Raw genomic sequence first — 55,643 nt, 5'->3', positions numbered from 1 at the left:
CATGATCAGGCCGAGGGCGAGCAAGGCGGCGCCATACACCAGCCAACTGCTGGGTGGAATCGGCAACAGGTCACGGCGCAGTACCCGCAGCGGGGGTACCCGGCCAAGTGCCGCCAGTGGCGGCAGGGCGAACCCGGCCAGGGCCACCAGGCCAGTGCCGATGCCGGCCAGCGCCGGGGTCAGGCCGCCTGGCGGCACCTGGCTCGGCAGCAAGCCTTCGAGCAAGCGGAACAGGCCCAGTTGAGCCAACCAGCCGAGCAGCGCACCGCCCAGTGCGGCGACCACGCCGAGCATGGCCAGTTGCAGGCAGTACAGGCCCAGGGTCTGCTGGCGCGACAAGCCAAGGCAGCGCAGCAGGGCGCTGGCGTCCAGGCGCCGTGCAGCGTAGCGACTGGCCGAGAGCGCCACGGCCACGCCAGCCAGCAACACCGCCACCAGACTGGCCATGTTCAGGTAGCGCTCGGCTTTGCCCAGTGCGCCGCCGATCTGGCGGTTGCCGTCGCGGGTGTCGAGCAGGCGCTGGTTGGCTGCCAACGACGGCTCGATTGTCCTGCGGTACTGCGCCAGTGCCTCGGGCTCGCCGCGCCAGAGGTCGCGGTAGCTGACCCGGCTGCCGGGCTGGATGACGCCGGTGGCTTCCAGGTCGGCCAGGTTGATCAGCACGCGTGGGGTGAGGCTATAGAAGTTGTTGGCGCGGTCGGGCTCATAGGTGAGCACGCGGGTTATGCGCAGGGTCTTCATGCCGACATCGATACTGTCGCCAATACCCAGCCCCAGGGCTACCAGCAGACGCGGCTCGACCCATGCCTGGCCAGGCGCAGGGCCGCCGCCGGTTGTCTCTGCGCCGAAGGGGGCGGGGGCGCTGCGCAACTGGCCGCGCAGGGGGTAGGTGGCATCGACGGCCTTGATGCTCGACAGCTGGATGCCGTTTTCGGCGCCGACCACGCTAGTGAACTCCACCACCTTGGCATGCAGCAGGCCCCGTGATAAGCCGTTTGCGAGCTGCTGTTCGCTAGCCGGCGCGCTACCCTGCAGCACCAAGTCGGCGCCGAGGAATTCGCTGGCGCGCAGCTGCATGGCGCCGTTGAGGCGGGCACCGAAGTAACCGATCGCGGTGCTCGCCGCGACCGCCACCAGCAAGGCGAAGAACAGCACGCGCACTTCGCTGGCGCGGGCATCACGCAGTAGCTGGCGCAGCGCCAGCGCCCACAGGCGCATCAACGACAGGCGGCTCATCATGGCTCCAGGGGCGCGACCAGGCGCCCCGCATCCAGGCGGATCAGGCGTCGGCAGCGCCGCGCCAGGCGTTCGTCGTGGGTCACCAGCACCAGGGTGGTGCCGCGCTCCTGGTTGAGCTCGAACAGTAGGTCGCTGATGCGCTCGCCGGTGTGGCTATCGAGATTGCCGGTAGGCTCGTCGGCGAACAGCACGGCAGGCTGCGCGGCGAAGGCTCGCGCGATCGCCACCCGCTGTTGCTCGCCACCGGACAGCTGACGTGGGGTGTGGCTCAAGCGCTTGCCCAGGCCGACCCGCTCCAGCAGGCTGCGGGCATGTTCGCGGGCATCGCGGCGCCCGTCCAGTTCCAAGGGCAGCATGACGTTTTCCAGCGCATTGAGGCTGTCGAGCAGTTGAAACGACTGGAACACGAAACCGACGTGCTCGGCGCGCACGCGCGCGCGCTGGTCTTCATCCAGCGGGCCGAGGTCGTTGCCGGCCAGCACGACCTTTCCGGCGCTCGGGCGGTCGAGGCCGGCGAGCAAGCCAAGCAGGGTGGACTTGCCGGAGCCTGATGCACCGACGATAGCCAGGCTGTCGCCTTGGACCAGATCCAGGGACAGGGCGTGGAGGATGGTCAGGTCGCCTTCCGCGCTGGGGACCACTTTGCTAAGGTTCTGCGCAACGAGAATGCTGGGGCCCATGGAGAATCCGATGCGAATGTGGTGGTTGAGTGCCGGCCTGGCCTTGTGTTGCCTGGCCCAAGGGGCGGCGGCAGGAACCGTGCTGGTTGTCGGCGATAGTATCAGCGCCGGTTTTGGCCTGGATACCCGCCAGGGATGGGTCACCCTGCTGCAACAGCGGCTGAAGGATGAGGGTTTCGACGCTCAAGTGGTCAACGCTTCGATCAGCGGTGACACCAGTGCTGGCGGCCAGGCACGCCTGCCGGCGCTGCTTGCAGCGCACAAGCCAGACCTAGTGGTGCTGGAGCTGGGCGGGAACGATGGCCTGCGCGGACAGCCGCCGGCACAATTGCAACAAAATCTTGCCTCGATGATCGATCGCACCCGCGAGGCCGGCGCGCGCGTGGTGCTGTTGGGCATGCGCCTGCCGCCCAACTACGGCGTGCGCTATACGACCGCGTTCGCCCAGGTGTACGAACAGCTGGCCAGCCAGAAAAAGGTTGCGCTGGTGCCGTTCTTCCTAGAGGGGGTCGGGGGTGTTCCCGAGATGATGCAGGCCGATGGACTGCACCCGGCTGCCGGGGCTCAGCAGCGGCTGCTGGAAAATGCCTGGCCGACGATAAAACCCTTGTTGTGATGCTTTTATCGGGGGCCGCTTTCGGCTAATGTTGCGCCCCCCGATTCGAGTGCCCCCGATGCCCCGCCCCGCCTGGTCCCTGTACGCCTATCAACTGATCGAGCCTGACGAACAACTTGACCTGTTCGCCTGCCAGGAAGTGCGTGTGCATCTGGCTGCCCGCCAGCTCGAACTGGGCGTACCGGTGGATCGTACCCTGTGCGGTGGCCTGCTGCCCGCGCAGCCGCGCTGGTCTGGGGTAGAGCGCAGCATCTATCGTGATGGGCGCCTGTGCCCGTTGTGCAAGGCCATCCTCGACGCCCAGCGGCGTGGCATGCGGCCGATATGGCCGGAACTCTGAGCGCCTTTCATCATCTGAAAATCTGGCAGGCCGCCAACGTCTCCCGCTTGTTTCGGGGCAGGTGTACAATCGTTTCCCTTGACTGATCTTTCGAAGGACTTCCCGGATGTTGTCGCGCTTTCCTGCCGTCACCCGTCACCTCTGCCTGGCTGCCCTGTTGGTCGCCGGCCCTGCGCTCGCGCTGGAGCTGCCCTTGCCGCCGCCCGGTGAGGACGTCGTGGGGCAGGTCCGTGTGATCAAGGCCAAATACGAAGACACCTTCGCTGATATCGGTACCGCCAACGATCTGGGCTATCTGGAGATGATCGCCGCCAACCCGGGCGTCGACCCGTGGCTGCCCGGTGCTGGTACCGAGATCGTCTTGCCGACGCGCTACATCCTGCCGCCTGGCCCGCGCGAGGGTATCGTCATCAACCTTGCCGAGTACCGTTTGTACTACTACCCCAAGGGGCAGAACGTGGTACACACCTTCCCGCTGGGTATCGGTCGGGAAGGGTGGGGCTCGCCGATTGCCAACACCAAGATCACCGCCAAGACGCCCAACCCCACCTGGACCCCGCCGGCCTCGATCCGTGCCGAGCACGCCGCTGACGGCGATATTCTGCCTGCGGTAGTGCCCGCCGGCCCGGACAACCCCCTGGGGCCGTTCAAGTTCACCCTGGGTGTACCGGGTTACCTGATCCATGGGTCGAACAAGAAGTTCGGCATTGGCATGCGCACCAGCCATGGTTGCTTCCGTATGCTCAACAACAATGTGCTGGAGCTGTCGAAGATGGTTCCGGTGGGCACGCCTGTGCGCATTATGAATGAGCCCTATAAATTCGGTATCAGCGCTGGCAAGGTCTATCTTGAAGCCCACACGCCGTTGGATGACCACGGCGATCCGTCGGTGGTCGACAAGCATACGGCCGTGATCAATGCGCTGCTCAAGCGTGACGACTTGGCCAATAACTTGCGTATGAACTGGGATATGGTGCGAGATGTGGTGGCCGCCGAAGATGGCATGCCGGTCGAGATCGCCGTGCCCGCCGCTGCCGGTGCACCAGCGCCGGTCGTTTCGAGCATTCCGGCCGAATTGCAGTAAGCCTGCGCGAGTGCCTTGTGTTGCGGGGGTCTGCCTTAGTGCAGGCCCTTTTTATTTGTCGGGCAGGCTGTTTGCACGGCAAAAAAAAGCCGACCCACAGGTGGGTCGGCTCCATAACAATCCGTGAGGATTATTACTTGCGGCTGGCTTTGTCCAGCATACGCAGAGCGCGCTCGTTGGCTTCGTCAGCGGTTTGCTGAGCCTTCTGAGCAGCTGCCAGAGCGTCGTCAGCTTTGCGGTAAGCTTCGTCTGCACGAGCTTGGGCGCGAGCTGCTGCGTCTTCGGTAGCGGTCAGGCGAGCTTCGGTTTCTTTGGATACGCTGCTGCAACCGGTAGCCAGAACGGCGGCCAGAGCCAGAGCAGAGAATTTCAGAACGTTGTTCATCGTGTTCCCCTTCAAGGACTTTCTATAAAAAGAGCCATCTCTCGGAAAAGAGAAACTGGCCGGCGTACATAGTACCCATTACTTGTAGTAAGTAAACTGACTGAGCGCAAGAACTGCAAAAAAAATGTCGTTGCAAGCTCGCCAGGACGGGATCTGCGAGTAACCGATGAACATGCTGTGGTGCGCACGCAACTGGTTGTAGCTGGGGAACTTTTTTGTGAACTAAAGGTGACTTTAACTGTCAGTCAGCGTCATAGCCCAAAGAGCATCAGGCTACTGTTGCGCTCCTCTGGCGAGGGTCGATTAAACCTATGCGTGGCATTTTCTCAAGGGCCGCTTGAGCAATCCCGCACGCGCCGCCTACTATTTGTAGGTGCTCCCACGGCAAGAACGATCCTGATCGCGCAATTGTCCAAGGGGCAGAGGTGGTGCAGAGGAACCTGCGCTGAATAACCCCATTGGTAAGGCAAGGGTCTGCCCAAGACCTGTGAGGAATAGTGATGAGCGAGACGCTGACCATCCACCATGACCAGGCCGGTCATCAGTTCGAGACCAATGTGGACGGTCACCGGGCCTACCTCACGTACATGGACCTGGGCAAGCAGACGCTGGATATCTACCGCACCTTCGTGCCCAACGCTCTGCGTGGTCGTGGCATCGCCGCAGCGTTGACCGAGAAGGCCTTGGAGTACGCCGAGCAGATGGGCTACACCGTGATTCCGTCGTGCTCCTATGTGGAGCGCTACATGGAGCGCCAACAGCGCCACTCCAGCAAAGCCTGAAACGGCGATTGCAGATACGAAAACGCCGGGCATTGCCCGGCGTTTTCGTGTGCGTCAAGCTCAGCCGCGCTGGCGCTGCGGCAGTACGTCTTTGAGCTTGGCGCGCATGCTGCGCAAGGCTTTCTCGGTGGCGGCCCAGTCGATGCAGGCGTCGGTCACCGAAACGCCATACTGCAGCTCGTCCAGGTTCTTTGGAATGGCCTGGCAGCCCCAGTTCAGGTGGCTCTCGACCATCAGGCCGATGATCGACTGATTGCCTTCGAGGATCTGGTTGGCGACGTTTTCCATCACCAGCGGTTGCAGTGCCGGATCCTTGTTGGAGTTGGCGTGGCTGCAGTCGACCATGATGTTGGCCTTGATCTTGGCCTTGGCCAGATCCTGCTCGCACAGGGCGACGCTGACCGAATCGTAGTTCGGCTTACCGTTGCCACCGCGCAGTACCACGTGGCCGTAGGCGTTGCCCTTGGTGGTGACGATGGAGACGCCGCCCTCCTGGTTGATGCCCAGGAAGCGGTGCGGCTTGGACACCGACTGCAAGGCGTTGATCGCCACGGTCAGGCCACCGTCGGTGCCATTCTTGAAACCGACTGCCGAGGACAGGCCCGAGGCCATCTCGCGGTGGGTTTGCGATTCGGTGGTGCGCGCGCCGATGGCCGACCAGCTGATCAGGTCCTGCAGGTACTGCGGGGAGATCGGGTCGAGGGCTTCGGTGGCGGTGGGCAGGCCTTTTTCGGCCAGGTCCAGCAGCAGCTTGCGGCCGATGTGCAGACCGTCCTGGATCTTGAACGAGTCGTCCAGGTACGGGTCATTGATCAAGCCTTTCCAGCCGACGGTGGTACGCGGTTTTTCGAAGTAGACGCGCATCACCAGGTACAGGGTGTCGGAGACTTCTTCGGCCAACACCTTCAGACGCTCGGCGTACTCGTGGGCCGCCTTGATGTCATGGATCGAGCATGGGCCGACCACCACGAACAGGCGATGGTCCTTGCCGTCGAGAATATTGCGCACCGCTTCGCGGCCGGCAGTCACGGTCTGCAGGGCCTTGGCGCTGAGAGGGATTTCCTTCTTGAGCTGATCGGGGGTGATCAAGGTCTCGTTGGAGGCAACGTTAAGGTCATCGATCGGTAAATCAGCCATCGTGTTACTCGTCAGGTCACGGGTGCCGGCCGCCAGCGATCCCCCGTGCGGCCCAGCAGCAGATTGTTCGCAGCGGGGAGGCCGAACCTTAGCGCGTTAGCGGGGGCGCGACAATGGGCTGGGCCCCGTCGATACGGGGTTTTTAGGGGCATTGCGGCTTTTTCAGCCCTCGGGCGCGCGCAGGCTGGCCTCGGAAAACGCCTCGGCGTGCAGGCTTACCCATTGCGCGGCGAGTTGTTGCGCATCGCCGCTGGCTGGGGTGTCATGCGCGTGCAGTTGGCAATAGCGATGAATCTGGCAGACCTGCTCGCCCATGCGTGCACCGAACAACGCTTGGCTGTCGGTGAAGGCAATGCCCACCCGGTAGCCCTGTTCCAGCCGCTGGCACCATGCCACGTAGCCTGGGTAGCGGGCGTCCAGGCCAAGCGATGGGAGGAATACCTCCACCGCCGTGCCGGGCCGGTAGGCGCGCGATTGCAGGCAGGCGATGCCGCCCAGGCCTTGGGTGTGCAAGTGGCGGCGGTACAGGCTCGAGGTCGCACGCAAGGTGAGTTCGACCGGAATGTCGTCGGGGTGGGGCAGGTATCCGCACATTGTCGACTCCGTGTCGATTATTTGACATTGTTTCCCCCAGTATAGTGACCGATCAAAAACCGGCTGATTTGCGTGTAGAAAAACGGACGAACAACATGACTCACGCCCAGGAGAACCGTATGAATCCTCGCAGTACCCGCATCGGTATCATTGGCAGTGGGGCCATCGGTGGTTTTTATGGCCTGATGCTGGCCCGTGCTGGCTTCGATGTGCACTTTTTATTGCGCAGCGAGTATCTCGCCGTGCAGGAGCACGGGCTAACCCTCGACAGTGCCCTGCATGGACAGGTGAAATTGGCGGTGCAGGCCTATGCGTCTGCGGCCGACATGCCACCTTGCGACTGGCTGCTGGTGGGCGCCAAGGCCACCAACAATGCCGAGCTGGCACCGCTGATCGTCCAGGCCGCAGCCCCCGGTGCCAAGGTGGTGCTGTTGCAAAATGGCCTGGGCGTCGAGGAGCAGCTGCGCCCGGCGTTGCGGGCCGATATGCACCTGCTCGGTGGGCTGTGTTTCATCTGCGTGCATCGCCAGGCGCCGGGTCAGATCCGTCATCAGGCCCTGGGTGCGGTCAACCTGGGTTACCACAGCGGCCCGGCAGGCCATGACAGTGCCGCACTGGTGGAGGCGGGGGCTGGGTTGTTCCGCGCCGCCGGCATCGACTCCCAGGCCATGACTGATCTCGATCAGGCGCGCTGGCAGAAGCTGGTGTGGAACGTGCCCTACAACGGCCTGTCGGTGCTGTTGCAGGCCAGCACCACGCCACTGATGGCCGATGTGGACAGCCGTGGGTTGGTCCAGGCATTGATGGACGAGGTGGTCGAGGGAGCCAGGGCCTGCGGTCAAGTGCTGCCGCAAGGTTATGCCGCGCACCTGCTGCGCATCACCGAGCAGATGCCGGACTATTGGCCGAGCATGTACCACGACCATGTGCACCAGCGTCCTTTGGAGTTGCAGGCGATCTACGCCGAGCCCCTGCGCAGGGCTGCCGCGGCCGGTTGCCATCTGCCGCGCATGCAGGCGTTGTATCAGGCGCTGGCGTTCCTCGATCGGCGCAACCTGGCGGCCTGAACCGTGCCCGATCAAGCAGCGCCAGACGGCGAGGCGCGTGGGCTGCGCGCTGCTAAGCTCAACCTTGCTCTGCCGCCATGGCTGTTGAGGAGGTCGAATGATCCGCTCCATGCTCTACGCCACCGACCTCGGTGTGTACGCGCCGTTTGTCCTGCAGCACGCGTTGGCGCTGGCGCGGACGTTCAACGCTGAACTGTATGTCATCCATGCGGTAGAGCCCATGGGGCAGTTTGCCGAATCCTTGCTGCAGAGCTACCTCGACGAGCAGACCCTGGACACCTTGCACGGCGAGGGCGTCAATACGGTCATGGCCAACATCGAGCAGCGGGTGTTGGAGAGCTTTCGTGATGAGTTGGGTGAGGAGGCCGACCTTGCATTGATTCGTGCGGTGCGGGTCCGCCAGGGCGATCCGGCCCATGTGATCCTCGAACAGGCCCGGCGCCTGGCGGTCGACCTACTGATCTTCGGTAGCCACAGTGCCGGCGCGGGCGTGGATGTGCCGCTGGGGCGCACGGCGGTGAGGTTGTTGCAGCTGGCATCGGTGCCGGTGTACATGGTGCCGCTGGCGCAGCACCTTGGGCGTAGGAAAACATAACCCTGCCTGTAGGAATCGATGTAACAAAATAGTTCTAGATTTATTGCTGGAGCCACTAATATAGTTATAACTCGTCGCGGCCAGCTGCCGGTGACTCACCGTCTTTGAGGGATATCTATGAAGCTTCAACAACTGCGCTACATCTGGGAAGTGGCGCACCATGACCTCAACGTTTCCGCGACGGCGCAGAGCCTGTATACCTCCCAGCCTGGGATCAGCAAGCAGATCCGCCTGCTCGAGGACGAGCTGGGTGTCGAAGTGTTCGCCCGCAGTGGCAAGCACCTGACCCGCGTCACGCCGGCCGGTGAGCGCATCATCAACACGGCGGGCGAGATCCTGCGCAAGGTCGAGAGCATCAAGCAGATCGCGCAAGAGTTCTCCAACGAGAAGAAGGGCACACTGTCCATCGCCACGACCCACACCCAGGCGCGCTATGCCTTGCCGCCGGTGATCAGCAATTTCATCAAGCAGTACCCGGAAGTGGCGCTGCACATGCACCAAGGCTCGCCGATGCAGATCGCCGAGATGGCTGCCGACGGCACCGTCGACTTTGCCATTGCCACCGAGGCGTTGGAGCTGTTCGGCGATCTGATCATGATGCCGTGCTACAAGTGGAATCGCTGCGTGGTGGTGCCGCAAGGGCACCCGCTGACCAAGCTGCCCAAGTTGACCCTCGAGGCGTTGGCCGAGTACCCAATCGTCACTTATGTGTTCGGTTTCACTGGCCGTTCCAAGCTCGACGAGGCGTTCAATCACCGTGGGCTGACCCCGAAAGTGGTGTTCACCGCTGCCGATGCCGACGTGATCAAGACCTACGTGCGTCTGGGTTTGGGTGTGGGTATCGTGGCCAAGATGGCGGTCGATCCGAAGCTTGACAGTGACTTGGTCTGCCTGGATGCCAGCGAGCTGTTCGAGGCCAGCATCACCAAGATCGGCTTCCGCCGCGGCACCTTCCTGCGTGGTTTCATGTGCGATTTCATCGAGAAATTCGCCCCGCACCTGACCCGTGAAGTGATGGCCAAGGCCATCCAGTGCCACAACAAGCAGGAGCTTGAAGCACTGTTCGAGGGCGTTGAGCTGCCGGTGCACTGAGGGTTAAGCAGCAAGCTTCAAGCTTCAAGCTTCAAGAAAAAGCAGCCCGTGTGAAGGCTGCTTTTTACTTTATTGCTTAAAAATTTTAGGGAGCAGGAACAGAACGCAGGTGTTGTGCGGTCTGCTTTTGCTTGCAGCTTGCAGCTTGTTGCTTGCAGCTTGCAGCTTGCAGCTTGCAGCTTGCAGCTTGCAGCTTGCAGCTTGCAGCTTGCAGCTTGCAGCTTGCAGCTTGCAGCTTGCAGCTTGCAGCTTGCAGCGGCCCTCAAGCCTTGCTGATCAGGTTGCCGGCGTGCAGCCCGCATTCCTTCTGCGTCGACTCTTCCCACCACCAGCGACCTTCGCGCTCGTGCTGGCGCGGCAGCACCGGGCGCGTGCAGGGTTCGCAGCCAATGCTGATGAAGCCGCGCTCATGCAGGCTGTTGTAGGGCAGCTCAAGCATACGGATGTAACCCCAGACTTCCTCGCTGGTCATCTGCGCCAGGGGGTTGAACTTGTACAAGGTACGCTCGGGGGTGGAGAAGGCGCTGTCGATCTCCAGTGCTGCCACGTGGCTGCGGGTACCCGGGCTCTGGTCGCGGCGCTGGCCGGTGGCCCAGGCGCTGACGGTGGACAGCTTGCGGCGTAGCGGCTCGATCTTGCGTACGCCGCAGCACTCGCCGTGGCCATCCTTGTAAAAGCTGAACAGGCCCTTTTCCTTAACGAACGGGTCGAGCTTGTCGCGGTCAGGGCTGAGGATCTCGATGGGCAGGTTGTACTGCTCGCGTACCTGGTCGATGAAACGGTAGGTCTCTGGGTGCAGGCGCCCTGTATCGAGGCTGAACACCTTGACCTGCTTGTTCAGTTTCCAGGCCATGTCCACCAGCACCACATCTTCGGCGCCACTGAAGGAGATCCACAGATCATCGCCAAAGTGCTCGAAGGCGAGCTTGAGAATCTCCTGCGGGGACTTGCTGGCGTAGGTCGCGGCCAGGGCGGCGACGTCGAAGGGTTGGCTCATCAGGCGGTTTCCATCGGTTAAGTGGCGCTGTGCGCTCGTAGTGGGCAAATGGTAACAAAAAAAGTCGGAGTAGACCGGCTGAACCTGTGGGCGCGGGCTGGCTCGCGAAGCTGGCGCCTGCGATCACAAGCCCTGCAGGGTCTGCATCAGTATCCGTACCTTGGCGATCGATTCTTCATATTCCGCTTGCCAGTTCGAGTCAGCCACCACCGCGCCACCGCCCCAGCAGCTCACCTGTCCGTCCTTGATCAGCAGGCTGCGAATGGCGATGGAGCTGTCCATCTCGCCGCGTACGTCCACGTACAGCAGCGAGCCGCAGTACAGTGCCCGGCGCGCAGGCTCCAGCTCGTCGATGATCTGCATCGCGCGGATCTTCGGTGCGCCCGTGATCGAGCCGCCCGGGAAGCTGTCGCCGATCAGGGTCAGCGCGTCCTTGCCGGTGGCCAGGCGCCCAGTGACGCTGCTGACCAGGTGATGAACGTTCGGGTAGCTCTCCAGGCTGAACAGCTCGGGCACTTGCACCGAGCCGATCTCGCATGTCCGGCCAATGTCGTTGCGCAGCAGGTCGACGATCATCAGGTTTTCCGAGCGGTCCTTGGGGCTGGTCAGCAGCTCGGCTGCGTTACGCGCATCTTCTGCCGGGTCGCTGGCGCGCGGACGGGTGCCCTTGATCGGGCGGGTTTCGACCTCGCGCTGGTGGACGCGGATGAAGCGCTCGGGCGAGAAACTCAGCAGGGCGCTGTCGGTCCCCAGCTGTTGGTAGCCCGAGAATGGCGTCGGGCAAACGGCCCGAAGGGCCTGGTAGGCGTGCCACGGGTCGCCCTGGCAGGGGGCGCGGAAGCGTTGCGTGAGGTTGATCTGATAGCAGTCGCCGGCCTGGATATAGCGCTGTACCTGGTCGAAGGCTGCACGGTACTGCTCGGCGGACAGGTCGCCGGTCATTGGCGCGAGCAGCGTGAAGGGCTCAGCGGGAGCCTCGGCAGGGGCTTCGAACAGTTGGATCAGTCGCTGGCGCTCAGGCTGGTTCAGGCGGGGATGGAACACCAAATGACTGGTGCGCAACTGGTGGTCGCAGAGCAGTGCCCAGGCATACAAGCCCAGTTGTGCGTCAGGCAGCCCCAGGTCGTCCACCGCCAGCGCTGGCAATGGCTCCAGGCGACGCCCGAAATCGTAGCTGAGGTAGCCGATCAGGCCCCCGGCAAATGGCAGCTCGCACCCTGGCGGTAACTGGGCTTCGCCGAGGTCGGCCAGCGCTTGGCGCAGCCGTTGCAGATAGTCGCGGCCATCTTCGCCAGGTTGCGTGTGCAACTGCTGCAGCGGCCAGGCGCTGAGCAGGTCGAAGCGGCCGCGCTCGGCACCGGGGCGGGCACTGTCGAGCAGGATCGCGCCGGGTGCGTTGCGCAGGCGTGCGAAATAACAGGCTGGGTCGGCTTGGTAGGGCAGGGGATGGAGGGTACAGGTCGGCATCAGGATGGACGGCGATGAAAAAGCAAGGAGGGCGATTGTAGACCTGTGTAGGAAACGCGCCTAGCGCTGCGGGCGACATTCATATGCTGAGCGAAGACGCGTGGCCCGAGGATCGATACAAAAATCCTGTAGGAGATCACCCAGCCCTTTGGGCTGCGCTGTCGCGCAGAGAACTGATTTCGCAAGCGCTCCGCGTACCCTGTGGGAGCGGCGGTTCGGCGCCCCGACTTGCCCGCGAAGCAGGCGACTCGGTGGATGGCACCGGCTTTGCCGGTGTTCGCGGGCAAGCCCGCTCCCACAGATTCCTTCTAAATCAACAAGTTATGTGTAGTTCTATGAGAGCGGCCTTGTGTCGCGAAAGGGCCGCAAAGCGGCCCCAGGTTTTCAGCGCAAAAGCTGAAATAGCCGGGGCTGCTACGCAGCCCTTTCGCGACACGAGGCCGCTCCTACAGGGGGCGTGTGTTAATTCGGTTGGACGTGGCCGAACAAGCCCTGCGCCACCTTGATCCGCTGCTCGGCGTCTTCGCTGCGACCCTCCTTGGCCAGCATCTCCAGGTGCGCTTCGATGGCGTGGGTGCGCTGGGTCAGCCCGCAATCGTTGGCGATCTGGATGTTCAGCCCGGGGCGGGCGTTCAGTTCCAGAATCAGTGGCCCTTTGTCCTGGTCCAGCACCATGTCCACGCCGATGTAGCCCAGGCCGCACAGCTCGTAGCAGCTGGCGGCGAGCTTCATGAAACCATCCCAGTTCGGCAGTTGCACACCGTCCACCGCATTGGTGGTGTCCGGGTGCTTGCTGATGATCCTGTTCAGCCAAGTGCCGCGCAAGGTGACGCCGGTTGCCAGGTCCACGCCCACGCCGATGGCGCCCTGGTGCAGGTTGGCTTTGCCGCCAGACTGACGTGTCGGCAGACGCAGCATGGCCATCACCGGGTAGCCCATCAGCACGATGATGCGGATGTCCGGTACGCCTTCGTAGCTGATGCTTTTGAAGATCTGGTCGGGGGTCACGCGGTATTCGATCAGTGCACGGTCGCGATGCCCGCCAAGCGAATACAGGCCCGTGAGGATGCTCGAGATCTGGTGCTCGATTTCCTCATGGCTGATGATCTTGCCCGATACGGTGCGGTAGCGGTCCTCGAAGCGGTCGGCGATCACCAGGATGCCGTCACCACCTGCGCCTTGCGCGGGCTTGATGACAAAGTCGCTGCGCCCGCCGATGATTTCGTCGAGCTTCTCGATCTGCTTCTCGGTCTCGATGATGCCGTACATCTCCGGCACATGGATGCCGGCCGCCAGGGCGCGCTCCTTGGTGATGATCTTGTCGTCGACGATCGGGTACAGGTGGCGCTTGTTGTACTTCAGGACATAGTCCGCGTTGCGCCGGTTGATGCCCATGATGCCCCGGGCTTCCAGGGCCTTCCACGTCTTGATCAGTCCGAACATCAGCCGTCAGCCTTCTTCAGGAATGCCTTGAAGCGAACGAGCTCGGTCAGGCGGTAGCCGCGGTAGCGACCCATCGCCAGCATGAAGCCCACCAGGATCAGCAGCACGGCCGGGAAGGTGAACACGAAGTACACGGCCTCCGGTACGGTCATCAGCAGGTGCGCCAACGAAGCGGCGAACAGGGTGCCGATGGCCACTTTCATGGCATGCCCGCCACCGCGCTCTTCCCAGGTGATCGACAGGCGTTCGATGGTCATGGTCAGGATCACCATCGGGAACAGTGCCACCGACAGTCCACGCTCCAGCCCCAGCTTGTGGCTGAACAGGCTGATGGCGGCGATCAGCACCACCACGAAGGTCAACACCACCGACAGCCGCGGCAGCATCTGCAACTTGAGGTGTTCGAGGTACGAACGCAGCGACAGGCCCAGCGCGGTGATCACCGTGAACAGCATGATGCCAAAGCCCAGTTGCGTCTCGCGGAAGGCCAGGGCGATCAGTACCGGGGTGAACGTGCCCAGGGTCTGGATGCCGATCAGGTTGCGCAGGATCAGGATGACCAGCACGCCGATCGGGATCATCACCATGATCATGAACGTCTGCTGGGTCTGTAGCGGCAGGCCGTACAGCGAGTACTCGAGGAAGTCTGCGTCGGTGTTCTCGTCGGTCAGCTTGGCCAAGCGGATGGCGTTCATCTCGCTGTTGTTCATGCTGAAGGTCACATTGGCCTTCTTGCCGCCATCGACGCTGATCAGGTTGTCGTCACCGGTCCACCACAGCAGCCGGTCAGCCGGCAGGCCCTGTTCGCCGGTGTCCGGGTTGAAGTACAGCCAGTCGTTGCCGTTGAAGCTGCGCAGCCACAGTTCCGGGGTTTGTGGGGTGTCGGCCACCAGGCGGATGGTGTGCACCTTCTCCAGCGGTACGTGGGCGATGGACAGCAGCAGGTCGATGACCTGGGCCTTTTTCATCGACGACGTGTCGCCGGCCAGCAGCAGCTTGACGTTGTCGTCGTTGAGGTTATTGACCCGCTTGATGGTCTCGCCCACGAAGGTCTCGACGTCGGCCGAGTGTTGGCGGATCGGTGCCAGCAGCGCTTCGGCGGCGATCTTCTCGGGGCCCTCGACGGCCAGGCTGTCGCGGAAGGTCGGGCCCTTGACCTTGGTTTTTTCGTTGCTGTAGCGCTTGGTCAGCACCAGGCGGTAGTACAGAGTCTGGTTGCCGCTGGCGCGGCGCGCCGACCAGGTGACCTTGCGGTTGCCATCGGCACGGTTGACGCTGACTCCGTAGTTGTTGGAGATGAAGCTCTCGTTGAGGCTCACGTAGTCGCGGTTCAGCGGGGGCACGAACATCTGCACCTTGACCGGGTCCTTGGCGCTGGCGACGAACTCGACCTTGGCGTCGATGTTCCACAGATCGTCGGTTTCGTCCTCGGTCACCGGGATGCCCAGGGCGAAGATCTGATAAGCCGTGATGGCCACGCCCAGCAGCACCAGGACGGTGATCAGGACTTTCAGGTGAAGGGTAAGAGAGCGCATCGGGGTTACTCTGCTTTAGGAGCTTCGGTGGCGCAGGCAGGCTTGCCGGCCGCGTATTTAAGGCTTGGATCGACCAGTGCGTCCATGTGCTTGAGGGCCTCGGAGCCGATCAGCAGCGGGAACTGGAAGGCGCTGCGGTCGGTGAGGTTGACCTCGATGGTGCGTTGGGTCTGGCCCATGCAGATATCGAGCTCGATGACCGGTCGGGCGGTGTAGGCCTTGCCGGATTCGGCGTCGTAGTCCCCGGCGCGGCGCTTGATCTTGCTGACGCGGGCCAGGGGGCGTTCGATAGGGTGTTCGTGGGCGGCGTCGATGGCCAGGTAGAAGCGCACCCAGCTTTCGCCGTTGCGTTTGAAACGCTTGATGTCACGGGCGCTGAGCGAGGCGGTCTTGGCCCCGGTGTCGAGCTTGGCCGCCACTTCCAGGTCGAGTTCGCCCAGGCGGGCGTATTCGTTCAGGCCATAGACGGTCTTCTGCGCTGCGGGCGCGAGGGCCGGCAGCACAGCGAGGCAGAGCAGCAGTGAAGCGGGTATGGGTCTCATAATCCTGGCGCGGTGCTGTGCGGGGTTCTGGGCAAGGCGACTGGCCAAGCATCCTTAATTGACTGTCAAGCATGAAAACATGACAGGCAGACGATCCATGCTCCGATTAAAGAGCGCGGCATTCTATCACGCCGATGTGCTGACGCCAGCGCGCCCGCGTTCAGACCACAGTACAGCGGGGTAAGTTCGTTATTAGACGATTGTCGACAATGTTGTTTTTGTCTTTGACGTTGAGCTTATGTTTGTCTAGTTTTGCCCGCATGGATGTTAAAGGTGTCGACAATCATGTTGGATGTAGCTTCCGCCGCTGCCGCCTCGCCCGAGGAGACCGAGACACTTTCGGAGAACGTCTTCCGGCGTATCCAGGCGGCGATCGTCAAAGGTGAGATCGCGCCTGGCAGCAAGATCTCCGAGCCAGAGTTGGCGCGTACCTACGGCATCAGTCGCGGCCCGCTGCGCGAGGCGATTCACCGGCTCGAAGGCCAGCGCCTGCTGGTGCGGGTCCCGCACGTGGGCGCGCGGGTGGTTTCGCTGAGCCATGCCGAGTTGATCGAACTGTACGAAATTCGCGAGTCGCTCGAGGGCATGGCGTGCCGCTTGGCCGCCGAACGCATGACTCAGGCCGCCATCGATGAGTTGCGCCACGTGCTCGACACCCACGAGCGCGACGCCGCGTTCCAGGCCGGGCAGGGCTACTACCAGCAGGAAGGCGATTACGACTTCCATTATCGAATCATCCAGGGCAGCGGCAACCAGACCCTCTACAAGATGCTGTGTGGCGAGCTGTACCAGCTGGTGCGCATGTATCGCATCCAGTTCTCCAGCACGCCCAACCGACCACGCCAGGCCTTCGCCGAGCACCATCGCATCCTCGATGCCATCGAAAGCCGTGACGGCGAGTTGGCCGAACTCCTGATGCGCCGCCACATTGGCGCGTCCAAGCGCAATATCGAGCGTCATTATCAAGGCGCCGACAACAATAGCCCACGAGGTGAGTCATGACAGTCAAGAGCACGCCCGGCCAACGTTTCCGCGACGCGGTTGCCGCCGAACATCCGTTGCAGGTGGTCGGGGCGATCAACGCCAATCATGCCCTGCTGGCCAAGCGCGCCGGGTTCAAGGCCATCTACCTGTCCGGCGGCGGTGTCGCGGCAGGCTCGCTGGGCTTGCCGGACCTCGGTATCAGCGGCCTGGACGATGTGCTGACCGATGTGCGGCGCATCACCGATGTCTGCGACCTGCCGTTGCTGGTGGATGTCGACACCGGTTTTGGCGCTTCGGCGTTCAACGTTGCGCGTACCGTGCGCTCGATGAGCAAGTTCGGCGCTGCGGCGATCCACATCGAGGATCAGGTGGGTGCCAAGCGCTGCGGCCATCGTCCGAACAAGGAGATCGTCAGCCAGCAGGAGATGGTCGACCGCATCAAGGCTGCGGTGGATGCGCGCAGTGACGACAGCTTCGTGATCATGGCGCGGACCGATGCCCTGGCAGTCGAAGGCCTGAACGCCGCCCTGGACCGCGCCGCTGCCTGCATCGAGGCCGGTGCCGACATGATTTTCCCGGAAGCCATCACTGAACTGTCGATGTACAAGACCTTCGCAGACCGCGTGCAGGCCCCGATCCTGGCCAATATCACCGAGTTCGGCGCGACGCCGCTATATACCACCGAAGAGCTGGCCTCGGTGGACGTGTCGCTGGTGCTGTACCCGCTGTCGGCGTTCCGCGCCATGAACAAGGCCGCCGAGAACGTCTATCACGCGCTGCGCCGTGACGGCACGCAGAAGAACGTGATCGACACCATGCAAACCCGCATGGAACTCTACGACGCCATTGGCTACCACGCCTTCGAGCAGAGCCTGGATGCGTTGTTCGCGCAGAAGAAGGGCTGAAGATTCAAGATTTTGGTTGGAGCGGCTGGCCTCTTCGCGGGCAAGCCCGCTCCCACAGGGTTATCACTGATGCAAGGTTTAGGTGCAGGCTTGCGCCGCGAAGAGGCCGGTACAGGCCATCCGAATTAGCCAGAAAGACTTCCATAACAAGTTCAAGAAAGGAGAAACCCCATGGCCGAAGCAAAAGTACTCAGTGGCGCGGGCCTGCGTGGCCAGGTCGCCGGCCAGACCGCGCTGTCGACCGTCGGCCAGGCCGGCGCCGGCCTGACCTACCGCGGCTATGATGTGCGCGACCTGGCCGCTGGCGCCGAGTTCGAGGAAGTGGCCTACCTGCTGCTGTACGGCGAGCTGCCCAGCCAGGCTGAGCTTGCCGACTACAAGCGCAAGCTCAAAGGTCTGCGTGACCTGCCCCAGGCGCTCAAGGAGGTGCTCGAGCGCATCCCTCGCGACGCCCACCCGATGGATGTGATGCGCACTGGCTGCTCGGTGCTCGGCACTCTGGAGCCTGAACTGACCTTCGGCGCCCAACACGACAAGACCGACCGCTTGCTGGCGCTGTTCCCGGCGGTGATGTGCTACTGGTACCGCTTCACCCATCATGGCGTGCGCATCGACTGCAACAGCGACGAAGACACCCTTGGCGGCCACTTCCTGCACCTGCTGCATGGCAAGCAGCCCAGCGCGCTGCACGTCAAGGTGATGAACGTGTCGCTGATCCTCTACGCCGAACATGAGTTCAACGCCTCGACCTTCACCGCCCGCGTGTGCGCCTCGACCCTGTCGGATCTTTACTCGTGCATCACCGCTGCCATCGGTTCGTTGCGCGGCCCGCTGCACGGTGGCGCCAACGAGGCGGCGATGGAGCTGATCGAGCGCTTCCAGAGCCCGCAGGAGGCTGCCGCCGAGCTGCTGCGCATGCTCGAGCGCAAGGACAAGATCATGGGCTTTGGCCATGCGATCTACAAAGAGTCCGACCCGCGCAACGAGGTGATCAAGGGCTGGTCGAAGCAGTTGGCCGATGAGGTCGGTGACAAGGTGCTGTACCCAGTCTCCGAAGCAATCGACAAGACCATGTGGGAGCAGAAACGCCTGTTCCCCAATGCCGACTTCTACCACGCCTCGGCGTACCACTTCATGGGTATCCCGACCAAGCTGTTCACGCCGATCTTCGTGTGCTCGCGCCTGACCGGCTGGGCCGCGCATGTGTTCGAGCAACGTGCCAACAATCGCATCATCCGCCCGAGCGCCGAGTACGTCGGCGTTGAACAGCGCGCGTTCGTGCCGATCGAGCGGCGTTGAATAGAAACAGAGAGGCAACCCGTTCCCTTGTGGGAGCGGGCTTGCCCGCGAATGCGCCCGGATGGGTAACGTCTGTGGACCTGCTGACGCATTCGCGGGCAAGCCCGCTCCCACAGGGGCGGTAGAACCTTCCGAACCCTGTGACCGAGCCTGAATGATGAACACTGCATACCGCAAACCCCTGCCAGGCACCGCCCTGGACTATTTCGATGCCCGTGCTGCGGTCGAGGCGATCAAGCCCGGCGCCTACGATGGCCTGCCGTACACCTCCCGCGTGCTGGCCGAGAACCTGGTGCGCCGCTGCGATCCGGCCAGCCTCGATGCCTCGCTCAGCCAACTGATCGAGCGCAAGCGTGACCTCGACTTCCCATGGTTCCCGGCGCGCGTGGTGTGCCATGACATTCTTGGCCAGACCGCCCTGGTGGACCTGGCCGGCCTGCGCGATGCGATTGCCGACAAGGGCGGCGACCCTGCCCAGGTCAACCCAGTGGTGCCGGTGCAACTGATCGTCGACCACTCGCTGGCCGTGGAGTGCGGCGGCTTCGATCCGCAGGCGTTCGACAAGAACCGCGCCATCGAAGACCGGCGCAACGAAGACCGTTTCCACTTCATCAACTGGACCAAGCAGGCGTTCAAGAACGTCGACGTGATCCAGCCGGGCAACGGCATCATGCACCAGATCAACCTGGAGAAGATGTCGCCTGTGGTACACAGCGACCGTGGCGTGGCTTACCCGGACACCTGCGTCGGCACCGACAGCCACACCCCGCATGTCGATGCCCTTGGGGTCATCGCCATCGGTGTCGGCGGCCTGGAGGCCGAGAACGTGATGCTCGGGCGTGCTTCGTGGATGCGCCTGCCGGAAATCGTCGGCGTCGAGCTGAGCGGGCGCCTGGCGCCGAACATCACCGCCACCGATCTGGTGCTGGCCCTGACCGAGTTCCTGCGCAAGCAGAAGGTCGTCGGTGCCTACCTCGAATTCCACGGTGAAGGGGCGCGCGCCCTGACCCTGGGCGACCGCGCCACCATTTCCAACATGGCGCCTGAGTACGGTGCCACGGCGGCGATGTTCGCCATCGATCAACAAACCCTCGACTACCTCAAGCTGACCGGTCGCGACGATCAGCAGGTGCAACTGGTGGAAACCTACGCCAAGGCCGCAGGCCTGTGGGCCGACAGCCTGGCCAAGGCCGAGTACGAGCGCACCCTGAGCTTCGACTTGTCGAGCGTGGTGCGCAACCTGGCCGGCCCGTCCAATCCGCACGCCCGCGTTGCCACCAGTGAGCTGGCGGCCAAGGGCATCGCCGGGGCCTGGGAAGAGGTGCCGGGGCAGATGCCCGACGGTGCGGTCATCATCGCGGCCATCACCAGTTGCACCAACACCAGCAACCCGCGCAACGTCATCGCCGCAGGCCTGCTGGCGCGCAACGCCAACCGCCTCGGGCTGATGCGCAAACCTTGGGTCAAGTCCTCCCTGGCGCCGGGCTCCAAGGCTGTGCAGTTGTATCTGCAAGAGGCGGGGCTGGAAAAGGAGCTGGAGCAACTGGGCTTCGGTATCGTTGCGTTCGCGTGCACCACCTGCAATGGCATGTCCGGCGCGCTGGATCCGCGGATCCAGCAGGAAATCATCGACCGCGACCTGTATGCCACTGCCGTGTTGTCGGGTAACCGCAACTTCGATGGGCGCATTCACCCCTACGCCAAGCAGGCGTTCCTGGCCTCGCCGCCGCTGGTGGTGGCGTATGCCATCGCCGGGACCATCCGTTTCGACATCGAAAAAGACGTGCTGGGTGTGGTCGATGGTCAGCCAATCCGCCTCAAGGATATCTGGCCCAGCGATGAGGAAATCGACGCGGTTGTGCGTGCGGCGGTCAAGCCTGAGCAGTTCCGCCAGGTCTACATCCCAATGTTCGCCATCGAGGAGGATCGCGGGCCGAAAGTCCCGCCGTTGTACGACTGGCGCCCGATGAGCACCTACATCCGCCGCCCGCCGTATTGGGAGGGCGCGCTGGCCGGCGAACGCAGCCTGCGCGGCATGCGCCCGCTGGCGGTGCTGCCGGACAACATCACCACCGACCACCTGTCGCCGTCCAATGCCATCCTGCTGGACAGTGCCGCTGGTGAGTACCTGGCCAAGATGGGCCTGCCCGAGGAGGACTTTAACTCCTATGCCACCCACCGTGGCGACCATTTGACCGCCCAGCGCGCGACCTTCGCCAACCCCAAGCTGTTCAACGAGATGGTGCGCAACGACGACGGCAGCGTGCGTCAAGGCTCGCTGGCGCGCATCGAGCCCGAAGGTAAGGTCACGCGGATGTGGGAGGCCATCGAGACCTACATGCAGCGCAAGCAGCCGCTGATCATCATCGCCGGTGCCGACTATGGCCAAGGCTCGTCGCGAGACTGGGCGGCCAAGGGGGTGCGCCTGGCCGGTGTCGAGGCGATCGTCGCCGAAGGCTTCGAGCGCATCCACCGTACCAACCTGGTGGGCATGGGGGTGCTGCCGCTGGAGTTCAAGCCGGGCACCAATCGCAAGACCTTGCAGCTCGATGGCAGTGAGACCTACGACGTGGTCGGCCAGCGCACGCCACGGGCCACGCTGACCCTGGTGGTGACCCGGCGTGATGGCGAGCGGGTCGAGGTGCCGGTGACCTGCCGCCTGGATACTGCCGAGGAAGTGTCGATCTACGAGGCCGGTGGGGTGCTACAGCGCTTCGCCCAGGATTTCCTGGAAGGCACCGCCTAATCAACTAGCGACATGGCCCCAGTGGGAGCAGGTTCGTCCGCGCCTGCTGGGCGCCGTGCAAGACGGGAATTGACCATGGCTCACGTTGCACAAATCCGAATCCCTGCCACCTACATGCGCGGTGGCACCAGCAAGGGTGTGTTCTTTCGTCTGCAAGACCTGCCTGAGGCCGCGCAAATCCCGGGGCCGGCCCGCGATGCGCTGTTGCTGCGGGTAATCGGCAGCCCCGACCCGTATGCCAAGCAGATCGATGGCATGGGCGGAGCGACGTCCAGCACCAGCAAGACGGTGATCGTCTCCTCCAGCATCAAGCCCGATCATGATGTCGACTACTTGTTCGGCCAGGTATCGATCGATACCGCGTTCGTCGACTGGAGTGGCAACTGCGGCAATCTGTCCGCTGCGGTGGGCTCATTCGCGATTGCCAACGGTCTGCTCGCGCCAGAGCGCGTGCCGCGCGACGGTATCGCCACGGTGCGGATCTGGCAGGCGAACATTGGCAAGACCATCATCGCGCATGTGCCGATCACCGACGGCCAGGTGCAGGAAACCGGCGATTTCGAGCTGGACGGCGTTACCTTTCCTGCTGCCGAGGTGCAGTTGGAGTTCCTCGACCCTGCGGCAGACGAAGAGGGCGGCGGCGGGGCGATGTTCCCCACTGGCCATCTGGTGGATGAGCTGCAAGTGCCGGGCATCGGTACGTTCAAGGCGACGTTGATCAATGCTGGCATCCCGACCATCTTCATCGATGCGGCAGACCTTGGCTACAGCGGCACCGAGCTGCAGGAGGCGATCAATGGCGACCCTGCGGCGCTGGCGCGGTTCGAGACCATTCGCGCATACGGTGCGCTGCGTATGGGCCTGATCGAGCACATCGACCAGGCGGCAGGGCGCCAGCACACGCCGAAGGTGGCGTTCGTCGCCAGGCCTGTGTCGTACACCGCTTCCAGCGGTAAGCCGGTCGCGGCAGAAGACGTGGACCTGCTGGTGCGTGCGTTGTCGATGGGTAAGCTGCATCACGCCATGATGGGCACGGCAGCGGTGGCCATTGGTACGGCGGCGGCGATTCCTGGAACGCTGGTCAACCTCGCGGCCGGGGGCGGTGAGCGCAGTGCGGTACGTTTCGGGCACCCATCGGGCACGCTGCGTGTCGGCGCGGCGGCGCAGCAGGTGGACGGTCAGTGGACGGTGACCAAGGCCATCATGAGCCGCAGCGCGCGGGTGTTGATGGAGGGGTGGGTGAGGGTGCCAGGCGACTGCTTCTAGGGGCGTGCCGGGGCGCCTTGTAGCCTCTGCTGAATCCAGTCGCAGATCGTGCGCGCGGCTGAAGCCTCGGGCCGCTACGCGCCCCTTCGCGGCACGAGGCCGCTCCTACACCGGGGTCGTGCCAGAACTGCGCGATGCCCGAATCAACGCCGCCCTCCCAGCGATTCCAAGGCAAAAAAAAGAAGCCCCGGCTCTCACCGGGGCTTCTTCTTGCCGCTTGTAGCTTACGGCTTGTAGCTTACAGCTTGTCGCTGATTACGCCTGAACGACCGGGATCTTGGCGTTGGCCGCCGCTTCACGGAACTCGGCGATCTGGTCGAAGCTCAGGTAGCGGTAGACGTCGGCAGACATGCTGTCGATATCCTTGGCGTACTGCATGTACTCCTCGACGGTCGGCAGTTTGCCGATGATCGAAGCGACGGCAGCGAGTTCTGCCGAGGCCAGGTACACGTTGGTGGCATCGCCCAGACGGTTCGGGAAGTTACGGGTCGAGGTGGACACTACCGTGGAGCCGGTCTGCACACGTGCCTGGTTACCCATGCACAGCGAGCAGCCTGGCATTTCCATGCGCGCGCCAGCCTTGCCGTAGATGCCGTAGTAGCCTTCTTCGGTCAGCTGGTGGGCGTCCATCTTGGTTGGCGGTGCCAGCCACAGACGGGTCGGAATACCGCCCTTGACCTTTTCCAGCAGCTTGCCAGCGGCACGGAAGTGGCCGATGTTGGTCATGCACGAGCCGATGAACACTTCGTCGATCTTCTCGCCCTGTACCGAGGACAGCAGGCGGGCATCGTCCGGGTCGTTCGGTGCGCAGAGCACAGGCTCTTTGACTTCGGCCAGGTCGATCTCGATGATCTCGGCGTATTCGGCATCGGCGTCGGCCGACAGCAGCTCAGGCTTGGCCAGCCAAGCTTCCATCGCCTGGGCGCGGCGCTCCAGGGTGCGGGCATCGCCGTAGCCTTCGCCGATCATCCAGCGCAGGAGGGTGATGTTGGACTGCAGGTACTCGGCGATGGCCTTCTCTGGCAGCTTGATGGTGCAGCCAGCAGCGGAGCGTTCAGCCGACGCATCGGACAGCTCGAACGCTTGCTCGACGGTCAGGTCGTCCAGGCCTTCGATTTCCAGGATGCGGCCGGAGAAGGCGTTTTTCTTGCCTTTCTTCTCGACGGTCAGCAGGCCCTTCTGGATCGCGTAGTAAGGGATGGCATGGACCAGGTCACGCAGGGTGATGCCGGGTTGCAGCTTGCCCTTGAAGCGCACCAGGATCGACTCCGGCATGTCCAGCGGCATGACGCCGGTGGCTGCGGCGAAGGCGACCAGGCCGGAACCGGCCGGGAACGAGATGCCGATTGGGAAACGGGTGTGCGAGTCGCCACCAGTACCCACGGTGTCAGGCATCAGCATGCGGTTCAGCCAGCTGTGGATGATGCCGTCGCCTGGACGCAGCGACACGCCGCCACGGGTGCGGATGAAGTCTGGCAGGGTGTGGTGGGTGGTGACGTCGATCGGTTTTGGATAGGCCGCGGTGTGGCAGAACGACTGCATGACCAGGTCGGCGGAGAAGCCCAGGCACGCCAGGTCTTTCAGCTCGTCACGGGTCATCGGGCCAGTGGTGTCCTGGGAGCCGACGGTGGTCATCTTCGGCTCGCAGTAGGCACCTGGGCGCACGCCCTGGCCTTCTGGCAGGCCGCAGGCGCGACCGACCATTTTCTGCGCCAGGGTGAAGCCCTTGCCGCTGTCGGCAGGTTGCTCTGGCTTCTTGAACAGATCCGAAGCGCCCAGGCCCAGTTCGGCGCGGGCTTTTTCGGTCAGGCCACGGCCGACGATCAGCGGGATACGGCCGCCAGCGCGGACTTCGTCGAGCAGCACTTCGGTTTTCAGCTCGAACTGGGTGACCAGTTCGTCGCTGCCGTTGCGGCGTACTTCACCTTTGAATGGGTAGACGTCGATGATGTCGCCCATGGCCAGGTTGGTGCAGTCGAACTCGATCGGCAGGGCGCCGGCGTCTTCCATGGTGTTGTAGAAGATCGGGGCGATCTTGGTGCCGAAGCAGAAGCCACCGGCACGCTTGTTAGGTACGTACGGGATGTCGTCGCCGAAGAACCACAGCACCGAGTTGGTCGCCGATTTACGCGACGAACCAGTACCGACCACGTCACCGACATAGGCTACTGGGTAGCCTTTGGCCTTGACCGCTTCGATCTGGGCCAGCGGGCCGACCGAACCGGGTTGCGAAGGCTCGATGCCGTCACGGGCCATTTTCAGCATGGCCAGGGCGTGCAGTGGGATGTCAGGGCGCGACCAGGCGTCCGGTGCCGGCGACAGGTCGTCGGTGTTGGTTTCGCCCGGGACCTTGAACACGGCCAGGGTGTACTTCTCGGCGATGGCGGGACGCGAGGTGAACCATTCGCCCGCTGCCCAGGATTCCAGCACGGCCTTGGCGTGGGCGTTGCCGGCCTTGGCTTTTTCGGCGACATCGTGGAAGGCATCGAACATCAGCAGGGTGTGCTTGAGCTGCTCAGCCGCGACGGCGCCCAGGTTGGCGTCATCCAGCAGCGTTACCAGCGTTTCGATGTTGTAGCCGCCCTGCATGGTGCCCAGCAGCTCGGTGGCGCGCTTGGCGTCGATCAGCGGCGAGGTGGCTTCGCCCTTGGCCAGGGCAGAGAGGAAAGCGGCCTTGACGTAGGCAGCTTCGTCGACTCCAGGCGGAACACGGTGGGTGATCAGGTCTACGAGGAAGGCTTCTTCGCCGGCCGGCGGGTTTTTCAGCAGCTCGACCAGGCCTGCGGTTTGTTCGGCGTTAAGCGGCTGGGGCACGATACCCAGAGCGGCACGCTCTTCGATGTGTTTGCGGTAGGCTTCAAGCACAGTTATTACCCTCATCAGTGGTCCCTAAAGGGGGTCCGGGACGCTCATCCAGCATTCCATGCACCCATGCGCGGCGACGGCTTTGTGAGCCGCCCAACCAGGGTCGCAGAGAATCCTTACAGAAGCTGTTTTCAAAGTTTTACGCCTGTAGAACGGAAGGCTGATGAGGGGTTGGTGCGGGACATGCGCAAGGCCTGGCCCGAACCAACGCCGTTCTACCGGATGAACTGTGCTCGTGACGCTTTGAAAACAGCTTCCAACGGACATTGTTGCCTTGAAAAGGCGGGACGATTCTACGGCAAAAAAAGCCAGTTGGTAAGGCGGCGAACATGACTTTAACGGATGACCCTGGTTAGACAAAGGGCTAACATGGCGCGGTGTTCCGTTGTCAGACCGTTGTTCACCCATGTCCAACCAGTCCATCAAGACCCCTTGCGTCGGCCTGTGCTCCACCGTTTATGGAGACCTGGTGTGCCGTGGCTGCAAGCGTTTCCACCATGAAGTGATCCACTGGAACGGCTACGACGAGGAGCAGAAGCGCGCCGTCTGGTTGCGCCTGGAGCAGTTGCTGGTGCAGGTGATGATGGCCAAGCTCGAAGTGTTCGACAAAGCCTTGCTGCGCCAGCAGCTGGAGCAGCGCTCGATCCGTTTCGTCGGGCATCAGTCGGAATATTGCTGGGCCTACCAGCTGATCGCCCGTGGCGCGCGGATGATCCGCGAGCTGGAAGCCTACGGGATGGTGCTGCTGCCGGAGTTCCGTAATTGGGAGCTGCCGCAACTGCGAGACGCCATCGATCGGGAGTTTTTCTTGCTCTCGCAAGCGCACTATCAGCGCTATATCGCCCCGAGCTTTCTGCGTGATGCACTGGATCGCGGGCCGGATTGAGGCGTTGCGCCAAACGCAGCGCGCCTGTCGCGGGCAAGCCCGCGACAGGCGCGCTGAAAACCCGAATCAGTCGCCGGTGTACTCGCAGCCGCTTGTGCAGGTTTCGTGGATACGCACCTTCGACAGCTCCGGCAGCAGCGGCTTGACCTGTTCCCAGATCCACTTGGCAATGACTTCGCTGGTGGGGTTCTCCAGGCCAGGGATGTCGTTCAGGTAGTTGTGGTCCAGTTGCTCGTAGATCGGCTTGAAGATCGCCTTGATCTCCGAGAAATCGCGAATCCAGCCGGTGTGCGGGTCGAGCGGGCCGGTCAGGTGCAGGGCAACCTTGAACGAGTGGCCATGCAGGCGGCCGCACTTGTGGCCAGCCGGGACGTTGGGCAGGCGGTGGGCCGATTCGAAAGTAAATTCCTTGAAGATTTCCACGCTGTCATGACTCTGTGTGTAACGAAGTTGCGCGCAGTCTACCAGCATGCCCGCTACAAGGCTTGCAGGCGATCGTGCAACTGCCCGGTGGCAATCAATTCGAGCAGTTCGTCCCCCAGCCTGCGGCTCTCGGCGATGGCTTTGTACCAATAGCGCTTGCGGCTAGGTGCATCGCCCATGAAACGCTTGAAATCCTGGCGGTCGGGTAGCTTGCCGTAGGGCAGGGTGGCCAGGTACTGCGGCGAAGGCGTCATCAACAGCACGTTCTGCAGGCGTGTGGCATCGCCTCGGCGCCACGGCAGGGCCTTGTCGAACCAGCCGGGCACCACTTTGTCGGTGAAATGCGGGTACAGCACCAGGTCGTCGCCCAGGTAGGGTAGGTCGAGGTGGTAGTCCAGCAAGCCGCCGTCGCGGTAGGTGCCGGCGCCAGCGCCGGGAATGTCGCGCACCCCCTCCATGACCATCGGGATCGAGCCTGAGGCCAGCAGGGCATGGCGCAGATTGGCCAGGTCCAGTGGCAGGCAGCGTGACGGGAAGTCGGTGAGCGCTTGCAGGGGCGGTGCGGCCCGCCCATCGTGCAGGATAACCCGCTCGAAGTGCCGGGCCAGGTTGGCGCGACCTAGCAGGTTACTGGCCAGCACCGAACCCAGGCCCACCCCGAGCCGGCCACGGTGGTCGTGGGCCAGTTGGCCGTGGCTTTTGACCACCAGGATGTTCAGGCGGTAATGGGGGCTGGCGAGGATCTGCCCGTCGCGGCCTTGCAGCAGGTCGTCGAGCATGCGCTGGCAGCTCTGGCTGATCTCGCGCGGCGTGACACCCTTGGCGAAGTCCTGCTCGGTGTACAGCTCGCCGAGCCGGCGCAGGCCCGCCACAGGGTCGTCGAGGCAGGCACTGGCGAACCGCCAGGAGCCGATGGAGGCACCGATCAGCGCGCGTTGGCGCGGTGCCGACGGCAGCCATTCACCGAACAGCGCCAAGTCCAGGCCCTGGATGCCGAGGGGCTTGGGGCCGCCCGCAGCACCGGGTAGTACACCGACATCCTGCGCCTGCAAGCCACGCTCGCGGATTCGCTGCAAAGCGCGTTGGCCGGCCTTGAAGGTCAGCGCGGGGTATTTGATGTGGATGGCGCTCATGGCAGGTCCCTTGGGTAACAGGCCATGCAGTATAAAGGCAGATTGCCTTGGCGCACGGCGCGCAGCCTTGCCTGGGCTGGTTCAGGCTGTCTGCGCAGCTGCGCTATCATGGCGCCAGCTGTTTTCAGGTTGAGTTAAGCACGGCTGGTTAATCTTAACCCCGTAGACAACTTGCACCCCTGTGAAGGAGAGACCCCATGAAGACTTTGACTGCCCTGTTCACTGCCGCTGCCCTGACTTTCGGTGCCAACGCCGCCTTCGCCAAGGACGTGCAGCCCGATGAAGTGGTCAAGCTGGTGAACGCCAAGACCATCAAGTCGCTGGATGAACTCAAGGCCAGTGCCGTGGCCAAACACCCCGGCGCTAGCGTGACGGATTCGGAGCTGGAAAACGAATACGGTCGCTATATCTACAAGGTCGAACTGCGTGACGCGCAGAACGTCGAATGGGACGTCGACCTCGATGCCAAGACCGGCGAAGTACTGAAGGACGAGCGAGACAACTGATGACCGAGTTACCGCGAACGGCGCGCTACCTGGCCTTGGCCCTGCTGGCCGTCTGTTCGCTGGCCAGTGCCCGTGACCTGGACCAGGATGAAGCCCTGACGTTGCGCCAGGAGGGCGTCATCCTGCCGTTCGAGCACTTGCTCGACAGTGCCCTGGGGCGTTACCCCGGGGCGCGCTTGCTGGAGGCGGAGTTGGAAGAGAAGCATGGCCGCTACGAGTACGAAGTCGAGCTGCTCACGCCCCAGGGTGTCGTGCGCGAGATCAAGCTGGACGCCCGTACCGGTGCGTTGCTCAAAGACGAGGAAGACGACTGAATGCGCCTGTTGCTGGTCGAAGACAATGTGCCCCTGGCCGACGAACTGACCACCGCCCTGCAGCGCCAGGGCTATGCGGTGGACTGGCTGGCCGACGGCCGCGATGCGGTATACCAGGGCCAAAGCGAGCCTTACGACCTGATCATTCTCGACCTGGGGCTGCCGGGATTGCCCGGGCTCGAGGTGCTGACCCAGTGGCGTGCCGCGAACCTGGCCACCCCAGTGCTGATTCTCACTGCCCGGGGGTCGTGGGCCGAGCGTATCGAAGGGCTCAAGGCGGGGGCCGATGACTACCTTACCAAGCCCTTTCACCCGGAAGAGCTGCAACTGCGTTTGCAGGCATTGTTACGCAGGGCCAAGGGTCTGGCCAACCAACCTAAGCTTGAGGCTGCGGGCCTGCATCTGGACGAGTCGCGGCAGTGCGTGAGCCGTGAAGGGGTGGACATCCAGCTGACCGCCGCCGAGTTTCGCCTGTTGCGTTATTTCATGCTGCATCCAGGGCAAGTGCTGTCCAAGAGCCACCTGGCCGAACACCTCTACGATGGTGAAACCGAGCGCGATTCCAACGTGCTCGAAGTGCACGTCAACCACCTGCGCCGCAAGCTTGGCCGCAGTGTGATCGAGACCCGCCGTGGCCAGGGCTACGTGTACGCCGGGAGCCCTGCGTGAAGTCGATCCAGGCGCGCCTGAGCCTGGGCTTGGTAGCCGTGTTGGTGGTGGTGGGCCTGGGCTTGGCGCAACTGACGCTGTGGCTGTTCGAGGCCGGTCTGCAACGCTACCTGGAAACCGGCCTGCGCAAGGAAAGCGAGAACCTGCTGGTGGCGCTGGTGCGTGGCCCGGATGGCTTGCAACTGGACGAGCGACGGATCTCCTCGGCCTATCAACGGCCGTTCTCGGGCCACTACTTTCGCATCGATTTCGACAAGGGCACCTGGCGCTCGCGCTCGCTGTGGGATCTGGACATGCCCAAGCCACAACGCCCGGGCCTGGACGATGGCCACGAGCTAGGCCCAGAGGGCCAGCAACTGCTGGCTTATCGCGGAGACTACCGGCGTCTGGGCCAGGACATTTCCATCAGCGTGGCGCAGGACTATTCGCCGGTGCGTGACGGGTTCCGGCGCATGCAGCAGATTGGCCTGGGCCTGGGGCTGGTGGCGCTGGTGCTGGTGCTGGTGTTGCAGCGCATCACCGTGACCCGCTCGTTGCGTCCGCTGGAACGCGCGCGCCAGCAGATCGCCCAATTGCAGCAGGGCCAGCGCTCGCAGCTGGATGCCCAAGTGCCAGTGGAGCTGCAACCCTTGGTGGACCAGATCAACCATCTGCTGGCGCATACCGAGGACAGTTTGCGCCGTTCGCGTAACGCCTTGGGCAATCTGGGGCACGCCCTGAAAACGCCGCTGGCGGTGTTGTTGAGCCTGGCGGCGAGCGAGCGCCTGCAAGCGCTGCCCGAGGTGCAGGCGCAACTGCGCGAGCAGTTGGAGCAGATCCAGCAACGCCTGGCCCGTGAGCTAAATCGCGCGCGCCTGGCCGGCGACGCGCTACCGGGTGCGCAGTTCGACTGCGACGCCGAGTTGCCGGGTTTGCTGGCCACATTGGGGATGATCCATGGCGAAGGCTTGCTGCTGGCCCATGATGTGCCGCCTGGGTTGCTGTTGCCGTGGGACCGCGAAGATCTGCTGGAGCTTTTGGGCAACCTGTTGGACAACGCCTGCAAGTGGGCCGACAGCGAAGTGCGTCTGGGGGTTGAATCGAATCCAGACGGTTATCGCCTGTGGGTCGATGACGATGGCCCAGGCATCCCCGAAGGCCAGCGTTTACAGGTGCTGGAGCGTGGCTCACGGCTGGACGAGCAGGTCGATGGTCACGGTCTGGGCCTGGGCATCGTGCGCGATATCGTCGAGGCCTGGGGCGGGCGCATGGCCTTGCTCGACAGTCCGCTGGGCGGTTTGCGGGTGAGTATCGAGTTGCCGCGCAGGCAGCGTTGATTGGGTACGCCCCTGTAGGCGAGGCATACAGGTCACGTCATCGACCCTGCAAAAAAATTGCACTTCAAACGCACTTTTTTGAATTAGCCCCCGTCCGGCCCGCCCGGCACAATCCCTACCCACGAAACCTGCGCGGTTTCCATCTCTCCATGGACGGAGCCCCTTGCGTTATTGCCTTGGCAATACAGGGCCCAGGCCGGTTGTGCTGGGCTTTTCTTTTTAATCAAACAGTCGACCCCGCTTATTTCGATGTCTGCCTCGCGTTATGAAAATCGCTTACAGCGCCTGCTGCCAGCACCGTTGAACATGCCTGCGAAAGAATGGCTGCGTGCCGGCGTTGGTGCGCTGGTTAGCCTGTTTCTGGCCGGTTATGTGTGCAGCCTGGCATTTGGTCCGGCCATCGCCCTGCATCTGCTCGGCCCATTGGCAGCCTCGGCGGTGCTGGTCTTTGCCGTTCACTCCGGCCCTCTGGCCCAGCCCTGGCCGGTGCTGGGCAGCTATGGCGTGGCCTGTGCCGTGGGGCTTGGCATGCGCCACGGCTTTAGCGATGGCGCCTGGGTGGCCGCCGCCGCGCTGGGCCTCAGCATCCTGGTGATGGGGCTGTTGCGCTGTCTACATCCGCCTGGAGGCGGGGTGGCGGTGAGCGCCGTGTTGGCCGATCCGGGGCTGGTGGCCATGGGCGACCATCTGATCGAGCCTGTCATGCTCAATGCGCTGATACTGGTGATCGTGGCGGTGCTCTACAACCGCCTCACCGGGGTGCGCTACCCCAAAGGTGCGGCGCCACGCAAGACGCCCCATCATACCCATGATCCGCTGCCGGACGAGCGGGTCGGCATCCGCGGCGAGGACCTCGACCAAGCCCTGGAAGACATAGGCGAATTCGTCGACGTCACCCGCGACGAGCTGGAACGTATCATCCTGGCAACCGAGCAGCACGCGTTGCAACGCAGCCTGAACGGCATCACCGCCGCCTCCGTGATGTCCCGCGACGTGCAGTCGGTGACCCCGCGCACCACCCTCGAACAGGCCTGGAAGCTGCTCGCGGACCATCACCTGAAAAGCTTGCCGGTGCTTGAAGGCGGTCGTTTGGTCGGGGTGGTCGGGCTCGGCGATCTGATCGGCCCGGCCATGGCGCGTGGATGTTTCAGCTGGCGCGCGGTGCTACGGCGCAAGAGCGTGCGCCTGGGGCAGGTGATGAACCGGCAGGTGGTGAGTGTCAGTAGCCGCCACCCGCTGGAGCGCTTGCTACCGCTGTTGGGCGAGCAGGGCCAACACTGCCTGCCTGTCCTCGACGAGGGCCGTCTGGTGGGGGTGATTACCCAGACTGACCTGATTGCCGGCCTCAAGCGCCAGTTGCTCAGCGCGTACGGGCAGGCCTCAGATCAGCGGGTCCCAGCGCTGTGACCAGTCGCTCTGGCCGGCCGCCACCAGCCGGCGCAGCACGCCGAAGGCCTGTTGCAGTGCTTCGCTGTCGCACTTGCGGGCGTACACCAGGAAGGTCGGGTAGGTGAATTCCGGGGCCTGCGGGACCCGTTCGAGCACCCCGCCTTGCAGGTAGCTTTGCACCACGCGCGTGCGGAAGTAGCCGCTGCCGCCTTGGTCGAGGATGAACTGCAACGCCAGCGGTCCGAGGTTGAAGCTCAGGGCCGGGCGCGACAGTTCGGGCAGGGCGGCGTCATGCTGGCGGCGGAAGGCCTCGCCCCAGTCGATGTAGATGTACGGCTCGGGCGCATCGGCGCGGCGGATGCGGATCAGCTTCTCCTCCATCAGCTGTTCCACTTGCAGCCCCGGCCCATAGGTGGGCTGGTACACCAGTGCTGCGTCGAGCAGGCCCATCTCCACCTTGCGCAGCAGTGATTCGCCGTCGCTGACCTCGCTGCGGATGGCGTGGCTGGGCAGCGCGTGGTGCAAGGCGCTGACCCAATCGAGCATCATCGGATTGCCCAGGCTCACCTCGCCGCCGACATGCAGCACCTGCTGACAACCCTGGGGCAGCGGTAGGTCGCGGCGCGCGGCCTCCCAGGTTTGTACCAGTTGGTTGGCATAGGTGATGAACGCTTCGCCGTCGCGGGTCAACGTCGCGCCGGTGCGGCTGCGCACGAACAGCTGGCAGCCCAGTTGCTGTTCCAGGCGCTGAACCCGTGCGGTAATGGCGGTTTGGGATACGAACAGGCGCTCGGCAGCGGCGGCCAGGCTGCCGCTGCGGATGATTTCCAGGAAGGTTCGGGCCTGATCGATGTCCATGTGCCTGCTCTGATGAGGGGAGGGGGCTCATTCTAGGGCGGATCGCACCGAAATGGGGCTTTGGATAGTCGGCCAGCCTGCTTGAGCGCGCCGAGTGCTTGAAGCTGTACCGGCGGATATACCCCTCGCAATTGTGCATAACCGTTACGACGTAAGTCCCATGGCGGCCCGGCCTCGGGCAGCCATACTCAAGGTCCGCCCTTCAATAACAACAAGTACCGGGTTGCGAACCAATGACCTATCAGCACAGCTACGCCCATTCCATTGCCGACCCAGCAGCCTTCTGGCAAGCCCAGGCCGATCAGTTGGCTTGGCAGCGCAAACCAACGCTCACCCTGCAACAGAACGCCGACGGCACTCACCGCTGGTTCGAAGACGGTCGCTTGAACACCTGCCACCTGGCCCTCGACCACCAGATCGAGCAGGGCCGTGGCGAGCAACTGGCGCTGATCTATGACTCCCCCGTGACGGGCACTCAGCAGACGTTCACCTATCATCAGCTGCGCGATGAAGTGGCGCGCCTGGCTGGGCTGCTGCGCGCACTCGGCGTGGGCAAGGGCGATGGGGTGATCATCTATATGCCCATGGTGCCCCAGGCCGCCATGGCCATGCTGGCCTGCGCGCGCATCGGCGCGGTGCATTCGGTGGTGTTCGGTGGCTTCGCGGCCAACGAGTTGGCGCTGCGCATCGACGATGCCCGTCCGGCATTGCTGCTCACGGCCTCTTGCGGGCTGGAGTTCGACCGGGTCATCGAATACAAGCCGCTGGTCGACCGCGCCTTGCAACTGGCTCGGCACCAACCTCGGCATGTGCTGGTGCTACAGCGGGCGCAAGCGTACGCATCGTTGCAGGCGGGTCGCGATCTGGACTGGCAGCAGGCGTTGGCCGGCGCCGAGCCGGTCGCGCCGGTGGCGCTGGCGGCGGGCGATCCGCTGTACATCATGTACACCTCCGGGACCACCGGCAAACCCAAGGGCATCGTGCGCGAGAATGGCGGCAACGCGGTCGCCTTGTGCTTTGCCATGCGGCATATCTACGGCATGCAGGCGGGCGATGTGTGGTGGGGCATCTCCGACGTGGGTTGGGTGGTCGGGCACTCGCTGATTGTCTACGGCCCACTGATGAGTGGCTGTACCACGGTGTTCTACGAAGGCAAGCCAATCCGCACCCCGGACGCCTCGGCGTACTGGCGGGTGGTGGAGCAGTACCAGGTCAATGCCTTGTTCTGCGCGCCCACCGCCATGCGCGCGATTCGCAAGGAAGACCCCGAGGGGGCATTGATCCGCCGCCACGACCTGGGGTCGTTGCGCCAACTGTTCCTGGCCGGTGAGAAGCTCGATTCCAGTACCCACGAATGGCTGGAACGGGTCACTGGCAAGCCGGTTCACGACCACTGGTGGCAGACCGAGACCGGCTGGCCGGTCACCGCGCCGTGTGTCGGGCTGGAGGGCAGCGCGGCGCGAGCGGGGTCGAGCAACCGTGCAGTGCCGGGCTATCACGTGCAGGTACTGGACGACGACGGTAAGCCGTTGGGGCCGAACCAGCAGGGCGCCATCGTCATCGCCTTGCCATTACCGCCAGGGTGCAGCCAGACCTTGTGGGGCGATCACCCGCGCTACCTGGAGGCCTACCTGCACAGCTATCCCGGCTACTACCACACCGGCGACGGCGGCTACCTGGACGACGACGGTTTCGTCTACATCATGGGGCGCACCGACGATGTGATCAATGTCTCTGGACATCGCCTGTCCACCGGCGAGATGGAGGATCTGGTGGCACGCCACCCGGCTGTGGCCGAGTGCGCGGTGATTGGTGTGCACGATGACATCAAAGGCCAGGTGCCGCTGGCGCTGGTGGTGCTCAAGGACGGCCAGGGCATCGTTGAAACGCAACTGCAGGGCGAGTTGGTGGCCAGCGTGCGTGAGCAGATCGGCGCCTTGGCCTGTTTCAATCGGGTCAGGCTGGTCAAGCGCCTGCCCAAGACCCGCTCGGGCAAGATCCTGCGGGCAGTCTTGCGCAAGATCGCCGATGGCCAGGACTACACGCCGCCTTCGACCTTGGACGACCCTGCGGTGCTGGGTGAAATCGAGGCGGTACTGGCGGATCTGCCCCGCGCAGGCTAGATGGCCACGGCCAACCCTTGGCCCAGTGCCGGGCTCAGGCCTGCGGCCCGATCTGATGCAGTTGCCCCAGCCGGCTACGGGTGCGCATCAGGTCGGCCAGTGGCCCATCGAGGCTGTCGGCCAGTGCACGCTTGCCGATCACCGTGACCTGTCGGTCCTGGTCGTACAGCACATCCACCAAGTTGACGAAGCGTTGCTGAGCGGCGAGCGAGCACTCGCCCAGGTCATCCAGCCCATCGATGACCCAGTGGCTGTAGCGCTCAGCCAGCACCAGATAGTCGATCACGGCGGTTGCTTGCTCGCACAGGTCGGTGAAGGCGAACATCACCTGTTCGCCGTCCTCGGCCAGCACGCGCAGCGGACGTTGGTTGATCTGCAGCACCTGCGCGTGCGGTGCAGGCAGGCGCAGGGCTTGGCGCTGCGCGGCATCGCCCGGCCAGACATAGTGTCCCTGGGTGAACCGCTGGTGCGCACGGTTGGCTGGCAGGCTGCGAAAGTCGGTATCGCCGCCTACTTCCAGGACCTGCATGCGTTCGTTGATCAGGCGGATCACCGGCAGGAAGCGTTCGTGGTACAGCGGATTGGGCAGCAGCCCCTCGGGGGCGTAGTTGGAGGTCACCAGCAGCAGGATGCCACGCGCGAACAGGGCATTGAACAGACGCGTCAGCAGCATGGCGTCGCCGATGTCGTGCACATGGAATTCGTCGAAGCACAGCACCCTGACCTCGCCCAACAGCTCGTCGAGGGTGGCGCCAAGGGCATCATCCAGCCCCCGGTGGCGGTGCATGCCCTGGTGCAATCGGGCGAAGAAATCATGGAAGTGCAGGCGGCGCTTGTGGGGCTGCGTGACCGCCTCGAAGAAACCGTCGAGCAACCAGCTTTTACCGCGCCCCACCGCGCCGTACAGGTACAGGCTTGTTGCTTGACCCGCCTCCAGCGCAGCCAGCTGCTCGGCCATGGCCGCGATCACCCGGCACTGGCCCTCGCTCAGCGTGTAGCCGCGCTCGGCTGCGCGGGTCTGGAAGTGCGTCATCAACAGGCTGTCGTGCCGTGTTGGGGGGCGCCGGCGGCGTAACGTGGCGGGAATCCAGGTAGACAACGGATAGGCTCCTCAAGGGCACGGCAGGGCAGGGTGCAGCTTGCGCGAAGCGCGAGGTTTCGAGCAATCGGGATTGTGCCGCAGAGGTATCGTGAAATGCGATAGGTGCGTTGATCGCAGGCGTGCGCCTGCGATGGCGCTGAACGGCCCTTCAGTCTTTGCGCTCGAGACGGCGCTCGATCATGTACTTCACCGCCAGGCGCTTTTCTTTGAGGTGACGCAGGTCTTCGTCGACGAAATTGCCTGCCGAGATCGCCTCGGCAGCCAGGACCTGGTTGTCGATGTCGACGTATTCATCGAGCAGGCGGTCGAGTTGCGGGTCTTGTTGGCGGCGTTGCTGAACGATCTCGCGTGGGTAATGCAGGTCTTGGTAGAGGTCATGGGAAACTGGCATGGCGCCCTCCTTGTGATGCGCAGGTTAATAGGTCTACCTGTTTGGAAGGAGATATCGCGCAGGGGTTGAAGCGAAGCGGGAAAAAAACGACGAACGGTAAGCTGCACGCCAGGCCTTGAACTAACTTGCTGTTTTTCAGCATTTTTTTCAAAAAAAAGCTTTGCAGCCAAACGCAACGCTGGTAAAGTGCCGGCCATTGCTGCACAGCGACACACGAAGCTGGCAGTCAATAGTCAGATCAGCGGTTCATTCAGCAACCGCCACATCCGATACAGGGGCGTCGCCAAGCGGTAAGGCAGCAGGTTTTGATCCTGCCATGCGTTGGTTCGAATCCAGCCGCCCCTGCCATTACTCTCCAAGCCTATTCAAAACACCCCCTCCCAATCGCCTAATGGCGATTTTTTTCATTCTGCCCCGCGCTTTTCCATCAGTTCTGCCAACGCTTGGACCAAGGTGTCTTCGCTGGCGGGCTTCTGGATCACCAGGCTGTCTGGCAATTCCAGGCCCTGCAAGTCGGCATATCCGGTCAGGAACACCACGGGCAGGCGCGGGAAGCGTTCGCGGGCTGCCAGTGCCAGTTGCGCACCATTGAACTCAGGCATGGCAAAATCGGTAAGCAGCAATTCCACCTGTGCATCCAGCAAGGCCAGTGCCTGTTCGCCGCTGTGAGCCTGACGCACCTGGTAGCCGCTGCGGCGCAGTACATCGCCGATCATTTCCCGCACCAGCGGGTCGTCGTCCACCAACAACACATTGCGTGCACGCGTATCGCGCGAGGGCGGGGCGCTTCGCACTTGCACGTTGGGCACGTCCGCTGCACGTTGGCGCACGGCAGGCAAGTACACGCTGACCTGGGTGCCGTGCCCTGGCGTGGTGTCGATGCGCACGCCGCCACCGGATTGTTTGGCAAAGCCGAACACCTGGGCCAGGCCCAGGCCTGAGCCCTTGCCGATGTCCTTGGTGGTGAAGAATGGCTCGAACACCTTGGCCAGCACCTCCTCGCTCATGCCGAAGCCGGTGTCGCGAATGCTCAGCACCACGTATTCGCCGGGTTCCGGGTCTTCGGGGCGGTGCGGGCAGTTGCTGACACGGGTGTTGCGGGTCGCCAGGGTCAGTTGTCCGCCGCCAGGCATGGCATCGCGGGCGTTGATCGCCAGGTTGAGAATGATCATCTCGGTCTGGGTGGGGTCGGTCAGTGCTTGCCAGAGGTCGTTGTCCAGGTCCAGGCGCACCGAAATACTGCCGCCCAAGGTGCGGCGCAACAGCTCTTCGAGGCCCGCCAGGGTGCTGTTGAGGTTCAGCGCTACCGGCTCCAGGCGCTGCTTGCGTGAGAAGGCCAGTAACTGCGCGGTGAGCTTGGCGCCCCGTTCACCCGCTTCGCGGATGTGCTGTAGGCGAGTGTGGGCCTTGTCCAACTGGCCTCTGTCCAGGTCGCGGGCAAGAAAACTGGCGCCGGTGAGGATCACTGTCAGCAGGTTGTTGAAGTCGTGGGCGACCCCGGCGGTGAGCTGGCCGACCGCCTCCAGGCGCTGCATTTGTTGCAGCGCAGCCTCGATGCGTTCGCGCTCGGCGATCTGTTCGCGCAGGCGGTCGTTGGCCTCGGCCAGGTCCAGTACGGCCTCGCGCTCGCTGGTGATGTCACGTGCCACGACGTACAGCAGGTTCTCATCAGGCACCACCACCCAGGACAGCCAGCGCTGTTGGCCGCTGGCGTGCAGGATGCGGCCAATGAAGCGTGCACTGGTACGGCCCAGGGACAGCGCAGACAGCTCGGCCAGCAGCGCCTCCTGGTCCGCTTCGGGCAGCAGTTGCAACAGTGAGCTTTGCGTCAGGCGTTCGCGGGTGAAGCCCAGGGTGGCTTCCCAGGCGGGGTTCAGCGCCACGGGGGTGAGGTCTTTGTTGATCACGGCCAACAGGTCCTGGGACAGGTCCCAGGCGCGGTCGCGCTCGCGGGTACGGCGTACCACGCGTTCGCCGAGCATTTCGTTGAGCTGCTCCAGCGCGCGGGTAGCCTGGCGCTGCTGGTGGATGTCTTGCAGTACGCCGGAAAACCGCACGCAGCGGCCGTCGATGAACTGGCTCTGGCCGCTGGACAGCAGCCAGCGCGGCTCCAGGCCGCCGGGTGGGGCGCTGCGGAACTCGATGCGATACAAGCCGTCGCTGTCCGGGCGCATGGCCCGCTCGACGGCCTCGCGAACCTTGGCGCGGTCATCGGGGTAGATCCCGGCGTAGAACACATCAAGGTCCATCTCGGTATCGGGGGGCAGGCCGAACAGATTCTTGCAGCGGTCGTCCCAGACCAACAGGTCTTGTTCAGGGTGAAAATCCCAGGTGCCCATGCCGGCCGCATCAATGGCGATGCGTGCGCGAGCCTCGACCTGCGCCAGGGCTTCTTCGGCACGCCGACGGCGCTGGCGCTCATGCACTTCGGTCAGCGCCCGGCGCACGGCCTTGGGCAGCAGCGGCAAGTTCTTCTTGAGCACGTAGTCGGTGGCGCCCAGGCGGATCATCTCTACCGCGTGTTCTTCGCCGTAGATCCCGGAGAGGAAGATGAACGGCACATCCGGCGCCAGGCGCTGGGCGATGGCCAGCACGTCGGTGCCGGAGGAGCCTGGCAGTACGCAATCGCAGAGGATCAGGTCGAAGCGTTCGGTAGTGAGGGCGTGTTCGACACCGACATGCTCGAATACCAGTTTGGATACCACCTGCAAACCGCTGCGCTCAAGGCTCAGCAAGGTCAGTTCGGCGTCAAGGCTGCTGTCCTCGACCATCAGCAGGTGTAACGGCGTGTGCTGCATCGTGCGCCCTCAGTTGCCGCTACGGCGGTTCAGCCGCAACGAACCGGGTGGCGGCTCGTTGAGTACCGCCCAGAACACCCCGAGGTCGGAAATCGCCGCGACGAATTCCTTGAACTCCACCGGCTTGACCACGTAGGCATTGACGCCAAGTTCATAGGCGCGCAGCAGGTCGGGCTCCTCGCGCGAGGAGGTCAGCATGACCGTTGGAATGCTGCGCAATTGCGGCGTGGCGCGGACCTCCTTGAGCACTTGCAGGCCATCGACCTTGGGCAGCTTCAGGTCCAGCAGCATGACCGCCGGGTTGCCGCCATCGCGGTCGGCGTAGGCGTTGCGTTGCAGCAGATAATCCAGGGCGTCGGCGCCGTCGCGCAGCACGATGACTTCGTTGGCCAACTGGCTGCGCTCCAGCGCAAGGAGGGTCAACTCCAGGTCCCTGGGGTTGTCTTCGACCAGCAGGATGGGTTTGAGCATGTTGCGCGAAGCCTCAGTGTGCCGCCGGTTTGCGCGGCAAAGTGAAATGAAAACTGGCGCCTTGGCCGAGTTGGGCATTGGCCCAGACCCGGCCATCATGGCGCTCGATGATCCGCCGTACGCTGGCCAGGCCGATACCGGTGCCCTCGAACTCTTCCATGCGGTGTAGGCGTTGGAACACGCCGAACAGCTTGTCGACGTAGGCCATGTCAAAGCCTACGCCGTTGTCGCGCACGTAGATCTCGATCTCATGGTCGTGCTCGATTGCGCCAATCTCGATCACCGCCAATTCGCGTGCGCGGGTGTACTTCACAGCATTGCCGATCAGGTTGTTCAGCGCCATGGCGATGAAGGCCGGGTCGGCGAAGACCTTGGGCAATGTCTGGATGCGCCAGTCGATCGTGCGCCCGGCATAGTCCGGGGCCATCTCGTGGCGCACGGTGAGCACCAGCGCGTTGAGGTCCACATCGGACAAGCGTAGCGCTGCGCGGCCCATCTGCGAGAAGTTGAGCAGGTTGTCGACCAACGTGCCGGCGAACTTCGCGGCTTCTTCGATGTGGGTGAGAAAGCGCAGGCCACGCTCACTGAGGTGTTCGCCTTCGATTTCGCCCAACAGTTCGCTGTAGCCGGCAATGTGGCGCAGCGGTGCGCGCAGGTCGTGGGAGACGCTGTAGGAGAACGCCTCCAGCTCCTTGTTCGAGCGGTGTAGATCGCCCGCCAGTTGCGCCATTTCCTCGGCCTTGCGCAGCACGATGCCGAGTACCGCACCGCGCAGCTCCAGCACGCCGTCGACGATCAGCGGCTCCCACGGCGCGCTAAAACCACGCAAGGCCTGTTGCCAGCGGGCGAAGCTGTGGCGCGGGTTGAGGTTGCCCTGGGCGTCGGGTTGCTTTTGCGGCTCGCCGGCCCAGTTCACCGTGCGTACCTGTTCGGGGCGGAACCACAGTAGATAATGTGAATGAATCTGCGAGATGGCCACCGCGAGGACCCCGCCGATGTGTTGGGCAAGCTCGGGCAGCAGTTCGATGTCGCGGTGGACGTTGTCGGTGTGGAACACCGCCTGGTCGCCGCGCTGCGCCAGCCAGTGCACCAGGGCGTTGACCTGCGCGGCCGGTGGCGTGTTGCCGATCAGGTCGCAGCGATCGGCGCTGATGACCGCCGCGCCCGAGGCGCCGGCAAAGCGCAGCATCACCTCGGGCAGTGCAAGCAGACCATCGCTGACACTGTCGTGGTCGGCCATCGAGGCGAGCATGCGCACGATGCGCTGGCGCATTTCGAGCATGAAGTGCGTGCTGTTGTGGGTTTCGAGGGCTTCTATCTGCAACGACAGCATGCTGGCCAGCAACTCACAGGCGGTGCGGGTCTGGAAGTCCACCGGGCGCGGTGTGGCGTGGTGGCACGACACCAGGCCCCAGAGCTTGCCGTCGACCACAATCGACAGTGACATCGATGCCAGGGTGCCCATGTTGCGCATGTAGTGCAGGTGCACTGGCGAGACGCTGCGCAAGGAGGCGAAGCTCAGGTCCAGGGCCCGGCCGGTGCGGGGGTTAGCGCTGGGTATCAGTGGCGACGCTTGGTAGTTGGCGTCCTCGATTACCCGGATGCGGTTGATGCAGTAAAGCTCGCGCGCCTGGTGCGGGATGTCCGAGGCCGGGAAGCACAGGCCGAGGTACTGCGCATAGTCGGGCTCGGCGTCCTCTGCCAGTACCGTGCCATTGCCTTGCTCGTCGAAGCGATAGGCTTTGACGCGGCCGAACCCGGTGATGCGCTTGATCTGCCGTACCGAGTGTTGCAGCAATTCTTCGATGCTGCCCGCCTGGTGCAGGGTGCTGACGAAGGCACGCACCAGTGGATAGTAGTCGCTGGCGCCTTGGCCGGTCTTGTGCCGGGGTTCGCATTCGAGCAGCAACACCTGGTCGTGGCGGTGCGCGAGTACCCGAAGCGGTTCCCGGTAGGGCGCCTCGGGGTGCAGTCGCAGATCACCGACATGAAACGGGAAGACCTCATCGGCCGGCATGCTGGTGAGCAGCGCGGGCAGGTCCTGGCCCGCCTCCAGTAGTTGCACCACGGGCTTGCCGAGCAGGTCGGGGGCTGTCAGGCCGAGCCATTGCTGCACGTTTTCGCTGGCCTGCAGAACGGTCAGGCCTGGCTCTTCCACGACCAGCAGGAAACCCTGCGGCTGAATGCTGCCTGGAATTTGGATGGGCTCTTGGGCGCAGCGTTCGACGGCCTTATCGAGCGGGGTCGGGGCAGTGCTCAAGGGATTCTCCTGTAGGGTCCGTCCGGGCATGAAATCAGGTAGCTGGCTAAGGTTGTCACGTACGGTATCAGAAGATGAATGGATTTACCGGCTTATGGCTATTTGAGCGGCAGGAAGTTCAGGGGTTTCGTTGGCTGAGCAGAGAATGTGGGCGTCCTTGTGCAGTCGATCACGCCTTCTGACTAGTGCTAAAGAGAGATATCTTGCGTGCGGCGCGATCAATTCCCACCGCTACACTGCTGTTAATCCCTTCAAAACAAGGATTGAAAGGTGACGGAGCGCTGGGTGGCCGGGTTGTTAGGCCTGTGGTTGAGCGGCAGTGCCGGAGCGGCGGACTTTCTCGTCGATGTGCAAGTCCGCGTGCAGCGTGGCTGCATGCTGGTCACTCAGCCCCGCGACGCTGGCCCTCAGGCCTCGGGGGTGATCGACCTGGGCAGCTCCGCGCGCCTGGATGGCGCGTATCCAACATTGAGCGGGGTGCTGTACAGCCCGCGCCCCCCACGGCTTGAGTGCAACCCCGACACCCCTTACCAGATCCGCGTCGACGGCGGCCAGCATGGCGGCGTTGGCCAGGTGCGCTACCTGGTCAGCAGCGATGCCGGTGCCCGCCCGATCCCGTACCGCGTGTACCGTGACGCCGCCTGGCGCGAGCCGCTGGAGGTTGGCGTGGCACAGTCGGCACGCGTGCCGGACAGCGGGTCGGTGGAGCTGCCCTTGTATGCCCGGATCGACCGTTTGGCCTGGGTGCCTCGCGCCGGGCTTTACGCCGATCTGCTCAAAGTCACCGTGACCTGGTAAGGAGCCGCCATGCACAAGGATGCGCTGCAACGTACCACCCTGCTGTTGCTGTCCCTGGGCCCACTGCTGCTGCCCGGTGGCATGGCGCATGGCAGTAGCAGCGGTTTCATCCAGGCACGGCTGGTGATTGGCGCCGCCTGCCAGGTCAGCAGCAATCCTCAACCGGCGACGCTGGGCAACCCTGGTGTGATCGACTTTGGCGCCCAGGGACCTACCTGGGACCAGCCGTTGAGCGGGCGCGTGGATGAAGCCGGTGGTGAGGGCAGCTTGCAAATCAGTTGCTCGCCCCAGGTGCGTGCTTTCAGTGTGCGCATCAACGAAGGGCTCAATGGCAGTGACGGCGTACGCCGCCTCAGCAACGGCCGCGAAACCATTCCTTATCAGTTGGCGATCGATCCGAGCGGTCGCAGCCGCTACGCGATCGGCCAAGCGCGCACTTTCACGGTCAACAGCACCGAGCAAGTACCCGTGCCCATCTACGGCGTGGTGGTCGCGCAGCCGCGCGCGCTGCCCGCCGGGCTGTACCGCGACACCCTCAGAGTGACCCTGGACTGGTAATACGTAAGGAGACCTCAGCATGACCACGCTTTCTACCCGTTGCCTGCTCGCAGGCCTTGGCCTGGGCCTGGCGCTACACGCCCAGGCGGCCACCGTCACCGGCACCATCAGCTCGACACTGACGCTGACCGCAGCCTGCCAGGTCAATGGCACCTCGGGCACCTCGGGGCTGAATTTCGGCGCCTTGAACTTTGGCACGCAGGATTCGCTGTTCACCAGCGCCAACGCCCAGGTGCTCGGTGGTGGTGGCGGCGCCATGAGCATCCTGTGCTCCTCGGGCACTGTACCGGTGATCAAGGTCAGGGCCGGGGCCCATGATGGTCGTTCCAGCGGCGGTACTCGTGCCCTGGCCGATGGTGCCGGCAACTTCGTGCCGTATGACTTCTACACCGATGCTGGGCGCACTCAACTGTTGGCCATCGACGGCACCATCACCCTGCCGACCAGCAGCGGGGCGGCACAGACGGTCAACCTGTACGGCCAGGCCAAGGGCAAGGCTGGCTTGCCCGCCGGGGTCTACACCGACACGGTAGCGGTCGAGCTGAGTTTCTGAGCCATGTCGTGCGCGCTGCGGTTGTTGGGCCTGGGCCTTGCGCTGGCGCTGGTGCCCACTGCGCAGGCGGTGACCAGTAGCACCTTCCAAGTGTCGGCGAGCATCGCCAATGGCTGCCTGGTGGTCGGAGGGGTGACCGCCTACGGGGTGCTCGACTATGGCACGCGTTCGGCGTTGGCCACGGGCGTGGTGAGTACCTCGCTGGGGGGCACCACGGTGACGTTCCAGTGCACACCCGGAGTTGGCTTGAGCATGAGCCTCGATGGCGGCCAAAACCCCGCCAGCGGCACGCGCTACCTCAAGCGCAGCGGGGGTACGCAACTGCTGGCCTATCAGCTGTATAGCGATGCGGCGTTCAGCCAGGTGCTGGGGGTCGGCAGCAGCATCACGCTGAGCTACAGCGACCCGACGGCCATCAAACTGCCGGTTTTTGGGCGTACCACCTTGCCGGGCAACCTGCCGGCCGGGACCTATACCGATGTCGTGCAGGTGACGGTGACCTGGTGAGTCCAGGTGCGCCGCGAACAGAACCGAGGAGAGGGGCATGCAGGCAGGCGTTTTACGGATGTGGACGATCCTTGGGCTGATGCTGATGGCCAGCGCGCAGGTCAGCGCTGCCACCTCGGTGCTGATCTGGCCGATCGACCCTGTGCTTGAGGCCGACCAGAAGGCCGGTGCGTTGTGGCTGGAAAACCGCGGTAGCGCCCCAGCCAGCTTGCAAGTGCGGGTGTTCGCCTGGCGCCAGGGTGAATACCAGGAGCAGTTCCAGGCGCAGCGCGAGATCATCGGCAGTCCGCCAGTCGCCAACATCCCGCCCGGACAGAAACAACTGATCCGCCTGACGCGCACCGGCCAGTCGCCGGCGGGGCAGGAGCAGGCCTATCGCATCATCATCGACGAGATCCCCTCGCCGTTGCCGGTCGACCCGTCCACTGAGGGCCCCAAGGCTGCGATCCGCTTGCAGATGCGCTACTCGGTGCCACTGTTCGTCTACGGCGACGGGTTGTGGGGTAAGCCTGACCCGCAGGGCCGGCGCAGCGTCGAGGGTGTCGGCAAGCCCCAGTTGAGCTGGCGCGCCGTATCGGTACAAGGCAAGCCGTACCTGGAGCTGCGTAACACGGGCCCTGTGCATGCGCGTCTGACCGATGTGGTGTTGCAGCAGGGCGGTCAGGAACGGCCTGTGGTGGAAGGTTTGCTCGGCTATGTACTGCCCGGCGCCAGCATGCGCTGGCCGGCGCCCGCCACCCCTGGCCCCAGCACGCTGCTCAAGGGGCGGGTCAACGGCCAGGATGTGGCACAGGCGATACGCCAAGGCCAGTAGCGAACCGGGTACACGAACGTCAGGGGCCAGGGAGGACCCGTCAATGGTTGGACATCGTGTGTGAGCTGGATGTGGGCGACAACCTATCGGTTGTGGCTGGGCCTGACCCTGCTCGGCGCTGTCGTGTGCGCGGCCGACGATCTGCCGCCGCCGCCCAGCGAAAGTGCGGCGATTGCCGACGCCACGCTGTACCTGGACCTGCTGGTGAACCAGGTCGGCAAGGCTGAGCTGGTGCCGGTGCAGCAGCGGGCGGGGCGCCTGTACCTGCCAAGCGAGGTGCTGCGCGAAGCGGGTATTCACTTGCCCGGCGACCCCCAAGGCGAAGTGGCGCTGGATGACATCCCTGACTTGCACAGCGACTACGACAGCCAGAACCAGCGCCTGTTGCTGCAAGTGCCGCCGGCCTGGTTGCCTCACCAGCAGGTGGGCGAGCGTGGGCTGTACCCGGCCAGCGATACGCGCATCAGCTTCGGTGCGCTGTTCAACTACGACGCTTACCTCAACGACACTGACGATGGCGGTACCTACCTGGCGGCCTGGAACGAGTTGCGCCTGTTCGACACCTGGGGCACGCTTTCCAGCACCGGGCAATGGCGCCAGTCGCTCCAGGGTGTCGCGAACGAAGGCCGCCAGGGCTACCTGCGCTACGACACGACCTTTCGCTACACCGACGAGCAACGCCTGCTCAGCTATGAGGTGGGCGATGTGGTCAGCGGCGCTTTGCCGTGGACGACCTCGGTGAGGTTAGGTGGCCTGCAACTGTCGCGGGACTTCGGCGCACGTCCCGACCTGGTCACCTACCCGCTGCCAGCCTTCGCCGGCGAAGCGGCGGTGCCGACCTCCCTGGATTTGTTCATCAACGGCTATAAAAGCAGCAGCACCGAGTTGCAGCCAGGCCCCTATACCCTGACCAACGTGCCGTTCATCAACGGCGCAGGGGAAGCGGTGGTGGTGACCACCGATGCCTTGGGTCGGCAGGTTTCCACCACCTTGCCGTTCTATGTCACCAGCAGCTTGCTGGCCAAGGGGCTCTCGGACTTTTCCGTGGCTGCGGGCAACCTGCGCCGTGATTACGGTGTGCGCGATTTCGCCTACGGCCCGGGCGTGGCCACGGCGAGCCTGCGTCATGGGCTGTCGGACGCCTTCACCCTCGAAACCCACGCCGAAACGTCCGAATCGCTGATGCTCGGTGGCTTGGGCGGTAACCTGCGCATCGGCACCTTCGGCGTGGTCAATGCCGCGCTGACCCAAAGCCGCTTCGCCGGCGACACAGGTCAGCAGGTGGCGCTGGGCTACCAGTACAGCAGCAACCGCATCGGCTTCAACTACCAGCGTATCGAGCGTCACGGCGAGTACGCCGACCTGTCGTTGGTCGACAGCCCTTACACGCGTTTGAGCCGGCGCAGCGAGCAGGCCACCGTGAGCCTGAACCTGGACCGCTACGGCAGCCTCGGGGCGGGTTACTTCGATATTCGTGCCGGCGACGGGGCGCGCACCCGATTGTTGAACCTGAGCTGGAGCAAGCCGCTGTGGGGCAACAGCAGCCTGTACCTGTCGGCCAACCGCGACGTCGGCGACAGCACCTGGGCGGTGCAGGCGCAGTGGGTGATCCCCTTTGACTTGCACGGCACCCTGGCCTTGAGCGCCGAGCGCGGCAAGGACGGCCAGGATCTGCAACGGGTCAACTATAGCCGCGCGGTGCCGGTGGGCGGCGGTGTCGGCTACAACCTCGGCTACGCCAGCGGCGGCAGCGCCGGCGCCTATCGCCAGGCCGACCTGACCTGGCGCTTGCAGTCGGTGCAGGTGCAAGCCGGCGTGTATGGCACCGCCGAGCAAATGACCCGCTGGGCGGACGCCAGCGGCTCGCTGGTGCTGATGGATGCCGGACTGTTCGCTGCCAATCGCATCGACGATGCGTTCGTGGTAGTCAGCACCAACGGTTACGCCGATGTGCCGGTGCATTACGAGAATCAACCGGTCGGACGCACCGATCGCAACGGGCACCTGCTGGTGCCCTACAGCAGCGGTTACTACCGCGGCAAATACGAAATCGACCCCATGCAGCTGCCAGCCGATGTCCTGGCGCCGCAAGTGGAGCAGCGCGTGGCGGTGCGCCGTGGCAGTGGCTACCTGTTGGAATTTCCGCTGCGCCAGGTACTGGCTGCGAGCCTGGTATTGGTGGACGGCAATCAGCAGGTGCTCAAGCTGGGCAGCCGTGTCTCGCATCAGGAGAGCGGCGCCGAGGCGGTGGTGGGGTGGGACGGGTTGGTGTATCTGGAGAACCTTTCACCGCACAATCACCTGCGCGTGGACAAGGCCGAGGGCGGCGGGCAGTGCCAGGTCGCATTCGCCTTGCCTGAAGGGCAGGGGCCCATTCCGTTGATCGGCCCGCTGGTGTGCCAATGAGCGTGGCATTGCGTGCGCTGCTGGCGGCGCTGCTGGGGTTGCCTGGCGGGGCCTGGGCGTTGTGCAGTTCGGTGGCCACCACGCCGGTGCTTTTCGGCTCACTCAACTCAACCCTGGTGCGTACCACGGTGCAGAGCGGCTCGACCACCAATGCCGGTTTACAGTGCACCGGCTCATTGCTGACGCTGTTGGCCAGCAACGATCATTTCTATGCCACCATCACGGCCACCACCAGCGGGCTGGTGGGGCCGACCGGCGACATCATTCCCTATACCCTCTACGCCGATGCCACGACCAGCTACCCGATCACCCGTGGCGTACAGTTCGACTTCGCCCGCAACGGTGTCATCGATGCCCTGGGGTTGCTCGGTAGCAGTACCCCAAAGGCCGTGCCGTTGTACCTGCGCACCACGGTGGGGGCCAACGTGGCCGCTGGGTTGTACCAGGAGACACTGAGCATTGCCTGGAGCTGGAACTACTGCGCAGGCGTCGGCGCCTTGGGCGCGTGTGTCCTGGGCCGCGACATTGGCAGCGGCACCCAGACCCTCACGGTCAGCCTCAGCGTGACCAACGATTGCCAGATCACCACCCCCAACATCGCCTTTGGTAGCGCCCCGGTGGTCGCCGGGTTTGGCACGGTGAGCCAGAGCGTGAGCCTGTCGTGCACCAAGGGCAGCAGTTACACCGTGGGGCTCGATGATGGGCAGAACGTTTCAGGTGGGCGGCGCAGGATGAAGTCCGGCACCAGCAACTACCTGGCCTACGACATCTTCAAGAGTGCCGGCACTACCCGCTGGGGTTCGGTGGGCGCGGCGCGGCGTTCGAGCAGCGATGCCGATGTGAATCCCGGCAACGGTACGGGCACCGGCAGCCAGGTATTCAACTACAACGCCAAGGTCTATACCGACCAGGCGACGCCGCCGGCCGGTAGCTACGTGGACAATGTGATTCTGGATGTCGCGTTTTGACCGAGGTGGCCCATCCGTGGGCCAACACCCCTGTTCAGCGCAAGTCGTCGACCATCTTCAGCAACGTCTCCAGCACGGCGCCTGCCAAGGCTTTCGAGCGTGCCCCTGACCATTGGGCGATCGGTTCTGGCGCGTCGTCGTGGTCCTTGAAGGGCATCTCCAGGGTCAGCGACAGGCAGTCGTAGGCCATGCCCACGGCGTTGCACGCCAGTGTGGTGTTGGCCTGCCCGGGCGCATCGCGGGTGTAGCCAAACTGGGTCTGGAAGTCGCCCGTCAAGCCGCACAGAGTACGCCGGAACTGCTCTTCCAACTGCGCGATACGCGGGGTATAGCCCGGGTTACCCTCGCAGGCGGCGGTGAACACGTGGGGAATCTCCTCGTCGCCGTGGACGTCGATGAAGGCGTCCACGCCGTACTGCTTCATCTGCGCCTGGGCAAAGAACACCTCGGGGCTGAGTTCGATACTGGCATCCTGCCAAGCCCGGTTGAGGTCCTTGCCTTTGAAGTTGGTGCGCAGGTGGCCGAGGAACGCACCGTCCGGGTTCATGTTGGGAATCAGGTACAGGTCGGCCTTGGCCAGCAGTTGCTGGATGACCTCATCGTTGGCTTGCAGACGCTCGATCACCCCTTCCATGAACCATTCGGCCATGTGCTCGCCCGGATGCTGCTGGGCGATGATCCATAGCTTGCGCTTGCCGGCCTCGCCATGACCTGCACGTAGCAGTGGAATGTCCCGGCCCTGGACGCTGCGGCCATGGGCCAGTAGCTCGACGCCGTCGATTTGCTGGGCGCGCTCGATCAACTGATTGTGGCGCGCGCGTGGGTAAGGCTCGAAGTAGGCGAACCAGATCTGCGCGTGCTCGGCCTTCACTTCAAATGCCAAGGCCTTGCCGTCGAAGGTGCTGGGTACCCGGAACCAGGTCTGCTGGTCGTAGGAGGCGACCGCGTTATAGCCGCTCCAGGCGTTCTTGTAGGACGACTGGTAGGCGTTGTCCAGGCTGAAGCGGTGGACCTGCCCAGGGGTGAGGCCGCTGACCTTGAAGTGGAACCACTGGAAATGTTCACTGTGGGTGTCGGGGCGGATGTTCAGGTGCACGTGCGCCGGATCGCTGGCATCGAGCACCAGAATATTGCCGGAGTCGAAATCGCAGTCGATGTGCAGCGGGGACAGCGTCGCGGTCATTGCCAGGCTCCTGTCTTGGCGTTGTTGTGACGCTACTTTAACACCCAAGGTGGCGCAGATTGTGTCTGCCGGCCCGCGCGCACTGTGCCTGGAACGTTGCGCGGTGTTGCATCAGGCCTACAGGCCGAGTGCTAGCAGCGCCGCCAGGCCCAGCCCGACGATCAGTGAGCAGCCGCCCAGCGACAGCGCCGCGCGCCCCTGACGATACCAGCGGTCATGCCCGAGCTGGCGAGCGGGGGCAAGCAGGCTGCGCCAGCACAGCTCGGTGCGCTGGAAGGCCTGCAGGTGCTCGGGGGCGGCATCCAGCCAGCGCCGAAAATCGATGCGTTCGCTGGCGGTCACCTGTGGGCTTTGCAGGCGCACGTACCAGTGCCCGGCAATGCGGCTTGGTCTGTCGGCTGGGCTGCTGGTGGCTTGCAGGACCTGGTTCATGTGGCGTTCGATGCTCATCAGCGGCAGATCCAGGCGAACGGCGATGTCGGCGAAGCCCAGTTGGTCGAGGCGGTTGAGCAGAAAGACTTGCTGCACCCGACGCGGCAGGCGCTTGAGGCTGTGCAGCAAGGTGTCTTCGACAGACTGTTCGGCTGCGTGTGGATCGTGCGGGAGGCGCAGTAACAGACGGCTCATGGACAGTTCCTTGCTCGCGCGGTGAAAAGGGGGCGCATCTTCCGTGACGCAAAGTCAGCTTAATCTTAACGAGATTGATTCTCAAGTGCTGATTCGGCAAAGATTTGTAATGAGCGTTCATGCCCTGAAACATTTTTGCTATGATCGCGCCCATCAACGATCTTCATTAGCCTGAAGAGCCAAAAAAAAGACCCGGCAAAAAGCCGGGTCAAAAACCGTGATTAGCCTGATGAGGAGATAATCTGAGAGTCCGACCTGAGGACTTTGCAGGTTATCCAGCGGGTCTCGCGACCTGCTGAGTGCGATAATAATGGTTATCATTTACCAGTCAAATGTTTTTTGCCGAAAACGGTAAAAAACTGGCTGGTTGCACGCCTCATTCCCGGGCGCCCTGGGTCTCGGCTGTCACGTCTCCCTTCTTGTTCATTCCGCCGTCATGGCGTTGCGCTGCTCCAGCAGGGCACGGGCCATGTTGATCATGTGCATCAGTGCAAACATCACTTCCCGCGTCGTGCCCTGCAGGTGGGTGCCGGTTTCGTGAGCCGTGGCGGCAGCGCAGCGCAGTAACTGCAATGCGTGATCGTTGGCCTGCTGGTGGGTCACGCCTTCGCGCAGGGTCCAGAGCGTGTGCTCGAGGTTGGGGGTGGTGGGGGTGGGGTTGAGGTAGTAGTCCAGCGCACGGCGGGCAGCCTCGGCGTCGAGATCTGTATCCGTTTTATTCGAACTGTTCATCCTGATTTACCTGCCAATACCAATCGGGAAAGGGTGCAGGGGGATATTAATACCAGAAGTATTTTTCTGTGATTCAAGAAATAATACTTGATGTGTATTGAGCATGAGGGGGTAGTCCGTATCGTGCCTGCGATGAACATGGACAAATGGATTGCACTCGTCCGAGACCGGATCGAGGAGCTCGATATCTCCCAGGAGCAGCTGGCCGAACGTGTTGGGGTTTCCCAAGGCAGCGTCGGGCATTGGCTGCGCAAACGGCGCCAGCCACGGGTCGATTCGATGAACCGGGTGTTCGTCGAGTTGGGCATGCCGCATTACCAGGTGAGCCTGCAACTGCGCGTGCTTGGCCAGGTTGGCGAGGAGCGCGCCCGCTATTCGGCTGGCGACGATGATGATGACGATGAGGGACAGGCGAAATACTTTGTGTGTTTCCGTTACCCGGTGCTCGCCTGGTCAGCGCTAGGCCAGCCTGAAGCCGAGACGCCCAATGGGTTCGAGCAGACCGAGTACATGGCCCAAGGCAAGGCGTTCTGGCTGACGGTCGAGAACGACAGCATGAGCGCCAGCAGTGGCAAGAGCGTGCCTGAAGGGGTGCGCATTCTCGTCGATGATGGGCTGCAGGCCGAGCCCGGCAAGTTGGTGATCGCTCGCTTGCCGGGCAAATCGCCGATCTTCCGCCAGGTGGCCGAGGAGGGTGGGCAGTGGTATTTGAAGGCGCTCAACAACAGCTACCCGACCCTGGTGTGCGAAGAGGGGTGTGAGTTTCTGGGGGTTGTGGTGCGCATGCAGGCGGTGCTTTGAGGGCGTATCGCGTTCAAGGTAGGTGTTCGCCGGAGGTTTTTCAGCGCCCATGAGATCGAGCGCCCAAGAGCTCTCGGCGAACACCTAGGCCTCACGCCTGCATCTCGACCAACACCGCCCCCTCGCTGACCATATCGCCTTCCTGGCAGAACAGCGCGTTCACCGTGCCATCCTGCGGCGCGCGGATGCTGTGTTCCATCTTCATCGCCTCCAGCACGACCAGCGCCGTACCGGCTTGTACCGTCTGGCCGGGAGTGACCAGCACCCGCACGATGCTGCCGTTCATGGGCGCACTCAGTCCGCCCTGGTGGATGTGGCTGGCCTCGGCGGCGCTGATCGGGTCGTGCCGGCTGATGGCATGCAGCTCGCCCTGCCATTGCAGGTACAGCTTGTCGCCGCGACGTACGGCCAGGCGGCGCTGGCGCAGGCCATCGTGGTCGTGGCACAACTGCTCGCCCTCCAGGCGCCAGGTGCCGGGCGCGCTGCGCTCCAGGGCTACCGCCTGTTCGCTGCCGGCGCATTGCAGGTGCACGCAGCTGCGTGCCGGCAGCCCCAGGCGCAGGCCGTTGTGCGTGGCCCAGGGCGAGGTGGGGTCGTCCTGGCGGGGTGCCTGTGGTTCGCTTTGCAGCCAGGCATGGGCGGCGGCCTCCCAAAATGACGCGGACCGTGCATCGAGCGCGGGTAGTAGCTCGTCCTGATGACGCGCAATAAAGCCTGTGTCCAACTCGGCCGCGGCAAACGCCGGATGGGCGAGGATGCGCCGCAGGAACGCGATGTTGGTCTTCAGGCCGCCGATGGCGAATTCGTCGAGCATCGCCAGCAGACGCAGGCGCGCCTGTTCGCGATCTTCGCCCCAGGCGATCAGCTTGCCCAGCATCGGGTCGTAGAACGGCGACACCGTATCGCCCTCGCTGACCCCGCTATCGACCCGGCGGCCCGGGCCGGGCGTCGATTCGCGATACACGGCCAGTGTGCCTGTGGCCGGCAGAAATTGATGGGCAGGATCTTCGGCATATAGCCGCACCTCGATGGCATGGCCGTTCAGCGCGACCTCTTCCTGGCTGATCGGCAGTGCTTCTGCGCAGGCCACACGTATCTGCCAGGCCACCAGGTCCAGCCCGGTGATGGCCTCGGTGACCGGATGCTCGACTTGCAAGCGGGTGTTCATCTCCATGAAGAAGAATTCGCCCCGTGCATCGAGCAGGAACTCCACCGTGCCGGCACCGACATAGCCGATGGCCTGGGCGGCGCGTACCGCCGCTTCGCCCATGGCCCGGCGCAACTCGGCGGACAGCCCCGGCGCTGGAGCTTCTTCGACGACCTTCTGGTGGCGACGCTGGATCGAGCAATCGCGTTCGTTGAGGTACAGGCAATGGCCGTGCTGGTCGGCGAACACCTGGATCTCCACGTGGCGTGGCGCGAGCACGTACTTCTCCACCAGCATGCGTGCATCGCCGAAGGCGGCCTGGGCCTCGCGTTGCGCCGAGGCCAGGGCGTCGGACATGTGCTCGGGTGCTTCGACCACTTTCATGCCCTTGCCGCCACCTCCGGCACTGGCCTTGAGCAGCACCGGGTAGCCGATGCGCGCGGCTGCATCGAGGAAGGTGTCGAGATCCTGGGCTTGCCCATGGTAGCCCGGCACCAGCGGGACGCCTGCGGCCTCCATGAGGGCCTTGGCCGCCGATTTGCTTCCCATCGCGTCGATGGCGCTGGCAGGTGGCCCCAGGAAGAGCAACCCGGCCGCTTGCACGGCGCGAGCGAAATCTGCGTTCTCCGACAAGAAGCCATAACCCGGGTGGATGGCCTGGGCGCCGCTGGCGTGGGCGGCGGCGATCAGCTTGTCGATCATCAGGTAGCTGTCGGCGGCCTTGCTCCCGCCCAGATCGACGCGGATATCGGCTTCGCGGCTGTGCCGTGCGTCGCGGTCGATGGCGCTGTGTACGGCCACGGTGGTCAGGCCCATGGCTTTGGCGGTGCGCATCACCCGGCAGGCGATTTCGCCACGGTTGGCGACCAGCAAGGTGGTGAGGGTGGGGCGGCTCATGGGCGCGGCTCCTGCTCGTGTACGGATTGCCAGGCGGGGGCGCGCTTTTCGAGGAACGCGCGCAGGCCCTCTTGCCCTTCGGCGCTCACCCGAATGCGCGCGATGGTGTTCTCGCAGTAACGGCGCAGAGCAGGGCTCAGTTCGCCGTCATCGACTTCGCGCAGCAGATCTTTGGTGGCGCGTAGCGCTTGGGGGCTGTTGTGCAGCAAGTTGTCGATCCAGGCATTGACGTGCGCTTCGAGTGCCTGCGCGGGATACACCTCGGCCAACAGGCCCAGCTCGCGGGCACGCACGCCGCTGAAGCGCTCGGCGGTAAGGGCGTAGCGCCGGGCGGCGCGCTGACCGATGGCTTTGACCACGAACGGGCTGATCACCGCCGGGGCTAGACCGATGCGTACCTCCGAGAGGCACAGCTGGGCATCCTCGGTGCCAATGGCCATGTCGCAGCAACTGATCAGCCCTAGCGCGCCACCAAAAGCTGCACCGTGCACCACCGCCAAGGTCGGGACCTTGAGCCGGTGCAGGGCGTACATCAGTTCGCCCAGTTCGCGTGCGTCGTCCAGGTTGGTGTTGAAATCCAGCGCCGCTGACTGCTGCATCCAGGCAAGGTCGGCACCGGCGCTGAAATGTCGGCCACGGCCGCGTAGGATCACGAAACGTAGGCTGCTGTCTTCGGCGAGGTGGTCCAGGGCGACGATCAGCTCGCGGATCATCTGCGCATTGAAGGCGTTGTGCTTGTCTTCGCGGCTCAGCCATAAGGTGGCGAAACCGCGCGGGTCGTGGTGCAGTTCGAGGGTGTCGAAGTCGGTCATGGGTCACATCCGAAAAATGCCGAAGCGGCTCTGTTCGATCGGGGCGTTCAGTGCGGCTGACAAGGCCAGGCCCAGGACATCACGGGTCTGCGCCGGGTCGATGACGCCGTCGTCCCACAGCCTTGCGCTGGAGTAATAGGGGTGGCCTTGGCGTTCGTACTGATCAAGGATCGGTTGCTTGAGCTGGCGCTCATCCTCGGCGCTGAATGGCTCGCCGCTGCGCTCGCCCTGCTCGCGCTTGACCTGGGCCAGTACCCCGGCGGCTTGCTCGGCGCCCATCACGCCGATGCGCGCATTGGGCCACATCCACAAGAAACGCGGGTCGTAGGCGCGCCCGCACATGCCGTAGTTGCCAGCGCCAAAACTGCCGCCGATGATCACCGTGAACTTCGGCACCTGGGCACAGGCCACGGCCGTCACCAGCTTGGCGCCGTGCTTGGCGATGCCGCCTTCTTCGTACTTCTTGCCCACCATGAAACCTGTGATGTTCTGCAGGAACAGCAGCGGGATGCCACGTTGGCAGGCCAGTTCGATGAAGTGC

Annotated in this window: 52 protein-coding genes and 1 tRNA gene (2 of these 53 cut by a window edge); 28 read left to right on the top strand and 25 right to left on the bottom strand. The window is 63.8% G+C overall.

All coding sequences use genetic code 11. The features are described from left to right. Positions 1–1,236 carry the 5' end (the start) of an ABC transporter permease gene (locus tag FEM01_RS18335; protein ID WP_138220893.1) on the bottom strand. 1,272 nt of this gene lie to the left of the window's left edge, so 1,236 of the gene's 2,508 nt are visible here — the first part of the coding sequence; it begins with the start codon at positions 1,234–1,236; the stop codon falls past the left edge of the window. Continuing rightward, positions 1,236–1,919: an ABC transporter ATP-binding protein gene (locus tag FEM01_RS18330; protein ID WP_138220892.1), complete on the bottom strand. Its 684-nt coding sequence runs from the start codon at positions 1,917–1,919 to the stop codon at positions 1,236–1,238. Before FEM01_RS18330 ends, FEM01_RS18335 begins: the two co-directional genes overlap by 1 nt. Positions 1,920–1,929: 10 nt before the next feature. On the opposite strand from FEM01_RS18330, the gene FEM01_RS18325 reads away from it, so the two are divergent. The 3 genes from FEM01_RS18325 to FEM01_RS18315 all read left to right on the top strand — a co-directional run bounded on the left by FEM01_RS18325 (position 1,930) and on the right by FEM01_RS18315 (position 3,959). Continuing rightward, entirely contained in the window at positions 1,930–2,535 is a 606-nt protein-coding gene (locus tag FEM01_RS18325) for an arylesterase (RefSeq protein ID WP_138220891.1), read from the top strand. A 58-nt stretch (positions 2,536–2,593) separates the two neighbouring features. Further along, positions 2,594–2,875: a hypothetical protein gene (locus FEM01_RS18320; protein ID WP_138220890.1), complete on the top strand. Its 282-nt coding sequence runs from the start codon at positions 2,594–2,596 to the stop codon at positions 2,873–2,875. Positions 2,876–2,981: 106 nt separating this feature from the next. After that, on the top strand, positions 2,982–3,959 hold the full coding sequence (locus tag FEM01_RS18315) for a L,D-transpeptidase family protein (RefSeq protein ID WP_138220889.1): 978 nt from the start codon (positions 2,982–2,984) through the stop codon (positions 3,957–3,959). A 133-nt stretch (positions 3,960–4,092) separates the two neighbouring features. On the opposite strand, the gene oprI is transcribed toward FEM01_RS18315, so the two are convergent. Beyond that, positions 4,093–4,344: an outer membrane lipoprotei OprI gene (oprI, locus tag FEM01_RS18310; protein WP_003259780.1), complete on the bottom strand. Its 252-nt coding sequence runs from the start codon at positions 4,342–4,344 to the stop codon at positions 4,093–4,095. Between the two features lie 500 nt (positions 4,345–4,844). Here oprI and FEM01_RS18305 point away from each other — a divergent pair, with 500 nt between their 5' ends. Continuing rightward, positions 4,845–5,126 (top strand): GNAT family N-acetyltransferase, encoded by a 282-nt coding sequence (locus FEM01_RS18305; protein WP_110994199.1) that lies wholly within the window; start codon positions 4,845–4,847, stop codon positions 5,124–5,126. Between the two features lie 60 nt (positions 5,127–5,186). Here FEM01_RS18305 and FEM01_RS18300 read toward each other — a convergent pair whose 3' ends face one another. Further along, entirely contained in the window at positions 5,187–6,263 is a 1,077-nt protein-coding gene (locus FEM01_RS18300; protein ID WP_138220888.1) for a 3-deoxy-7-phosphoheptulonate synthase, read from the bottom strand. A 162-nt stretch (positions 6,264–6,425) separates the two neighbouring features. Then, positions 6,426–6,857, bottom strand: a complete 432-nt coding sequence (locus FEM01_RS18295) for a PilZ domain-containing protein (RefSeq protein WP_138220887.1) — start codon at positions 6,855–6,857, stop codon at positions 6,426–6,428. Between the two features lie 119 nt (positions 6,858–6,976). Here FEM01_RS18295 and FEM01_RS18290 point away from each other — a divergent pair, with 119 nt between their 5' ends. From FEM01_RS18290 to cysB, 3 genes are all read left to right on the top strand, one after another. Then, positions 6,977–7,924, top strand: coding sequence for a putative 2-dehydropantoate 2-reductase (locus tag FEM01_RS18290; protein ID WP_138220886.1), 948 nt, complete (start codon positions 6,977–6,979; stop codon positions 7,922–7,924). A 97-nt stretch (positions 7,925–8,021) separates the two neighbouring features. Further along, positions 8,022–8,519, top strand: coding sequence for a universal stress protein (locus tag FEM01_RS18285; protein ID WP_138220885.1), 498 nt, complete (start codon positions 8,022–8,024; stop codon positions 8,517–8,519). A gap of 117 nt (positions 8,520–8,636) precedes the next feature. After that, the gene (gene cysB / locus FEM01_RS18280) at positions 8,637–9,611 is read left to right on the top strand and encodes an HTH-type transcriptional regulator CysB (protein ID WP_138220884.1); all 975 of its coding nucleotides are present in this window, start codon (positions 8,637–8,639) and stop codon (positions 9,609–9,611) included. Positions 9,612–9,873: 262 nt separating this feature from the next. Here cysB and FEM01_RS18275 read toward each other — a convergent pair whose 3' ends face one another. The 5 genes from FEM01_RS18275 to FEM01_RS18255 form a co-directional block, all read right to left on the bottom strand. Then, positions 9,874–10,608, bottom strand: a complete 735-nt coding sequence (locus FEM01_RS18275) for a phosphoadenylyl-sulfate reductase (protein ID WP_138220883.1) — start codon at positions 10,606–10,608, stop codon at positions 9,874–9,876. Positions 10,609–10,731: 123 nt separating this feature from the next. Further along, positions 10,732–12,075, bottom strand: coding sequence for an aminodeoxychorismate synthase component I (gene pabB / locus FEM01_RS18270; protein WP_138220882.1), 1,344 nt, complete (start codon positions 12,073–12,075; stop codon positions 10,732–10,734). A 462-nt stretch (positions 12,076–12,537) separates the two neighbouring features. Continuing rightward, entirely contained in the window at positions 12,538–13,518 is a 981-nt protein-coding gene (locus FEM01_RS18265; RefSeq protein ID WP_138220881.1) for an alpha-L-glutamate ligase-like protein, read from the bottom strand. Further along, positions 13,518–15,053 carry an inactive transglutaminase family protein gene (locus tag FEM01_RS18260; RefSeq protein WP_138220880.1) on the bottom strand — a complete coding sequence of 512 codons (1,536 nt, stop codon included), beginning with the start codon at positions 15,051–15,053 and terminating at the stop codon, positions 13,518–13,520. The genes FEM01_RS18265 and FEM01_RS18260 overlap by 1 nt, the downstream gene beginning before the upstream one ends. Positions 15,054–15,058: 5 nt before the next feature. After that, on the bottom strand, positions 15,059–15,595 hold the full coding sequence (locus FEM01_RS18255) for an ATP-dependent zinc protease family protein (protein WP_138220879.1): 537 nt from the start codon (positions 15,593–15,595) through the stop codon (positions 15,059–15,061). A gap of 285 nt (positions 15,596–15,880) precedes the next feature. On the opposite strand from FEM01_RS18255, the gene FEM01_RS18250 reads away from it, so the two are divergent. The 5 genes from FEM01_RS18250 (at position 15,881) to prpF (ending at position 22,795) form a co-directional block, all read left to right on the top strand. Further along, positions 15,881–16,597 carry a GntR family transcriptional regulator gene (locus tag FEM01_RS18250; RefSeq protein WP_138220878.1) on the top strand — a complete coding sequence of 239 codons (717 nt, stop codon included), beginning with the start codon at positions 15,881–15,883 and terminating at the stop codon, positions 16,595–16,597. Further along, entirely contained in the window at positions 16,594–17,484 is an 891-nt protein-coding gene (gene prpB, locus FEM01_RS18245) for a methylisocitrate lyase (RefSeq protein WP_138220877.1), read from the top strand. Before FEM01_RS18250 ends, prpB begins: the two co-directional genes overlap by 4 nt. Positions 17,485–17,655: 171 nt before the next feature. Continuing rightward, a complete protein-coding gene (gene prpC, locus FEM01_RS18240) occupies positions 17,656–18,783 on the top strand; it encodes a bifunctional 2-methylcitrate synthase/citrate synthase (RefSeq protein ID WP_138220876.1) in 1,128 nt (375 codons plus the stop codon). Between the two features lie 157 nt (positions 18,784–18,940). Beyond that, positions 18,941–21,529 carry a Fe/S-dependent 2-methylisocitrate dehydratase AcnD gene (acnD, locus tag FEM01_RS18235; RefSeq protein ID WP_138220983.1) on the top strand — a complete coding sequence of 863 codons (2,589 nt, stop codon included), beginning with the start codon at positions 18,941–18,943 and terminating at the stop codon, positions 21,527–21,529. 75 nt (positions 21,530–21,604) lie between these two features. Beyond that, positions 21,605–22,795 (top strand): 2-methylaconitate cis-trans isomerase PrpF, encoded by a 1,191-nt coding sequence (prpF, locus tag FEM01_RS18230; RefSeq protein ID WP_138220875.1) that lies wholly within the window; start codon positions 21,605–21,607, stop codon positions 22,793–22,795. Between the two features lie 255 nt (positions 22,796–23,050). Here prpF and acnB read toward each other — a convergent pair whose 3' ends face one another. Continuing rightward, entirely contained in the window at positions 23,051–25,660 is a 2,610-nt protein-coding gene (gene acnB, locus FEM01_RS18225) for a bifunctional aconitate hydratase 2/2-methylisocitrate dehydratase (protein ID WP_138220982.1), read from the bottom strand. 406 nt (positions 25,661–26,066) lie between these two features. On the opposite strand from acnB, the gene FEM01_RS18220 reads away from it, so the two are divergent. After that, the gene (locus tag FEM01_RS18220; protein ID WP_138220874.1) at positions 26,067–26,546 is read left to right on the top strand and encodes a DUF1289 domain-containing protein; all 480 of its coding nucleotides are present in this window, start codon (positions 26,067–26,069) and stop codon (positions 26,544–26,546) included. Between the two features lie 66 nt (positions 26,547–26,612). Here FEM01_RS18220 and queD read toward each other — a convergent pair whose 3' ends face one another. Then, a complete protein-coding gene (gene queD / locus FEM01_RS18215; RefSeq protein ID WP_011533154.1) occupies positions 26,613–26,969 on the bottom strand; it encodes a 6-carboxytetrahydropterin synthase QueD in 357 nt (118 codons plus the stop codon). A 53-nt stretch (positions 26,970–27,022) separates the two neighbouring features. Continuing rightward, on the bottom strand, positions 27,023–28,102 hold the full coding sequence (locus FEM01_RS18210) for a patatin-like phospholipase family protein (protein WP_138220873.1): 1,080 nt from the start codon (positions 28,100–28,102) through the stop codon (positions 27,023–27,025). A gap of 197 nt (positions 28,103–28,299) precedes the next feature. Here FEM01_RS18210 and FEM01_RS18205 point away from each other — a divergent pair, with 197 nt between their 5' ends. From FEM01_RS18205 to FEM01_RS18185, 5 genes are all read left to right on the top strand, one after another. Continuing rightward, positions 28,300–28,608 carry a PepSY domain-containing protein gene (locus tag FEM01_RS18205; RefSeq protein WP_138220872.1) on the top strand — a complete coding sequence of 103 codons (309 nt, stop codon included), beginning with the start codon at positions 28,300–28,302 and terminating at the stop codon, positions 28,606–28,608. After that, positions 28,608–28,922 carry a PepSY domain-containing protein gene (locus FEM01_RS18200; protein WP_138220871.1) on the top strand — a complete coding sequence of 105 codons (315 nt, stop codon included), beginning with the start codon at positions 28,608–28,610 and terminating at the stop codon, positions 28,920–28,922. Before FEM01_RS18205 ends, FEM01_RS18200 begins: the two co-directional genes overlap by 1 nt. Beyond that, complete coding sequence (locus FEM01_RS18195; protein WP_138220870.1) at positions 28,923–29,591, top strand: response regulator transcription factor; 669 nt, start codon at positions 28,923–28,925, stop codon at positions 29,589–29,591. Then, the gene (locus FEM01_RS18190) at positions 29,588–30,907 is read left to right on the top strand and encodes a sensor histidine kinase (protein WP_138220869.1); all 1,320 of its coding nucleotides are present in this window, start codon (positions 29,588–29,590) and stop codon (positions 30,905–30,907) included. Before FEM01_RS18195 ends, FEM01_RS18190 begins: the two co-directional genes overlap by 4 nt. A 249-nt stretch (positions 30,908–31,156) precedes the next feature. Next, positions 31,157–32,314 (top strand): HPP family protein, encoded by a 1,158-nt coding sequence (locus tag FEM01_RS18185; protein WP_138220868.1) that lies wholly within the window; start codon positions 31,157–31,159, stop codon positions 32,312–32,314. On the opposite strand, the gene FEM01_RS18180 is transcribed toward FEM01_RS18185, so the two are convergent. Beyond that, positions 32,288–33,154 carry a LysR family transcriptional regulator gene (locus FEM01_RS18180; protein ID WP_138220867.1) on the bottom strand — a complete coding sequence of 289 codons (867 nt, stop codon included), beginning with the start codon at positions 33,152–33,154 and terminating at the stop codon, positions 32,288–32,290. The two genes, FEM01_RS18185 and FEM01_RS18180, sit on opposite strands and share 27 nt — an antisense overlap. Before the next feature lie 233 nt (positions 33,155–33,387). Here FEM01_RS18180 and FEM01_RS18175 point away from each other — a divergent pair, with 233 nt between their 5' ends. Continuing rightward, positions 33,388–35,277: a propionyl-CoA synthetase gene (locus FEM01_RS18175; protein WP_138220866.1), complete on the top strand. Its 1,890-nt coding sequence runs from the start codon at positions 33,388–33,390 to the stop codon at positions 35,275–35,277. Between the two features lie 34 nt (positions 35,278–35,311). Here FEM01_RS18175 and zapE read toward each other — a convergent pair whose 3' ends face one another. Together zapE and FEM01_RS18165 are read right to left on the bottom strand one after the other, a co-directional pair. Continuing rightward, complete coding sequence (gene zapE / locus FEM01_RS18170) at positions 35,312–36,376, bottom strand: cell division protein ZapE (protein ID WP_240791772.1); 1,065 nt, start codon at positions 36,374–36,376, stop codon at positions 35,312–35,314. Positions 36,377–36,527: 151 nt separating this feature from the next. Beyond that, positions 36,528–36,770 (bottom strand): hypothetical protein, encoded by a 243-nt coding sequence (locus tag FEM01_RS18165; protein WP_138220865.1) that lies wholly within the window; start codon positions 36,768–36,770, stop codon positions 36,528–36,530. 273 nt (positions 36,771–37,043) lie between these two features. Between FEM01_RS18165 and FEM01_RS18160 the strand changes: the two genes are divergently transcribed. After that, positions 37,044–37,118, top strand: a tRNA-Gln gene (locus tag FEM01_RS18160). A 56-nt stretch (positions 37,119–37,174) separates the two neighbouring features. Here the strand turns inward: FEM01_RS18160 and FEM01_RS18155 are convergent. The 3 genes from FEM01_RS18155 to FEM01_RS18145 are packed head-to-tail and all read right to left on the bottom strand — an operon-like array spanning position 37,175 to position 42,329. Continuing rightward, a complete protein-coding gene (locus FEM01_RS18155) occupies positions 37,175–39,568 on the bottom strand; it encodes a hybrid sensor histidine kinase/response regulator (protein ID WP_138220864.1) in 2,394 nt (797 codons plus the stop codon). Positions 39,569–39,577: 9 nt separating this feature from the next. Beyond that, entirely contained in the window at positions 39,578–40,039 is a 462-nt protein-coding gene (locus FEM01_RS18150) for a response regulator (RefSeq protein WP_138220863.1), read from the bottom strand. A 13-nt stretch (positions 40,040–40,052) separates the two neighbouring features. Continuing rightward, positions 40,053–42,329 (bottom strand): ATP-binding protein, encoded by a 2,277-nt coding sequence (locus FEM01_RS18145; protein WP_138220862.1) that lies wholly within the window; start codon positions 42,327–42,329, stop codon positions 40,053–40,055. 240 nt (positions 42,330–42,569) lie between these two features. Here FEM01_RS18145 and FEM01_RS18140 point away from each other — a divergent pair, with 240 nt between their 5' ends. The 7 genes from FEM01_RS18140 to FEM01_RS18110 all read left to right on the top strand — a co-directional run bounded on the left by FEM01_RS18140 (position 42,570) and on the right by FEM01_RS18110 (position 48,903). Beyond that, the gene (locus tag FEM01_RS18140; protein WP_138220861.1) at positions 42,570–43,097 is read left to right on the top strand and encodes a Csu type fimbrial protein; all 528 of its coding nucleotides are present in this window, start codon (positions 42,570–42,572) and stop codon (positions 43,095–43,097) included. A 24-nt stretch (positions 43,098–43,121) separates the two neighbouring features. Continuing rightward, a complete protein-coding gene (locus tag FEM01_RS18135) occupies positions 43,122–43,655 on the top strand; it encodes a Csu type fimbrial protein (RefSeq protein ID WP_138220980.1) in 534 nt (177 codons plus the stop codon). Between the two features lie 19 nt (positions 43,656–43,674). After that, entirely contained in the window at positions 43,675–44,208 is a 534-nt protein-coding gene (locus FEM01_RS18130) for a Csu type fimbrial protein (protein ID WP_138220860.1), read from the top strand. 3 nt (positions 44,209–44,211) lie between these two features. Next, positions 44,212–44,715 (top strand): Csu type fimbrial protein, encoded by a 504-nt coding sequence (locus tag FEM01_RS18125; protein ID WP_138220859.1) that lies wholly within the window; start codon positions 44,212–44,214, stop codon positions 44,713–44,715. Between the two features lie 37 nt (positions 44,716–44,752). Then, positions 44,753–45,529, top strand: coding sequence for a fimbrial biogenesis chaperone (locus FEM01_RS18120; protein ID WP_138220858.1), 777 nt, complete (start codon positions 44,753–44,755; stop codon positions 45,527–45,529). A 69-nt stretch (positions 45,530–45,598) separates the two neighbouring features. After that, positions 45,599–47,935 (top strand): fimbria/pilus outer membrane usher protein, encoded by a 2,337-nt coding sequence (locus tag FEM01_RS18115; RefSeq protein WP_171030993.1) that lies wholly within the window; start codon positions 45,599–45,601, stop codon positions 47,933–47,935. Continuing rightward, complete coding sequence (locus FEM01_RS18110; protein WP_138220856.1) at positions 47,932–48,903, top strand: Csu type fimbrial protein; 972 nt, start codon at positions 47,932–47,934, stop codon at positions 48,901–48,903. The genes FEM01_RS18115 and FEM01_RS18110 overlap by 4 nt, the downstream gene beginning before the upstream one ends. A 34-nt stretch (positions 48,904–48,937) precedes the next feature. Here FEM01_RS18110 and FEM01_RS18105 read toward each other — a convergent pair whose 3' ends face one another. The 3 genes from FEM01_RS18105 to FEM01_RS18095 all read right to left on the bottom strand — a co-directional run bounded on the left by FEM01_RS18105 (position 48,938) and on the right by FEM01_RS18095 (position 51,445). Then, a complete protein-coding gene (locus FEM01_RS18105; RefSeq protein ID WP_138220855.1) occupies positions 48,938–50,086 on the bottom strand; it encodes a M14 family metallopeptidase in 1,149 nt (382 codons plus the stop codon). Positions 50,087–50,203: 117 nt separating this feature from the next. Next, complete coding sequence (locus FEM01_RS18100; protein ID WP_138220854.1) at positions 50,204–50,713, bottom strand: DUF4880 domain-containing protein; 510 nt, start codon at positions 50,711–50,713, stop codon at positions 50,204–50,206. A gap of 423 nt (positions 50,714–51,136) precedes the next feature. After that, a complete protein-coding gene (locus tag FEM01_RS18095) occupies positions 51,137–51,445 on the bottom strand; it encodes a DUF6124 family protein (RefSeq protein WP_138220853.1) in 309 nt (102 codons plus the stop codon). 90 nt (positions 51,446–51,535) lie between these two features. On the opposite strand from FEM01_RS18095, the gene FEM01_RS18090 reads away from it, so the two are divergent. Further along, entirely contained in the window at positions 51,536–52,246 is a 711-nt protein-coding gene (locus FEM01_RS18090) for a LexA family transcriptional regulator (protein WP_240791771.1), read from the top strand. 91 nt (positions 52,247–52,337) lie between these two features. Here FEM01_RS18090 and FEM01_RS18085 read toward each other — a convergent pair whose 3' ends face one another. The 3 genes in view from FEM01_RS18085 to FEM01_RS18075 are tightly spaced (at most 3 nt apart) and all read right to left on the bottom strand, a layout consistent with a single transcriptional unit that may run on beyond the window. Then, complete coding sequence (locus FEM01_RS18085; protein WP_138220852.1) at positions 52,338–54,290, bottom strand: acetyl/propionyl/methylcrotonyl-CoA carboxylase subunit alpha; 1,953 nt, start codon at positions 54,288–54,290, stop codon at positions 52,338–52,340. Continuing rightward, on the bottom strand, positions 54,287–55,102 hold the full coding sequence (locus FEM01_RS18080; RefSeq protein ID WP_138220851.1) for a gamma-carboxygeranoyl-CoA hydratase: 816 nt from the start codon (positions 55,100–55,102) through the stop codon (positions 54,287–54,289). Before FEM01_RS18080 ends, FEM01_RS18085 begins: the two co-directional genes overlap by 4 nt. A 3-nt stretch (positions 55,103–55,105) precedes the next feature. Further along, a protein-coding gene (locus FEM01_RS18075; protein WP_138220850.1) for a carboxyl transferase domain-containing protein crosses the window boundary here: on the bottom strand, positions 55,106–55,643 show its 3' portion. The gene runs 1,067 nt beyond the window's last position; only the last 538 of its 1,605 coding nucleotides appear in the window; the start codon falls outside the window, past its right edge — the gene reads right to left on this strand; its stop codon occupies positions 55,106–55,108.

Origin of the sequence: Pseudomonas mosselii, assembly GCF_005796105.1 — a bacterium.
Taxonomy (GTDB): Bacteria; Pseudomonadota; Gammaproteobacteria; order Pseudomonadales; family Pseudomonadaceae; genus Aquipseudomonas; species Aquipseudomonas mosselii_C.
The sequence above is the reverse complement of the archived record's forward strand: the minus strand, read 5'-3'. Positions and strand labels throughout refer to the sequence as shown.

What these genes read in the sequence shown, in the direction of transcription:
- FEM01_RS18330 (WP_138220892.1), bottom strand. Translation starts at nt 1,919, where the DNA reads ATGGGCCCCAGCATTCTCGTTGCGCAGAACCTTAGCAAAGTGGTCCCC.
- FEM01_RS18325 (WP_138220891.1), top strand. Translation starts at nt 1,930, where the DNA reads ATGCGAATGTGGTGGTTGAGTGCCGGCCTGGCCTTGTGTTGCCTGGCC.
- FEM01_RS18320 (WP_138220890.1), top strand. Translation starts at nt 2,594, where the DNA reads ATGCCCCGCCCCGCCTGGTCCCTGTACGCCTATCAACTGATCGAGCCT.
- FEM01_RS18315 (WP_138220889.1), top strand. Translation starts at nt 2,982, where the DNA reads ATGTTGTCGCGCTTTCCTGCCGTCACCCGTCACCTCTGCCTGGCTGCC.
- oprI (WP_003259780.1), bottom strand. Translation starts at nt 4,344, where the DNA reads ATGAACAACGTTCTGAAATTCTCTGCTCTGGCTCTGGCCGCCGTTCTG.
- FEM01_RS18305 (WP_110994199.1), top strand. Translation starts at nt 4,845, where the DNA reads ATGAGCGAGACGCTGACCATCCACCATGACCAGGCCGGTCATCAGTTC.
- FEM01_RS18300 (WP_138220888.1), bottom strand. Translation starts at nt 6,263, where the DNA reads ATGGCTGATTTACCGATCGATGACCTTAACGTTGCCTCCAACGAGACC.
- FEM01_RS18295 (WP_138220887.1), bottom strand. Translation starts at nt 6,857, where the DNA reads ATGTGCGGATACCTGCCCCACCCCGACGACATTCCGGTCGAACTCACC.
- FEM01_RS18290 (WP_138220886.1), top strand. Translation starts at nt 6,977, where the DNA reads ATGAATCCTCGCAGTACCCGCATCGGTATCATTGGCAGTGGGGCCATC.
- FEM01_RS18285 (WP_138220885.1), top strand. Translation starts at nt 8,022, where the DNA reads ATGATCCGCTCCATGCTCTACGCCACCGACCTCGGTGTGTACGCGCCG.
- cysB (WP_138220884.1), top strand. Translation starts at nt 8,637, where the DNA reads ATGAAGCTTCAACAACTGCGCTACATCTGGGAAGTGGCGCACCATGAC.
- FEM01_RS18275 (WP_138220883.1), bottom strand. Translation starts at nt 10,608, where the DNA reads ATGAGCCAACCCTTCGACGTCGCCGCCCTGGCCGCGACCTACGCCAGC.
- pabB (WP_138220882.1), bottom strand. Translation starts at nt 12,075, where the DNA reads ATGCCGACCTGTACCCTCCATCCCCTGCCCTACCAAGCCGACCCAGCC.
- FEM01_RS18265 (WP_138220881.1), bottom strand. Translation starts at nt 13,518, where the DNA reads ATGTTCGGACTGATCAAGACGTGGAAGGCCCTGGAAGCCCGGGGCATC.
- FEM01_RS18260 (WP_138220880.1), bottom strand. Translation starts at nt 15,053, where the DNA reads ATGCGCTCTCTTACCCTTCACCTGAAAGTCCTGATCACCGTCCTGGTG.
- FEM01_RS18255 (WP_138220879.1), bottom strand. Translation starts at nt 15,595, where the DNA reads ATGAGACCCATACCCGCTTCACTGCTGCTCTGCCTCGCTGTGCTGCCG.
- FEM01_RS18250 (WP_138220878.1), top strand. Translation starts at nt 15,881, where the DNA reads ATGTTGGATGTAGCTTCCGCCGCTGCCGCCTCGCCCGAGGAGACCGAG.
- prpB (WP_138220877.1), top strand. Translation starts at nt 16,594, where the DNA reads ATGACAGTCAAGAGCACGCCCGGCCAACGTTTCCGCGACGCGGTTGCC.
- prpC (WP_138220876.1), top strand. Translation starts at nt 17,656, where the DNA reads ATGGCCGAAGCAAAAGTACTCAGTGGCGCGGGCCTGCGTGGCCAGGTC.
- acnD (WP_138220983.1), top strand. Translation starts at nt 18,941, where the DNA reads ATGAACACTGCATACCGCAAACCCCTGCCAGGCACCGCCCTGGACTAT.
- prpF (WP_138220875.1), top strand. Translation starts at nt 21,605, where the DNA reads ATGGCTCACGTTGCACAAATCCGAATCCCTGCCACCTACATGCGCGGT.
- FEM01_RS18220 (WP_138220874.1), top strand. Translation starts at nt 26,067, where the DNA reads ATGTCCAACCAGTCCATCAAGACCCCTTGCGTCGGCCTGTGCTCCACC.
- FEM01_RS18210 (WP_138220873.1), bottom strand. Translation starts at nt 28,102, where the DNA reads ATGAGCGCCATCCACATCAAATACCCCGCGCTGACCTTCAAGGCCGGC.
- FEM01_RS18205 (WP_138220872.1), top strand. Translation starts at nt 28,300, where the DNA reads ATGAAGACTTTGACTGCCCTGTTCACTGCCGCTGCCCTGACTTTCGGT.
- FEM01_RS18200 (WP_138220871.1), top strand. Translation starts at nt 28,608, where the DNA reads ATGACCGAGTTACCGCGAACGGCGCGCTACCTGGCCTTGGCCCTGCTG.
- FEM01_RS18195 (WP_138220870.1), top strand. Translation starts at nt 28,923, where the DNA reads ATGCGCCTGTTGCTGGTCGAAGACAATGTGCCCCTGGCCGACGAACTG.
- FEM01_RS18185 (WP_138220868.1), top strand. Translation starts at nt 31,157, where the DNA reads ATGTCTGCCTCGCGTTATGAAAATCGCTTACAGCGCCTGCTGCCAGCA.
- FEM01_RS18180 (WP_138220867.1), bottom strand. Translation starts at nt 33,154, where the DNA reads ATGGACATCGATCAGGCCCGAACCTTCCTGGAAATCATCCGCAGCGGC.
- FEM01_RS18175 (WP_138220866.1), top strand. Translation starts at nt 33,388, where the DNA reads ATGACCTATCAGCACAGCTACGCCCATTCCATTGCCGACCCAGCAGCC.
- FEM01_RS18165 (WP_138220865.1), bottom strand. Translation starts at nt 36,770, where the DNA reads ATGCCAGTTTCCCATGACCTCTACCAAGACCTGCATTACCCACGCGAG.
- FEM01_RS18155 (WP_138220864.1), bottom strand. Translation starts at nt 39,568, where the DNA reads ATGCAGCACACGCCGTTACACCTGCTGATGGTCGAGGACAGCAGCCTT.
- FEM01_RS18150 (WP_138220863.1), bottom strand. Translation starts at nt 40,039, where the DNA reads ATGCTCAAACCCATCCTGCTGGTCGAAGACAACCCCAGGGACCTGGAG.
- FEM01_RS18145 (WP_138220862.1), bottom strand. Translation starts at nt 42,329, where the DNA reads ATGCCCGGACGGACCCTACAGGAGAATCCCTTGAGCACTGCCCCGACC.
- FEM01_RS18130 (WP_138220860.1), top strand. Translation starts at nt 43,675, where the DNA reads ATGACCACGCTTTCTACCCGTTGCCTGCTCGCAGGCCTTGGCCTGGGC.
- FEM01_RS18125 (WP_138220859.1), top strand. Translation starts at nt 44,212, where the DNA reads ATGTCGTGCGCGCTGCGGTTGTTGGGCCTGGGCCTTGCGCTGGCGCTG.
- FEM01_RS18120 (WP_138220858.1), top strand. Translation starts at nt 44,753, where the DNA reads ATGCAGGCAGGCGTTTTACGGATGTGGACGATCCTTGGGCTGATGCTG.
- FEM01_RS18115 (WP_171030993.1), top strand. Translation starts at nt 45,599, where the DNA reads ATGTGGGCGACAACCTATCGGTTGTGGCTGGGCCTGACCCTGCTCGGC.
- FEM01_RS18110 (WP_138220856.1), top strand. Translation starts at nt 47,932, where the DNA reads ATGAGCGTGGCATTGCGTGCGCTGCTGGCGGCGCTGCTGGGGTTGCCT.
- FEM01_RS18105 (WP_138220855.1), bottom strand. Translation starts at nt 50,086, where the DNA reads ATGACCGCGACGCTGTCCCCGCTGCACATCGACTGCGATTTCGACTCC.
- FEM01_RS18100 (WP_138220854.1), bottom strand. Translation starts at nt 50,713, where the DNA reads ATGAGCCGTCTGTTACTGCGCCTCCCGCACGATCCACACGCAGCCGAA.
- FEM01_RS18095 (WP_138220853.1), bottom strand. Translation starts at nt 51,445, where the DNA reads ATGAACAGTTCGAATAAAACGGATACAGATCTCGACGCCGAGGCTGCC.
- FEM01_RS18090 (WP_240791771.1), top strand. Translation starts at nt 51,536, where the DNA reads ATGTGTATTGAGCATGAGGGGGTAGTCCGTATCGTGCCTGCGATGAAC.
- FEM01_RS18085 (WP_138220852.1), bottom strand. Translation starts at nt 54,290, where the DNA reads ATGAGCCGCCCCACCCTCACCACCTTGCTGGTCGCCAACCGTGGCGAA.
- FEM01_RS18080 (WP_138220851.1), bottom strand. Translation starts at nt 55,102, where the DNA reads ATGACCGACTTCGACACCCTCGAACTGCACCACGACCCGCGCGGTTTC.